The 57,671-nt window shown below is 40.1% G+C and carries 45 protein-coding genes and 1 other RNA gene (1 of these 46 running past the window's edge); 16 read left to right on the top strand and 30 right to left on the bottom strand.

Translation table 11 applies throughout. The features are described 5' to 3' along the window. The 20 genes from Q0K96_RS03260 to Q0K96_RS03355 all read right to left on the bottom strand — a co-directional run. The coding region (locus tag Q0K96_RS03260; protein ID WP_297332578.1) for a hypothetical protein at window positions 1–550 on the bottom strand (550 nt) is incomplete at its 3' end. Between the two features lie 183 nt (window positions 551–733). Then, entirely contained in the window at window positions 734–1,474 is a 741-nt protein-coding gene (locus Q0K96_RS03265; protein ID WP_297332579.1) for a hypothetical protein, read from the bottom strand. Between the two features lie 6 nt (window positions 1,475–1,480). Then, a complete protein-coding gene (locus Q0K96_RS03270; RefSeq protein WP_297332580.1) occupies window positions 1,481–5,269 on the bottom strand; it encodes a hypothetical protein in 3,789 nt (1,262 codons plus the stop codon). 262 nt (window positions 5,270–5,531) lie between these two features. After that, a complete protein-coding gene (locus Q0K96_RS03275) occupies window positions 5,532–5,810 on the bottom strand; it encodes a DUF3630 family protein (protein WP_297332581.1) in 279 nt (92 codons plus the stop codon). Window positions 5,811–5,854: 44 nt separating this feature from the next. Then, entirely contained in the window at window positions 5,855–6,388 is a 534-nt protein-coding gene (locus tag Q0K96_RS03280; protein ID WP_297332582.1) for a hypothetical protein, read from the bottom strand. A gap of 3 nt (window positions 6,389–6,391) precedes the next feature. Then, window positions 6,392–8,749: a polymorphic toxin type 28 domain-containing protein gene (locus Q0K96_RS03285; RefSeq protein ID WP_297332583.1), complete on the bottom strand. Its 2,358-nt coding sequence runs from the start codon at window positions 8,747–8,749 to the stop codon at window positions 6,392–6,394. Next, complete coding sequence (locus Q0K96_RS03290; RefSeq protein ID WP_297332584.1) at window positions 8,749–10,581, bottom strand: contractile injection system tape measure protein; 1,833 nt, start codon at window positions 10,579–10,581, stop codon at window positions 8,749–8,751. The genes Q0K96_RS03285 and Q0K96_RS03290 overlap by 1 nt, the downstream gene beginning before the upstream one ends. A gap of 10 nt (window positions 10,582–10,591) precedes the next feature. Then, the gene (locus Q0K96_RS03295) at window positions 10,592–11,338 is read right to left on the bottom strand and encodes a hypothetical protein (protein WP_297332585.1); all 747 of its coding nucleotides are present in this window, start codon (window positions 11,336–11,338) and stop codon (window positions 10,592–10,594) included. 12 nt (window positions 11,339–11,350) lie between these two features. Beyond that, a complete protein-coding gene (locus tag Q0K96_RS03300; protein WP_297332586.1) occupies window positions 11,351–13,918 on the bottom strand; it encodes a hypothetical protein in 2,568 nt (855 codons plus the stop codon). A gap of 10 nt (window positions 13,919–13,928) precedes the next feature. Next, window positions 13,929–16,955 carry a hypothetical protein gene (locus tag Q0K96_RS03305; RefSeq protein ID WP_297332587.1) on the bottom strand — a complete coding sequence of 1,009 codons (3,027 nt, stop codon included), beginning with the start codon at window positions 16,953–16,955 and terminating at the stop codon, window positions 13,929–13,931. Next, window positions 16,945–20,214, bottom strand: a complete 3,270-nt coding sequence (locus tag Q0K96_RS03310) for a hypothetical protein (protein WP_297332588.1) — start codon at window positions 20,212–20,214, stop codon at window positions 16,945–16,947. The genes Q0K96_RS03305 and Q0K96_RS03310 overlap by 11 nt, the downstream gene beginning before the upstream one ends. A 3-nt stretch (window positions 20,215–20,217) precedes the next feature. Beyond that, window positions 20,218–20,628: a GPW/gp25 family protein gene (locus tag Q0K96_RS03315; protein ID WP_297332589.1), complete on the bottom strand. Its 411-nt coding sequence runs from the start codon at window positions 20,626–20,628 to the stop codon at window positions 20,218–20,220. Between the two features lie 4 nt (window positions 20,629–20,632). Then, window positions 20,633–20,923: a PAAR domain-containing protein gene (locus Q0K96_RS03320; RefSeq protein WP_223052429.1), complete on the bottom strand. Its 291-nt coding sequence runs from the start codon at window positions 20,921–20,923 to the stop codon at window positions 20,633–20,635. Next, entirely contained in the window at window positions 20,924–22,585 is a 1,662-nt protein-coding gene (locus Q0K96_RS03325) for a phage baseplate assembly protein V (RefSeq protein WP_297332590.1), read from the bottom strand. 5 nt (window positions 22,586–22,590) lie between these two features. Continuing rightward, window positions 22,591–23,331 (bottom strand): hypothetical protein, encoded by a 741-nt coding sequence (locus Q0K96_RS03330; protein ID WP_297332591.1) that lies wholly within the window; start codon window positions 23,329–23,331, stop codon window positions 22,591–22,593. Then, the gene (locus Q0K96_RS03335) at window positions 23,328–23,501 is read right to left on the bottom strand and encodes a DUF5908 family protein (protein ID WP_297332592.1); all 174 of its coding nucleotides are present in this window, start codon (window positions 23,499–23,501) and stop codon (window positions 23,328–23,330) included. The genes Q0K96_RS03330 and Q0K96_RS03335 overlap by 4 nt, the downstream gene beginning before the upstream one ends. 4 nt (window positions 23,502–23,505) lie before the next feature. Further along, on the bottom strand, window positions 23,506–23,964 hold the full coding sequence (locus Q0K96_RS03340; RefSeq protein ID WP_223052433.1) for a phage tail protein: 459 nt from the start codon (window positions 23,962–23,964) through the stop codon (window positions 23,506–23,508). Between the two features lie 6 nt (window positions 23,965–23,970). After that, window positions 23,971–24,411, bottom strand: a complete 441-nt coding sequence (locus tag Q0K96_RS03345) for a phage tail protein (RefSeq protein WP_297332593.1) — start codon at window positions 24,409–24,411, stop codon at window positions 23,971–23,973. A 14-nt stretch (window positions 24,412–24,425) separates the two neighbouring features. Continuing rightward, window positions 24,426–26,345, bottom strand: a complete 1,920-nt coding sequence (locus Q0K96_RS03350; protein WP_297332594.1) for a phage tail sheath C-terminal domain-containing protein — start codon at window positions 26,343–26,345, stop codon at window positions 24,426–24,428. A 31-nt stretch (window positions 26,346–26,376) separates the two neighbouring features. Then, a complete protein-coding gene (locus Q0K96_RS03355; RefSeq protein WP_297332595.1) occupies window positions 26,377–27,030 on the bottom strand; it encodes a DUF4255 domain-containing protein in 654 nt (217 codons plus the stop codon). 289 nt (window positions 27,031–27,319) lie between these two features. On the opposite strand from Q0K96_RS03355, the gene Q0K96_RS03360 reads away from it, so the two are divergent. Further along, on the top strand, window positions 27,320–28,219 hold the full coding sequence (locus tag Q0K96_RS03360) for a hypothetical protein (RefSeq protein ID WP_297332596.1): 900 nt from the start codon (window positions 27,320–27,322) through the stop codon (window positions 28,217–28,219). Window positions 28,220–28,221: 2 nt separating this feature from the next. Next, window positions 28,222–28,839 carry a hypothetical protein gene (locus Q0K96_RS03365; protein WP_297332597.1) on the top strand — a complete coding sequence of 206 codons (618 nt, stop codon included), beginning with the start codon at window positions 28,222–28,224 and terminating at the stop codon, window positions 28,837–28,839. A gap of 58 nt (window positions 28,840–28,897) precedes the next feature. On the opposite strand, the gene Q0K96_RS03370 is transcribed toward Q0K96_RS03365, so the two are convergent. The 4 genes from Q0K96_RS03370 to ssrA all read right to left on the bottom strand — a co-directional run bounded on the left by Q0K96_RS03370 (window position 28,898) and on the right by ssrA (window position 31,426). After that, a complete protein-coding gene (locus tag Q0K96_RS03370) occupies window positions 28,898–29,050 on the bottom strand; it encodes a hypothetical protein (RefSeq protein ID WP_297332598.1) in 153 nt (50 codons plus the stop codon). A 2-nt stretch (window positions 29,051–29,052) separates the two neighbouring features. Then, window positions 29,053–30,342: a hypothetical protein gene (locus Q0K96_RS03375; protein ID WP_297332599.1), complete on the bottom strand. Its 1,290-nt coding sequence runs from the start codon at window positions 30,340–30,342 to the stop codon at window positions 29,053–29,055. Beyond that, window positions 30,342–30,839: a hypothetical protein gene (locus tag Q0K96_RS03380; RefSeq protein ID WP_297332600.1), complete on the bottom strand. Its 498-nt coding sequence runs from the start codon at window positions 30,837–30,839 to the stop codon at window positions 30,342–30,344. Before Q0K96_RS03380 ends, Q0K96_RS03375 begins: the two co-directional genes overlap by 1 nt. 188 nt (window positions 30,840–31,027) lie before the next feature. Then, window positions 31,028–31,426: a transfer-messenger RNA gene (gene ssrA, locus Q0K96_RS03385) on the bottom strand. A 195-nt stretch (window positions 31,427–31,621) separates the two neighbouring features. Between ssrA and Q0K96_RS03390 the strand changes: the two genes are divergently transcribed. The 12 genes from Q0K96_RS03390 to Q0K96_RS03445 all read left to right on the top strand — a co-directional run bounded on the left by Q0K96_RS03390 (window position 31,622) and on the right by Q0K96_RS03445 (window position 51,942). Beyond that, a complete protein-coding gene (locus Q0K96_RS03390; protein ID WP_297332601.1) occupies window positions 31,622–32,836 on the top strand; it encodes an NAD(P)-dependent oxidoreductase in 1,215 nt (404 codons plus the stop codon). A 71-nt stretch (window positions 32,837–32,907) separates the two neighbouring features. Beyond that, the gene (locus Q0K96_RS03395) at window positions 32,908–35,646 is read left to right on the top strand and encodes a histidine kinase (RefSeq protein ID WP_297332602.1); all 2,739 of its coding nucleotides are present in this window, start codon (window positions 32,908–32,910) and stop codon (window positions 35,644–35,646) included. Window positions 35,647–35,890: 244 nt separating this feature from the next. Next, window positions 35,891–38,701, top strand: coding sequence for a SusC/RagA family TonB-linked outer membrane protein (locus Q0K96_RS03400; protein ID WP_297332603.1), 2,811 nt, complete (start codon window positions 35,891–35,893; stop codon window positions 38,699–38,701). A 28-nt stretch (window positions 38,702–38,729) separates the two neighbouring features. Next, the gene (locus Q0K96_RS03405; protein ID WP_297332604.1) at window positions 38,730–40,190 is read left to right on the top strand and encodes a RagB/SusD family nutrient uptake outer membrane protein; all 1,461 of its coding nucleotides are present in this window, start codon (window positions 38,730–38,732) and stop codon (window positions 40,188–40,190) included. 27 nt (window positions 40,191–40,217) lie between these two features. Beyond that, window positions 40,218–41,153, top strand: coding sequence for a LamG-like jellyroll fold domain-containing protein (locus Q0K96_RS03410; RefSeq protein WP_297332605.1), 936 nt, complete (start codon window positions 40,218–40,220; stop codon window positions 41,151–41,153). A 142-nt stretch (window positions 41,154–41,295) separates the two neighbouring features. Further along, entirely contained in the window at window positions 41,296–42,678 is a 1,383-nt protein-coding gene (locus Q0K96_RS03415; RefSeq protein ID WP_297332606.1) for a glucoamylase family protein, read from the top strand. A 29-nt stretch (window positions 42,679–42,707) separates the two neighbouring features. Then, window positions 42,708–43,388: a dienelactone hydrolase family protein gene (locus tag Q0K96_RS03420; protein ID WP_297332607.1), complete on the top strand. Its 681-nt coding sequence runs from the start codon at window positions 42,708–42,710 to the stop codon at window positions 43,386–43,388. A 6-nt stretch (window positions 43,389–43,394) separates the two neighbouring features. Continuing rightward, a complete protein-coding gene (gene bglX / locus Q0K96_RS03425; RefSeq protein WP_297332608.1) occupies window positions 43,395–45,635 on the top strand; it encodes a beta-glucosidase BglX in 2,241 nt (746 codons plus the stop codon). A 230-nt stretch (window positions 45,636–45,865) separates the two neighbouring features. After that, window positions 45,866–47,956 carry a glycoside hydrolase family 97 protein gene (locus Q0K96_RS03430; protein ID WP_297332609.1) on the top strand — a complete coding sequence of 697 codons (2,091 nt, stop codon included), beginning with the start codon at window positions 45,866–45,868 and terminating at the stop codon, window positions 47,954–47,956. A 9-nt stretch (window positions 47,957–47,965) separates the two neighbouring features. Next, a complete protein-coding gene (locus Q0K96_RS03435) occupies window positions 47,966–49,726 on the top strand; it encodes a family 43 glycosylhydrolase (RefSeq protein WP_297332610.1) in 1,761 nt (586 codons plus the stop codon). A 52-nt stretch (window positions 49,727–49,778) separates the two neighbouring features. Continuing rightward, window positions 49,779–51,440 carry an MFS transporter gene (locus tag Q0K96_RS03440; RefSeq protein WP_297332611.1) on the top strand — a complete coding sequence of 554 codons (1,662 nt, stop codon included), beginning with the start codon at window positions 49,779–49,781 and terminating at the stop codon, window positions 51,438–51,440. 94 nt (window positions 51,441–51,534) lie between these two features. Beyond that, the gene (locus tag Q0K96_RS03445; RefSeq protein WP_297332612.1) at window positions 51,535–51,942 is read left to right on the top strand and encodes a hypothetical protein; all 408 of its coding nucleotides are present in this window, start codon (window positions 51,535–51,537) and stop codon (window positions 51,940–51,942) included. Between the two features lie 35 nt (window positions 51,943–51,977). Here the strand turns inward: Q0K96_RS03445 and creD are convergent, their stop codons facing one another. The 5 genes from creD to Q0K96_RS03470 all read right to left on the bottom strand — a co-directional run bounded on the left by creD (window position 51,978) and on the right by Q0K96_RS03470 (window position 56,049). After that, on the bottom strand, window positions 51,978–53,351 hold the full coding sequence (gene creD, locus Q0K96_RS03450; protein ID WP_297332613.1) for a cell envelope integrity protein CreD: 1,374 nt from the start codon (window positions 53,349–53,351) through the stop codon (window positions 51,978–51,980). Between the two features lie 105 nt (window positions 53,352–53,456). Next, window positions 53,457–53,858: a hypothetical protein gene (locus tag Q0K96_RS03455; RefSeq protein ID WP_297332614.1), complete on the bottom strand. Its 402-nt coding sequence runs from the start codon at window positions 53,856–53,858 to the stop codon at window positions 53,457–53,459. 26 nt (window positions 53,859–53,884) lie between these two features. Next, complete coding sequence (locus Q0K96_RS03460; RefSeq protein WP_297332615.1) at window positions 53,885–54,532, bottom strand: DUF1361 domain-containing protein; 648 nt, start codon at window positions 54,530–54,532, stop codon at window positions 53,885–53,887. Between the two features lie 204 nt (window positions 54,533–54,736). Beyond that, window positions 54,737–55,555 carry a 3-deoxy-8-phosphooctulonate synthase gene (gene kdsA / locus Q0K96_RS03465; RefSeq protein WP_297332616.1) on the bottom strand — a complete coding sequence of 273 codons (819 nt, stop codon included), beginning with the start codon at window positions 55,553–55,555 and terminating at the stop codon, window positions 54,737–54,739. A gap of 35 nt (window positions 55,556–55,590) precedes the next feature. Next, window positions 55,591–56,049 carry a 2-dehydro-3-deoxyphosphooctonate aldolase gene (locus Q0K96_RS03470; protein WP_297332617.1) on the bottom strand — a complete coding sequence of 153 codons (459 nt, stop codon included), beginning with the start codon at window positions 56,047–56,049 and terminating at the stop codon, window positions 55,591–55,593. Window positions 56,050–56,168: 119 nt separating this feature from the next. Here Q0K96_RS03470 and Q0K96_RS03475 point away from each other — a divergent pair, with 119 nt between their 5' ends. Both Q0K96_RS03475 and Q0K96_RS03480 read left to right on the top strand, forming a co-directional pair. Continuing rightward, complete coding sequence (locus tag Q0K96_RS03475; protein ID WP_297332618.1) at window positions 56,169–56,726, top strand: YeeE/YedE thiosulfate transporter family protein; 558 nt, start codon at window positions 56,169–56,171, stop codon at window positions 56,724–56,726. A gap of 12 nt (window positions 56,727–56,738) precedes the next feature. Further along, window positions 56,739–57,152 carry a DUF6691 family protein gene (locus tag Q0K96_RS03480; RefSeq protein ID WP_297332619.1) on the top strand — a complete coding sequence of 138 codons (414 nt, stop codon included), beginning with the start codon at window positions 56,739–56,741 and terminating at the stop codon, window positions 57,150–57,152. Between the two features lie 69 nt (window positions 57,153–57,221). On the opposite strand, the gene Q0K96_RS03485 is transcribed toward Q0K96_RS03480, so the two are convergent. Further along, on the bottom strand, window positions 57,222–57,671 hold the 3' portion of the coding sequence (locus Q0K96_RS03485) for a glycoside hydrolase family 16 protein (RefSeq protein ID WP_297332620.1). 318 nt of this gene lie beyond the right edge of the window; 450 of the gene's 768 nt are visible here — the last part of the coding sequence; its start codon lies off the right edge, out of view; it ends in the stop codon at window positions 57,222–57,224.

Below are 57,671 nucleotides of genomic sequence, written 5' to 3' on the forward strand. Positions count from 1 at the left end.
ACTTTACATCATAAGATAATATTCCTTTTCTCGATTCTGTTGTTTCATTTTTCGCATATCTTTCTGGACCTCTTTCCATTTCACCATTCGTTTTTTCTGTAATAATAGAGAGGTTGCTAATGTCGCCGCGGCCACCTAACAGCATACTAATCATGTGACCTTTTCTCCAAACATTAAATTTTGTATTTAATAGTTGTGCATGCTTCCAACCAGGAATATCTTTTGCAGAAGTTCCGTTACTTCTTTTACTTGTTAATGGATCAGCCACATTATGATACGGAGAGTAAGTTATTTTTGTTTCTGGTACATCTGCCTCGTCCAACTCAACTTCAAAACCTTTGCCTTCTTTCACAGGATTTACCTCACCGTGAACATGGACTAAATCTTTGCCATTTTCATTATTTTTATCTAGTACAAGTTTAAGTTCTTTTAGCGAATATTTCGATTTAATAGTGCCTAAATGTTTATCAGCATCTTTCTTATTTATATTCTGTTTGGCTTTTAGGTAATTGGTTCCTTCTTCAACACCTTTATACAAATCTTTCTGCATTGCAGCAGTGGTACTAGTCTCTTTTGCTTCTTTTTGAGGTTGTTCAGATGCTTTTGGCTCTTTCTCATGCTTACCACCCTTAACATCTTCAACAACTTCTCCATCAGCTTGCTAATCCACGCCACAAACCTATTAATAATTTTATGAGGGTATAAATAAAAAAATCAGCTAAAAAGCTGATTTTTAATCTAATTCTCCAATACCCTCTTCACGTAGTATTTTTATTGCCTCCAACTCTTTTTCGAAATCTTTCTTATTTCTTACAGAAGCCACAATGACCCTATCTTTTTTTGCTTTCAACACAATTTGACAAAAAAACTCTGTAAAGGAATTTTGTATATTAGGAATATTTTTCCACTTACTATTAACTACTTTATCATATTTCAGTAATAGCTGAGTTTCTGGATTTCTCTTTATGAGGTTTGCCGGAATACTAGCATGAACGTCACACTCCTTAAATTCAGCTTCACTTATATCAAGAGCCCATTCAATATTTTTATACTCATTTTCAGTATATTGATTTAGAATTAATACTTCATTTTCATTCACATCAACTATCTGATCATCTTCATCTACATATACCATCCCATCATAATTACTGCTTAATGAGATGCGATCAAATTTTCCTTTTAGTTTAACCTTATTGAAAATAGTACTAGTAATTCTTAAAAGGTCATTAGGAGATTTAATGTTTTCGAGATGGATATTTTTTAAATATATTTTGCTTTGCGAACAACCACGAGCATTAAAAGTACAGTTGGTAAAAATTAAATTTTCTAATAATGTTCTTTCTTCTGGTGCAGAGTTTCTTCTAAAAGATAATCTACAATCGTAAAATGTACATTTATTAAAAGAAAGATTTTGAATTATCGCTTCACTACCAAATTCTAAATATTCGAATATTTCATTTTTGTATTCATTCATAAATTTTTAATCTTTAATATTTTTGTCGATTTCAGTTATAAGAATGGCATTATTTACCTTCCTAGTATATATTGTGATTATAACGTCTTTGTAATTATCACTTTTTTTCTTATCTCTAGTTCTTCCCACATGTGCATCAATGGTATTTTGATTACTTGTTGTAATGTCAAATACTAGACCCTCATATTTGCTTCCCTTTTTTCCTGCAAAATCTGGATTATTGGTATTTTGCCTTATCGTACTAAAATCTTGAGATTGTGAAACTAAAAAGTCTGCCCGCCTTTCTACAGCTTTTCCATAATTAGCAAAATACATCCAGATTCCTTCATTTGAAACTCTTTTATCTTTAGCAGCCTTAATTTCTCTATCTGTTAAGTATCTTTCATTAAATAAATTTGTTAAATTATTCCCTACATAATTATTTGCATTGTTTGTAATCTTTTGGAATTTACCATGCGCTTCGGCTATAGTTGCTGCGTCAAATATTTTCTCATCTTCAAAAATAACAAACAATTGTGCCATTACCTTTGAAAGTTTTTCTTCTTCACTTTCAACTTTATTATCGGCTTGTTCAGCTTGTTTTATACTATTCTCATCATTTTTAATTTTGGCTTCATCTATTTTTTTCTTTGTTATTAATGAATTATTAATAATACTTTTATATATATTTTCAGCTAAATTAATATTATTTTGATTTTTACCTTCTTTATCCCTCAAATCTATTTTTCGCCATTCAGCAAGCCTTCTAATAACAGGACTAGGGTCATGGCTTGCTACCATTAAATCAAAGTTATTTCCATTTTGATGAATCCACAATTTATGGTCTTCAGATCCAGCTTTAAAGTGCACTAATTTTCCAACTTCAGTATCATCAAGTTTTTCTTTTGTTGCATTTTTACGATCGCCTTCCTGATTTTCCTTTTGCGTGGTTTTCTCCTGCTTACCGCCCTTAAACCTCTTCAACACCTTCTCCATCAGCTTGCTAATCCATGCCACAAACTTATCGATAGCCTTATGGATAGGTGCTGTTACCTTTGCAATGATATCCTGCACCGCATTTACAATACCGCTGATGTTAAGGAGCTTGGCAAAAAAATCAAGGATAACAGGGATGATGGTTTTCATGGCATCCACAATAAAAGTAATGGCGCTTGGTATTGCCCCCGCTGCAATGCTGCCTAAAGAATCCAGTACTGCGCCAACCCACCTGATAATACGCTGGATATTGTCCACAAAGAACATGACGAGCTTATAAATACCCTGTATCAGTTTTACAATCGCACCACCTGGAATCAATAACCCGGCAATCCATTCTGCAAAACCGATAACCATACGCGTAAGCAGCCAGTCTTTTATACCATCTACAACCGTGGTCATAAGCATCTCTGCCTGGTCTTTAATCCAGTCCCAAAGCCCGGCTACGCCTTCAGTCATAAATTTCTGAACCACCTCCTTAACTTCTTTCAGGTTTGCTTCGGCATATGCCACTTTCTCCTCGCCAAACACTTTTACCAACTGCTTGCGGATAAACTGCCAGCTGATACCGGCAAGCTGTAACACTACAGAAATTATACCTTTCAGGTCCCATTTCTGTGGCAGGGTTACTACCGCGCCCAATGCACCCGTAAGCCAGTCGAACAGACTGCCCGTAAGATATTCCTTAAAGTTAGCTTTAAAATCATCAATACTGCCTTTTACTGCTGCTACAAGATTACTGAAGAACTTACCCGGGTCTTTAAAAATCAGCCCGATTGCTTCTCCAGCTTTTTGAAGCGTAGCCATAAAGCCTTCGGCATCAATACCCAAAAGGCTGAGTGCCCATTTGAAGAACTTGCGTGCGGCATCGGCAATAAGATCGCCAAAAGTAGCCAGCGCACCCTGCATTTTCTTTTTCATGGCTGCTATCTTCTTGTCGATAGCCTGCATCGCAGCCTTACGTTTTTCCAGCAGTTGCTGTTGCAGTTTTTCTTTGCGCTCCTCAACCTCTTTGCCCAGTTCCTTTAGTTTGGCAGCCACCTCATTCTGGGCTTTCTTGCCAATACTTTGCAGGGCAGGAGAGAGGCCTTTTACATAATCGTCAATCTCTTTTTGCGTAGTGGCAATCTCTGCTTTACAGCCTTCTATAACCTCATTATTTTTTTTGGTAATGCTATCAATAAGGTTGTCAATTTTATTTACATAAACCTCCCTTGCATTTTTAAAGGCATTTTTAACTTCAGGAAAATCATCAATCCCGAAGAAATAGTCTTTTACCCACTTCAGGTCACCAAGTTTACCACTATAACGCCTTTGCTTAAATGCTTTAATATCACGGTCAACCTGTTCTTCAAATTCTGCTGTAGCCCTTTTTTGTCCGGCGTCAAAGTCACGTAACGAATTTTGCTCAAGGTTATCCAGTTTTCTGGTTACGCTTTGCTGGCAGGCTGTGTAACGGTCATTAATATTTTTAGCAACCTCCTCGCGCTTCTTCTCTAAATCAGATTTAGCTTTTGTTTGTTGCGTACCGGTCTGTTTTAGCTGCTGAGACCTTTTTGTGTTCATCTCAGTACGCGTTGCAGTTTCGGCTTCATTTAGTGAAGAACTAAGCGCCGTCTGCTCTGTAGTTACAGCCTCGTTTACTGCTGCGGGCTGTGCTGCAGCTTCCGTAGCCATTTCACCTTTAAGAGCAGCTGCTTCAGCAAGTTCTCCCGAATCAACCATTGCCAGTTGCTCCTGTGTAATCCCTTCCTTAATTATATCTGAATCGGCCTGTTGCAGGTATTCCTGGGTTTGCAGTTTTTCTTGTTGTATTGCAGGCAATATGCCTCCTGACAAGTTTATTTTAGACACACTTTTTGCAGGCTCTGCAGCCGGTATAGGGGTACCGGCTGGTGCTGGTGCTGGTTTAGGTTCGTTTTTAATACTGCCGAAACTTCCTTTTACGCTGCCAACATCGCCCTGCACCTGCTGTAATAATGACTTTGAGATTGTTGATGCCTGTTTATTTTGTTTAAACTTATCCAGGTCATCAAGGGTTTGCGGGGTAGCAGCCTTCAGTTTGGCATCAAAGGCTTTCTTGCCGGGTTCTTTACTTTTTGGTGCTACCGGTTTTTTAGCAAGTTGATTAACCTGTGCGGCACCCGATGTTGCCTTGGCTTCGGCAACGGGAGTATTTTGTGCCTTAATACTTTCATTTATTTTAGTGCCTGCAGACTTTGTAGTGGCACTTGCTTTTGCCAGTGTCCCGGTTTTTTCCAGTTTCTCCTGAACGGCCTGCTCTGTAGTAGCAGGATCCATAAACTGGAAAGCATTCGGGTCCTGCTCTTTATCTTCCTCAGCAGCTTCAGCATTTTCTACGTTACCTGATTCTGTATCCTGGTTAACAAGATTTGTTTCACCTGCCTGCTCAGGAACTATATTATCTTCAGCTTTTTCTACAGCTGCTTCCACAGGTAAACCGGCATCGGAATTACTTGTGGCAGCTACTGCTGCAGGTGCCGGAGAAGGTGAATTTACTACACTATCGCTTGTTGCCGGATTTTCTGTTTGTAAATCTTCTTTCTCATTACTTAAAGGTAGAATTTCAGGTTTAATGCCGGGTTCAGCCATTTCTGGTTCGGCTATTTTTGGTTCAGCTATTTCCGAGATAACAGCATCTTCAGTTGCCTGCTCAGACAAAACCGGGGCAGGAGTATTAAAACTATTTTTAGGTTTTACAGTTTCAGGAAAAAAAGACGACGTTTCCTCTACTTTTATTGGCTGGGCTTTAGCGGTAGTGGTAGCCTTTGGTTTTTCGCTTATAAGGGTAGTTTCCATATTGTGCTGTTTTCCAATGGTAAGTTTACTTAACTTACAACCGCTGAAATTAAACAACACCAACTAAATATACATTCAGTATAAATACTGATTTTATTAAAATGAAAGAGTGTTAATAAAGTGCTGATTTTATTTTTAGGACTTTTTGGTAATAACAATTAAAATCCTAAGTGCTACTTATCGAATATAATGACTATTATAACACTACAACATTTCCTCAAGATTTTAAAGTCACATAATTAATTTGTGTTAATAAACCTGATTATGCCAGTCTGTTCTTCAAATCAGAATATATCATATCCATAACAGGCTTACCATAAATTGCGGTAAACAGGATATTACCGTATGAATTATGTTGTAGTTTAAACTTTATGTTTTGTATTTCATATATCCAAACTCTTGCGTCAGGTCCATCTAATTTTTCAATCACTTTTGCATCAAAATACTTTTCTAGATATTTACCAATTGATTCTATATCTTCATAAGTATTTAGAGTGACTATATCTAAAGTTATTAATTTATTCTCTATTTTAAGAAACATAGTATTGCTATACTTTAAGGCAAGTATAGGATTATTGTTTACAGTCAATTATATTTAATCTTTGCCTTTTCCAATATTTCGTTCATAAGGGATAAATTTATTTTTTCTTCAATATCGTCCCAGTCAAAATTAGAATCAGGCCAATCTTTAGGTTCTAAGGGGGAGACATTAAAAAAGCCTGTATATGCAGTAACACGAATATATTCATCATTTTTTGTATCTGCTAAAATATTCTTTAATGTTACTAATATTTCATAGTTATTTGTATTTCTGTAGGTATTAGCCCAACTCATAAGCCCATGAGATCTTGTCTCCACATCTTCCTGTTCATTAGAAAAAATATTGAAAGCTGTTTCTCTGTATTCTGTCATACCCCAATAAAAACACAATACCCGTATTGCTGCTGATCTTACTGTTGAAGAGGAATGCGAGCACAATCTATATATGGTATCTTTTAGGTTTTCTTTATCAGCCTTTGTAAGTGTAAAATTCTTTCCGCAGTCTATCAAAATATCATGCAGAAAGTTTTCATCATTCTCATTTTCATTAATTTTCTGTTTTATAATTTCTGTGTTCATTATTTAACTTTTAATTATTTCAATCATCCTATCTTTTAAATTACTTAAATCACTAATCAGAGCTTGATACTTTCTATAATTAGGAATATCTGTATTTAAGCTTTTCTTTAGTTCTTTTATAGCGTTTTTTATACTATTTTGAGCATCTATATTTTCTTGTAAATGGTTATATGGGATGCCGTCAATACTGATTATTTTTTCACCACGAATCTCTTTAATTACGGCAGCAATATCATCTGGTGTTAAATTTTTTCTAATACTATTTATAACTTTTTTTATACGATTATGTAATTCGGGGGAGAAGTCTAAAAAATCTAATTCTCTCCAATCTTTTAAAAACTTATTCCTTACATTCTGCCACTCAAGTACCCTTGCCAGTTCTGCAGAGGTAAGCGGAGGTATATCCCTGCCTTTATAACTAAGCTGCTCTTCAGGGATACCTTGGGTTTTAAGCTTTTTATGGGTTATTTTTTCTTCAGGTATTACCCGATTTTCTGCGATAGGAATTTCAGTTGTGGCTGCCTTATTTTCTTCATCTAAAGCTTGTAAAACTTTTTTCTTTAAACTTTCATTTAACCCTGCTTCGGTTAATTCCTTTTCTACTTTTACAAAATTCTGCTCATTAGTAAATGAATTACCCGCCCTCACCAGATTATTTGAAATCTTTCCTATGGCAGCTAAATCAAGCGCTGTGCCTACTACAGATAATATTACCCATACTGCTTTCGGCTCATCTTTGCTTATGTTTACATTATAAGCCGCGAGTTGTTGCTGGTAAGCATCAATTTCTTCATAAGTCAGGTATGCTCCCAAAGCAAAATTACCCGCAGCAATTAAAAGGGCTATGGTACCTGTACCAAAAGTAAGCAATCCGAGTGCTACTGCCAAAACCCCTATAACAAGGCTTCTTACAAGGTGCTTTGCACTTTCTTTATTTTCTTTATCGGTAATGATAAGATCGAGTATATCGCCTTTCTGAATGCCCTGCTGCGCTTTAGAGTATTGCAATAAATCCTGATAGGCATATATGGCAAGTCCGTCATCTTCATTAAGGCTTTTTAGTGTTTCTGTAATATTTAGTTTTTGCCCGGCTATATATTCATTAAGGAAAGCAGAGAGCGCAGCTTTACTTTCAATTTTAGAGAATGCTTCTTTATCAAAGCCGTTATCTTTAATCAGCGGTAAAGCTCCTGAGAGAGCATTAATTGCTGCATTGCCCTTTTGAGTTTCGGAAGCCGACTTAGCCCGCATTTCCAACTTAAATGCTGTTTCAGTAGCTATGGGCTTTTCATCAGTAATTATATTAGAGGCACTTTTTGCCGCATCAGCATTTTTATATGCTTCTTTGGCTCCCGATTGTTTTATCTGCTGCAGTAATGAGCTGAGTATAGCATCATTATTTATTTTTTCTTGTTCTTTAAATAAAATGTGACTGTATTTTTGCAGCGCATCCTGTGCCAAATATAGCGTTTCGCGGCGGAAGGAAAGCTCATAATCATTTATCAGTTGCCGGAACGTTTCAACTGTATAGCCACTTTGTTTAAGGTTTTCAAGAAACTGATTGTTTTTTTCTTTCCTTTTCTGGTCCTGCCTATAGCTGGTTGTGCTTGCCGGTGCAAGGGTGGAGGGTGAAATACTGACAGGGGCAGCGGTATTATATTCCTTATATTGCTTGTATAGCGATAACATATCTGTGCCCTTTAACTCACCCGCAAGTAAGGATAGCAGTGATTGTTCTTGTAATCGTTCATTTTTTTGTTGAATATAAGCTCTTAAAGACGCCTCAATGGCCAGTGCATCTGTGCTTTCAGCATTAGTCTTACTTTTGTAATCTGCAATATCAGCTGCCGATAACTGGCTTAATAAATCAAGTATCCTTACTTTTTGCAAAGTGGTATTCATCCCGTCAAGGTTTGCAATAAAGCCTTTTTTCTCGGGCGGCAGTAGCTCCATACCCTTATTAACATCGTTAAGGTTAAAACGGTAGGCAATTATTTTACCAGTGCTAACTATGCCCTTAACCTCTTCATCTGAATATTTAGGATTCCAGTTTCGCGGAACTGTAATCCCCATTTGCTCCTCTGCAAAACGGTTAAGTTCATAATCGGTCTCAATAATTTTACCTTCAAACTGTTGCCCTTTTGCAATTGTAATGTACTGTACAGTATCGTCCTGCCCTCCGTCTTTTTTGGTGGTTAACAAGTGCCCTTTAACAGGAAGCGATTTGTTGGGTACACCCTTTTGTACTGCGGGCGCAGGAACGGCTTTGCCCTTATCGGCAGCCTTATTTACATTATCTATAAAAGGCTCCTTTGCAGCAACAGCGCTTACATTTTGCCGCTCTTTGTTTTGCTTATCCATCAGTACCAGTTACATTGAATCATTTTATCCATCCACACCGTTTTTACCATTGCTATACTCCACGGCAACCGTTGCAGTAGTATATCAAAAGCCTTATTTTCAACCCACATTTCTATCACTTCATTATGAAGATTTAGCTTGGCCTCCCGCTGTAAAAATGTTTCCTGCAATGCTTCGGGAGAACTGTTTTTAAGCGCTTCCCAGTAGTGTATAACCGATTGCAGCATTTCCCGGCATTGCTCTTTATCTGTGTCAGATAACTGTATAGTGGTATCTACAACGCTAAACAACGCATAGCCGCACAACAGTTTATTAAGCAACAAATCATTTTCCCTGAAATCTGTATTGCCTGTAACACAATATTGCGTAAGCAGCACTGCTTTTTGTTGATGAAGTACTGATTTCCATTTATTATCTATAGTAAGTCCCGTATTTTGGAACAGGTAGCTTAGAAAGGGGAAAAGCAAAATCAAACCACCATTATTAATATATACCGTATCAGGTAAGTAATTTTCTTTTAGCGTATTATCAAATGATGATTCAGGTTGCTTTATTTTGTTCGCAATAGTATCATCGGCAGCAATATCATAATGGTCACTATTTTGGTTATGGCTATTTTTTGAAGTACTTTCATTCTCAGTAAGTTCACCTTTTTTACCATCAGCAATATCAACATGTTTGTCTTTTGTTTGGAATAGCGTTGCTGATTTTGTAACAAAATCTTCAACATTATCGGAGATATTGACATTTATTTCTGGTCCAGATTGCTTATCACTTGTGTGAAGAACCGGATTTTCTGCATTACTATCCTCTTGTAAATTACTGTTGTTAGCATTATCAGTATAATCCTGTAGCGCAGCATCTGCTTCTTTGCTATTTATATTATCGATACTGATATCATATTCAGATGTTTCAGCTTTAGGTGAGACTTGAGTGCCGGAATTGCTTCGTTTTTTTTGAGAAAGTAGAGTCTGTAACTCCAAAAAAATTAGAAATTCTTTGCTATTCACTATCTGTTTTTCATTTTCAATCAACAGGGCTATAACTTCCGAAAATTTTGGGGCTATTTCATTAAAATAAGATTCCGTAATTTTCATCAGGCGCTTACTTTCTATACTTATTCCACTCCTGAAAAAATAGAATTCTAATAACAGTATCGCTATCCAACCGGACTGTCTTGTCGCAGAATTAAAAGATATACCTCCTGATTTTAAAACTGCTTCAATTGCTGGGTTGTATTTATAATCAGGTATTAGTTTAGTCAATACTACATTTTTAAAGTTTACAGGGCTGTTAAGCACGAGCCTTACAAATGCGTTGTTATCGCTTGCCAGCAGGTCTTTTAAAGCTTCTGCAACCTTTTCTGGAATCTCTTCCTTAAACAGATTGCTTTCCTGCATTATTTTAAGGACTTCTTTATTTTCAATAATACCTGTTTGCAGAAAATGAAGAATAGCTTTCCAGAAGTGATCATTAGGTGCAGCCGTATATTTTTCAGTCATACTCTGGCTATTAAAAACTGTAAGGCTTATTTCAGATGAAGCCGTATGTAATGCTTTACCAGTGTAATGTTTATCTAAAAAAGATTCAATTTGTTCAAGGCAGCCTGATACGAATTCTTTTTTCCAGTTTTTGATGGAAATAGGAGGTAGGCTGATACTGATGCTTTCAATAGCGGTAACAACAGTATCAGCCGAATATTTATCTAACAGCGTCGCAAGTTTCGGGGTTAGCTCATCAGTTATAAGTGTGTTGATTTCTTCGTTAAGCTGCCGCCCCGTTTTTTCGCAACTGCTTAGCGCGTCTATAGAAATTTTCCTGATGAAGTGCATTGATAATCATTTAATTAATCTTAAATGCAGGGCGGTGTATAATAATAGATGTTTCAATGGTATCTCCTTCCTCCAGTATTATTTCTTCCTGGCTTCCGTCCGGATCAATAATATTGTAGGGGAATATCCTGTGTGTAAAAAATGCTGACTCATCCTTACTCATATTTATAGTTGTCGTAGCCAGTTTACTGAACATCCTTCCTTCTGTATCTCTCAGGTTGTTTATGGCAACAACAAATGATAAATTAACCGTGTCGGTCATTATTTTCTTTAATATCGGCACTAATTCAGATTGCCTCAAATTAAACACAATATCAACAGGATTTACACCGCGTATTGCTTTTAGAGCCTTCATAACAAAAGTATAATTGGCATATTTATTTTCAACTCCCCTGAACGAGTACCATAAATCTACATTGCCCGACTGGTCTCTCAAAGGATCTGTTATAAAATAGCTGAATAATAAATTCTGCTCTTCGTTTTCAAGCGCAATTATACGCTCTTCATGGTTTTGAAGCGTAGCATTAATACCTTCAAATTGCCCGCCATAATTGTCAAGTACCTGCTGTTGCCCGTTTATCAGAGAGGACTGGTCTTCAATATCCCTTTCGAGCTCCTGAATAGTAGTGCTGTTTTGGGTTATTCCGTCATCAGAGTAGTCCAGTAAGGTGTTGAGTACCTCTCTTACCGTTTCGGCAGTAGTATATGACTGGTCTAATATCCTGTTTATCTCGTTAATAACATCTTGCTTTGTCATGATGGATTGCTGTTAAGATTCGTTAGAAGGATTTGTTTTAGCAAAAAAATCGGGCGATTTAAAATCAGGCTTGTCAAAATCGGCAGGCCCCGGTGGCTCAAAATCAGCCGGGTTTACAATAAAAGTGAGCGAGTCTCCGCCACCGCCACAGCACTGGTACGGCAGGAAAAAGTCGGCAATAACCACCTTATCAGGTATCGTTGAAGTGTCTTTAACCGAACCCAAATAAACAGATTTGTCAATGTAATCTGCAAGGCTCAGATAGTTGTTCCTGTCTAAAGATGCTTCGGCAAAAGCTTTCAGCTTATTGCTATAATCTTGTATTGTAGGGCTAAATATTACATTTTTGGTCGTTGCGCTACGTACAGGTAAATCTATAGGCTCTGCTCTTACAATCGGGTTAACCTGTGCCGATTTATCCTGATATACTAATAGTAATGTACCACCAGTGGTTACACCTCCTGCAGATTCTATACCCGGGTTCTTGTCAAGGAATGTTTTAAAAGTAATAGCCTGGCTTATCGATTTCCATTTCTGCTCTGCATTTTGATATACCGCCCTGAACTGGCCTTTGCTGCAAACCATTATAACCTCGTCAAGATGGTCTATAATTTCTTCTATACGGGTTATACGTGGCATATTATCAAACTCTTTAAAGCGGTCACTTAATACAAGTAACTCTTCAAAAAGTAAATCGCGGCATTCAATAGCTTTGGCCTCAATTTTCTCATAAAGGTCTATAAATTGCTGGTATAGCGGCAGGAATGATGAAAATTGTTTATACGTCATACTACGGGCGCGTTTCATGTTGTTAACCAGGTTGTCAAACCATTCATTGGTAATATAACCTCTTACCCACCAGTTGTTATACTCAAACCACTCTATGCATTTGCCAATAATATCCTCCCACCTGCGGCTCACAATTTCATAACTTAACTGTATTTCGCCCCAGTCGCCTTTATAATCGCTCATGCGCAATGACCCAGTATTTAAATCTACGGCATTAACAGCTATAATATTAAAGCCAAGCCTTTGGCTGTTTTTTATATTATTTAGCGTGGTTACCACCTGGTCATACGGCTTGCCTATATGGCCTTCCACCCTTAAAAAATTGTAAGGCTCAAAATTGTAAGGCAACGGATTGGTTATATGCTGCTGCGATGTATAAACACTTGCATTGTAGCTAAAAATGGATGTATTTAATCCTTCAATTGTTTTTTCAGGATTCCAGACTTTGTTAAGTGTTGCAAGCGTATTCCTGTTGTAGTAATACGGGATTGACTTTTCTGAAAGTGTATAAGTGCCATATTTAGAAGGTGTTACCTTAATCTCTAAATCAGCATAGTTAGCAGGTACTGTAAAGTTATTTATTAAAAGGATAAGCCTTTCCAGCAGTAGCCTCAGGCGGTTCTTTTCGCCAAGCTGTACTTCTTCGGCAACTTTAAGCCACGGGGTTATAAAGGCCTGGTTGGTATCTAATATGTTATATTCATTAGGAAAAAAGCGCCTTGAGATATCCGGCCTCGGTAATAACTGCCCCGGATACTGTATAGAAGACCTTTGCGTGATTACACGCCCTAATAACACGTGTAGCGGGAACATATTAACCACATTGTCAGAGCAGCAGTTTCTTAAAGAATGCTTTTCGTCTAGAAAATATATTTCGTTATAGGCATCTACAATATCATTAAGCCACCTGTATACATACTGCACAGCTAAAGAGGTGCGGTAGCTTTTTACTACCTCGTCTATTTTTGGCCTCGGGTTATCAAGGAAAATGAAATTACTGATACTATCGGCATACTCATCTTTAAAATTGCTATATAATGATTTTATGGCGAGCGTAATGCGGTCAACAAGAGCATTACCGGCCATTGAATAAAGCGCGTTAAGTATCTGCTGCCCCGTTACAAGGTTAGTTTGCGGTACATTAAACCTTTCTATATATAGCGGTGGCTGCAGGGTTCCTGTTATGTATTTGTTTATGAAAGACTCTTCTATATCTTTATAATCAACCAAAAGCGGCCTTACAGTAAAGTTGAGTGTTTTGCCTTTGTCATCACAATCTGTAGCCACACAGTTTTTGGCATCTGATAATGATACCTCCAGCAGCATCATGATAACTTTATCATTATAAAACTTAGCATTTGGTATTACCGCTACGCCGTCCGGCAGCGGCTTGCCTGAGTCTGAATCAGGAATATGTACAAGCTCACGGCAGTTTTTAAACGGGGTATATTTTGCAGCCTGGTCAAATACGGGCTTTAAAAAAGGTTCGGTAGTTATATTAGGATGTAAAAATGTTTCGGGCAACTCAACATCTTTATAAAAACTAAAATTCTTTTCTTCCCAGTTTATCTGGAAACCAATAGATGTTACCGCAGTACCGCAGCCTATGGTTACCGAGTTAAAATCGGGAAAAGTAACCTCCATACCGCAAATAGTGCCCACACCTATAACGCCCGTACGTGTAAGCCTGTCCTGTTCTTCAAGGTAGCTGACAATGGTATTAAGATGCTTTTGGGTTAAAACCTGGTCAGCCTCGAAAATGGGATATTTAGTGTTATTATATGCTTTCATAAAAATGTTTTTAAAGATTTCCAAGTACAGAATTTCCTAATATTATTGGTGATGATTTTTCGCTGCTGTGGCAGTCATACAAATGCCCCGGCGGGTAGGTGTTATTTAACTGACCCATAATTTTTATCAGTTCCCTGTGGTTTTTTAAATGCTTGGTTATTACAGGGTCGGTATAATCTTTTTTAGTTTCTGCTATCCTAAAGCCGTTATAGCTTTTACACCAGTCTATATAAGCTTTTTTAAAGACAGTCATATCTTCAGTACCTACCCAGCATATTTTAAGCAGTACATGTGCCGGTGCTTCCTGCCTGAATATCTTTTCGGCATATTTCCTGAAGCTGATGTTGGTAAACCTGCCCATCCAGCCCGGCAGTACTATAGATGCCTTAAAAGAGTAGGGGTCTGTACCCGATTCTCCCTGGCAGTCATCGCCAAGGCAAACCGGAAGCAGGTCTGACAGGTGGTTTGGGTTATCCGGCTCTTCTTCCTGTGTCATACTTGCAAAAGGCCTTAGCAGTATATGCTCGAGGCAGTAAAAATATTCGTAAGGCAGTGCTAAGGTTTCTATCAGCTTGTTTATAAAACCGGCAGCTTCATTACTATCCGAAAATTTTTTATCCAGCTTAAGTATATCATTACCGCTGTATTGCAGATACGCATATACTTCACCCGGATTTTCTTCTTTATAATCATAGTTGGCGGCATCTGCAATGTTGGTATTGGCCCAGCGCTTTTTTTGCGGAAGTTGCGTTTCAGGATTTACAAAATCAAAACGCACAGCTTCATTGCCTACATTAAGAATAAAATAGGTTTTTGGATTATCGTAATCGCTTGGCTGTAATGGCCAGGTGTTAATGCCCAAAAGCCTTGCAGCCCTCTCTGCATACCCGCCTATATTGAATGTATTCCAGTAATTGGAGTAGGCTACATATGTATTGGGAGGCCATTTTAACGTATAGTTTTTTGGAATGGCCCTGTTGCTGCTTATCTGCGGATAAGCTTCTAAAAAGTTTTGCTTGTCTTCTATCAGTTCTATGTTATCAATAAACATGCTGCCCAAACCAGTGTTTTCATGCTGCATCTGGTACATCATAAAAACATAGTCGTTAAAGCTCTCACCAAAACGGGCTATAAGATGATCTAAAGCCCTGTTGCGGCGGTTATAAAACTGCTCCTGAGTTTCATAAACAGCATTGCCGCTTACACCTGTTGCTTCAAAAGCCGCTTTAAGCTCGTCTGTAAGCACTTCTTCAGAATAAAAACCGTCTGTATTACCCAAATAGTTAGTAAAGTAACTGTCTTTAAGGGTAGTGGTGTTAAGCAGTTCTTTGGCATTATAAAGCTGGCTGAATAAATCAGCGAGTATCTGCTCGAAGAAATACAGGTATCCCTGCAATTGCTTTACCTGTGCTTTTCTTGATTGTGGCACACTTTCCGGCAACTTGTTTTTACCAAGCCCGTAGTTGGCTGGAAAATCATTCTGTATGCTGTAATAATTGCCTAACTGGTAGTAGGTGCCTTCAGGAACCGGCAGGTCTTTGGCAGGATTATATAGCTTTTGTGCCGTTTTAAAAGATTTATAGATGCTTATCTGCTGGTCTATGTTACGTTGTGCATCTTCCGACAATAAGAATGGTATTCCGTTTTGAAACAATTGCAGTTGCGACCTTTTACGGTTAAAAGTCGGCCTTACATCTCCGGGCAATGGCATGCACCACGATACGTTTGTTTTTCCTGCTATCGCGTTACCTGATGTATCATAGGCTGTCATTAACACATTGTTTACCGACTGAACACCATCAATTTTCATTATTGCAGCAATAATATCAGAAGAATGTATAGATGTGGGAAGCTGCGATTTGATAACCTCTTCGTCCTTTAAAAAGCCATGTTCCAGCCTTGGCCCTACAAAAATATCTTCGGTGGGGTAGCCCTGCTGTGCCAGTTGTAAAAGTGTATAAAATGACACCCCCGGATTAAGCACATCATAAATAGCCTTGTGTATGGCAACCATTACATCGGTAGGGTTGCTTTGGGGCTTTAATTCTATTTTGGCACATACGCTAACCATTACAGAGGGTACTATGTTAACCTCTATAAAATCTTCGGTAAGGTTACGGTTGCTTTGCAGTTTAATAAGTGTTCTGTCAAAAATCTCGTCAGCCTTTGCCTTCTTGTTTTCAAACAGCTCTAATATTGCTTTATAGTCGTTGCTGAGGTAACTTTCTATATCGGCTATTTCATTTTTATCATAAGCCTCTACCTTAAACAACAGGTTGTTACCGGTGGTATTATTAGTTATGTTTAGTGTAACGATATTACTGCCCGAAACATAAACCATAACATTCAGGTCAGCCACAGCTAAAAACTCTTTTACATACTGTGCCTGCTTATCAAGCCAGTCAGTAAAAGGAGGTATAATAGTTACCTGAACCCATTTTTCAGGATTTTCCACTAAAAATTCATATTCTGTTATTGTGGCATTTAAGTCGCCATAAACAGGATCTTCGTCAAGCTCTATAAATACTCGGTTTAGTCCCCTTATGTGCAGTTGGGCATTTTTCTCGCCTTTGCTGTTAGTGTCACTAAAGCTGAGTTTATCATCTTTTTTATCAATATAGATATTCTTTTCATTATCGTTCGGCTGATAATATCCCTGGCTGTTAAGAGTTCTTTTGGTTGCCAGCAGCCACCCGTTAGAAACGCCTTCAATATCAATAAGCAATTTACGATAGTCAGTCTCTGTGAGGGGTGCATTTACCATAATCTGGTCTGCCGGAAAAAAGCTGCCGTTTTGTATAGTGCCATTTTTTCCGGTAAGCAAATCGGCCACTGTAAAACCCGAACGGTACCCGAGCTCTGTTATAACATAGGCCAGTACTTCGAGTGTGGTAATACCCGGATCGTGGGCATTGTAATCTGTCCACAGCTTATTGCCAAGCTTCTCTATATACTTCATCCCTTCCTGCCTCAGGAACTCATAATCCTGAGCCTGTGGCAGTACTCTGTCTTTAGGTATTATATATTCAGGATTCATTAGTACATTCGGTTATCTTAATAATATTGTGCGCTTCGTTGGGGATAAACAAGGTATAATCGGTAGTAGGTGTTATAGACTTAACATCGCTCAGTTCGGTATACTTGTTATTTTTAGTAGGATCCGGCACAAGCTGGTCAACTTTAAATTTGGTAACAAAATCAACATATGGCAGGTCATCTACCAGTTGGATAAGTGATGATATTTCTATCTCCCCCGAAAAGTCTATAGCATCAGTATCATACGCCCAGGGGCTTAAAAAGCGGTTAATTGCTTCTACCAACTGACTCTCTAACACCCTTACATCGGTACCGGGCTCCTGGCGGTATTTAACGCTGAAGTTCAGCCTTATTTTTTCGAGCAGCGGTGGCTTAACCATTATACGTGCGTGCGGAGAGCCTAACCCGGCAACATATGCTTTTATGTTTTGCATGGTTTCAAGGCTTACAAGTGGCTTAAGGTATATTATGGTCGATTTGCTCCATCGTGCCAGTGGTATGATGCTTATATAACCGGCAGCTGTATTAGCCCCATGTTCTGCAACATAGTTGTAATGATTAAGGCATTTAACCCTTATTAGTTGCGGGAACTCCTGTAAAATAAGCCTTTCGTAGTCCCAAAGCGTTATTGCCCTGTTTTTGTGCCTTAGCCTTTCGCTGCTCCTTACATAAAACATATTGCTTTCCTCTTTCCTGCTACCGCCGAAAGAAGGGTAAGGCTGCGTTATTTTCTTTATGTAGTTTAACGGCTGGTATAGTTTTGTAACAGTATCTTTAGGGATGTTACTTAAAAATACACCGTCAGATTTATCAAAGGCAACCAGCTCTGCCTGTAATGCCTGCTCGTGAACACCTACAAAATCGCTAATGGCATCGGTAACATCCACATTAATTTTTATCCAGAACAGCCCGTCAGGCAATATGGTAATGCTGCTGTCTGTAAAATCTTCAGGTACGGTAAAAGTTACAAGGCCCGATTGCAGCAAACCATTTGTGGCATCTGCAAGCTCATAACTTTTAAAATCCTGCCAGCCATTGTTGTTCTTCAGGTATTTCCAGCTAATAGTGGCAGGGTTTCGCATAGGGTTTACCGTTCCTTCTGCCAGTTGAAAAAGTACACTGAAACTATTGCCTGCCTGTGCATTGGCGAAGCCAAGATAAATATCCCCTCCGCTCTCAGCTAACTGCTGTACCTGCTTAACTGCAGGCACCCTTATCTGCCTTACGCTTTCTAAAACAGGCTCAAATACCCTTAGCCGTTGTACTGATGCTAACGGAAAAGCTCTTACCGTATTAAGGGCGGTATCAAAACGCAGCATGGGCAGTTTTTTTTGCTGATAGCCGAAAGGCAGCAGCTCATAGGTTTCAATAGGATTTTTTGCTGATGCTGTAGAATCAGTTACATCATAATCTATAGTTACCGACTTTACAACAGGGCCCTGAGGGGTTTTTACTATAAGTTTACCATCCTGTATTGTAGTATCCAGTATAGTGTTATTGTTCTCGTAATCAGGGTCATTTAGCTCAACACGTATATAACCTGCAATGCTTTCGTTAACAGGCACGCTATTTTCCGGTTCATATTGCTGTAGCGGATAGTCATTTGTAATACCTGTAGAAAGCCCTTCAGGTGTAGGTACCCAGCCGCTGGCATTCATTTTAAAAATACTTGTACCTACAGAAATACCGGTATTTACTTTTATAGAAGCACCTTCTTTTACAAAAAACTCGTTGGCGCCAATTATAAACCCGTTACCATTTTTAGGGTATTCCCCAAAAGGATAAAAAGGTTTAGCTGTATCGGCGCTGCCGGTATCAGTTGCCAGCAGGTAATCTTTAAAGTTCCTTACTTTAATGGTTAATGAAACATACGATTCATCATTAAGGCGTATTGGAGCAACATTTTCTTTAGGTACTATTTTTAATACAGGATATTGTGTGTCCTTTACTTTTATACCTTTATGCAGTTCGGCGTCATAACCAACAATTTTATCTGTCGTCGGCGGCAGGTACAGGTAACGTCCGTTTTGGCCGGGTGTGAGTGACTCAAACGTTGTAACTTCTATAACGCCTTTTTCCCCTGTAAGGAAAAAACGGTAACCTGTGTCATCATATACAGTACCCGAAATATTTATCAGGATATAGCGGTCTCCACCACTTAAATAGAGCAGGGGAGAGGCTACCATTATACCGGTTTCAGATGCATAATCATAAGGCAGGTACGGTTCGTTCTGATTGGGGTTAGGGAATACGTTGAACGGTATATCCTTCTTGTTTATCTCTGTAAGATCTGCCTGCCTGCGGGCAGGCGTACTATTGATAAAAGCTGAAAATAAATGCTTTAAGGTAATTGTGTTTACATTATGATTGGCAGTTGAGGCATAATACCTGTTTTGCCCCAGCTCATTTTTACCCCCAAGAAAAATGGTGCCCTTTGGCAGCACATAGCTTTTGTTTATCTGCCCCGGCTGTGCCAAAAGATGCACTTTATCAGGCACGGCGGCCTTAGGCTGCATCCTGAGTATATCTTTATAATAAAAATCAAGATGGTGACCTGTAAATTTATTCAGGTCTTCGCGTGCAATCCCCAGTAATTTTAGAAAAGCAAGCAATAGCGTATAATGGGGCGTATGCCCGGCATAACTGTCAAGCTGTTGTTTTATGCTGTCACCACCGGTATTTTTCCAGTTTTGCAACAAGCCGAAAAGCTGCTGTACATTCTTTTCGAACCTGTACTCTTTAACCAGCTTTTGTATTTCTCCCTCAGCCCTGCTGTTAATATCTGCAATTATAACTTCATTAAGCAGATTGTTTATTTGCTGTATTGACTGAAGCAGTGCATCTTTTGCGGGTATGCTGCTGTCTATGCCCTTAACGCGGTTGTCATAAAGATTTAATTTATTATTTATACCATCAAAATACTGCTTAAGGATTTCTTTGTTATTACCTGCCTGTGTGTTGCGTATTCTGTTTGCTATTGTTTTATATTCTTCCTGTAGCTTTTGCATGTTCCAGGAAAAAATACTTATAAGTACAGAGGTAGACTCCAGCAGGAAAAAAGGCTCCCAACTGTTTGTGTTTATATCCTGGATATTAAAATACTTTACATAAGCCGAAAGCTTTTGTACTACTTCAATATAATCTGTTTCGGTTCTTTCGTCTATTAAAAAATAATCAGTTCTAAGGGCATCAAGAAACCTATCTGACTGGGTTGTGCCCATGCGCTGATGGATGGTGTTTTTTGTAGAACAGGTTTCCATAAATTATTTTATATAAGTTCCTTCGTTAAGATAAAAAGGAAAAACATGGTTTTGCCTTGAGTTGGTTTTCCTTATTACGTAGTCTATCAATATGTTAAGCAGGCCCTCTGTAGATTCATCAGATGTAAAAACAATGTCTGCGACATCTATCCGGGGTTCATACTTTAATATTGCCGTTTTTATGATATCCTTAATGCCGGTTAGCAGCGTTACGGTTATATTTTCAAACAGCAGGGGTGTAAGGTCGCAGCCATAATCTGGCCGCATTACCCTTTCATTTAGCTTTGTTGTTATCAGTATTTGCAGGCTTTGCACAATATCCATAGCATCGCTCACGGTTATCACAGTACCCGAATCGGCATTAAATGACGGCGGAAACGACCAGCCTGTACCTAAAAATGTTTCTTCTTTCATACGTTTAGCCTCCTATTATTACAGTTGCAAACCCGGCAACAATTTTACCACCATGAGCTGTAGAGTCGCCCATTCTTGCAGCCTGTTTACCGCCTATGAGCACTGTCCCTGATCCCTGCACTATAGAATCTGCAGGGCCGTTGCAGGTGCAGTTATCGCCAACAACTGCGGCAGGCTGTCCGCCAATAAGTACGGTAGTATTGCTTCCCGGCATAACCGGCCCGCCCACATGAGGTACGTTACCTGTTACCATTGGGCATACATGCATATCGTTTGCTCTTGCTGCGGCTCCCATTTAATTAAGTTTTATTGTGGCTCCTTTCACTTCAAAATTTCCTGAAGCTTTAAGCTGAAAGGCTGCCGCCTCTGCCTTAAAGTTGCCTTTGGCTTTTATTATTACATCTTTAGCACTTTCTATCGTTATTCCGTTGTCGTTCATGCTAATCTTGTTTTTGTTTTCATCTTCCAGCACAATACCCTTAAGCTCGTCTGATATGGTTAGCTTATTGCCCTGTGCAGTACTTAGTTCAATCGACTTTTTCTCATCGTCAAGAACAATTTTTGTCTGTTCTTTCGTTACAAAGCCTTTTATAAAATTATCGGCAGTTATGGGGTAGGGCGGGGTATGGGCACTACTGTATAAACTACCCAGTATTATTGGGTTATCGGGGTTATTGCCCAGGCAGCCCAGTATTACCTCGTCATCTACATTCGGTATAAAAAAGCTTCCCATTTCGGCTGCGCCATAAAGCGTTCCCAACCTTGCCCATACGCCCTCGCCATTTTCTGCAAGGGCAGGAATCCGTACTTTAATTCTGAATTCATTATCCGGGTCTTCTTCAAGTTGTACCACTGTGCCAATAAGAAGCCCTCCGGTAAGGTTGGCCTGGCCTATCTGTGCCTGTGGCTTTTGTGCCTGCTGGTCTGCCATATCGGCAAAGGCATTGCCTTTTTCAAGCCCAAAGGTGTACTCTGTTTTCCATGTACCGTTTTCAATAATATGCCGTTCTCCGGTTATCAGCAACACTTTGTTATCTATCTGGGCGTGCACCTTATTACAGATAATATAGTCTCCGGCTATAGCTTCTAAATTGCCGAACGTAAGTACCTTTCCATATATATGCAGCAGGTCACTTTTTTTAAGAGTGGCATTAGCCATAAGCGTTATAGTGCCCTGGCTGAACCTGTTTTCGTTTAGGCGTACTATTTTATTGTTTTCATAATCAGCTTCCTGCTCAGCTTCGGTTTTCTGTACGCTCTGGCTTGCAGGATCCCAGTAGTCTATAGAAACTTTTTTTATTTTTTTAGACAGGTCGGCCTTTCCTGAGAAAGCAAATATGTTAATGCCGGTTTCGGCGAAATATTTTTCAGATTGTGACTGGGTAATATCTATACCTTTAAGCTCGCTATTCCTTGCAGCCACCATGACTCCGACAGAGTCGAGGTAGGATAAGATAAAATCCCACGGGGTAACAGATGAGTTCATTGTTATTTTCTCCTGTCCCCATTCTTGTCCTGTCAGGCTGCTGTCTACTGTCAGGCTGCCTGCCGCTGCCTCAAGATGGTCATCAAAAGTCAGCTCGTTGGTTTCGGCTTCAGTGCCGGTAAAAGTCATTTTGTAACACTCGTCCTTACACTCTACCTTTATCAGGTTTTGGTTAGGCAGCGTTTTCTTTTCAATAGATTTTATAAAACCCTTAAACAGTGTTTTTTTTCCTTTATCGGTTGTAATATCAAATGTAAGTTCGCCATTTAATTCAAGTTCATCGCTTTCAAGCAGTTCTTTTCCGGCATTGTCAAGATTAGAAGCAAAAAAGACAAATTTTGCCGTTGGTATTTTATTCAGCTCAAAGTTAATTTCGGCATCAATTAATAGTGTGCCGAGGCCCTTAGCCTGGCCTGCAGTAATTTCATAGTTTAGTACTTTATAATCTGGTGTATATGGATTTACAGCCATTTTTATTATTTAATTGGTGGAAAAAGTAGCTTAGTGCCTGTGGGTATATCCCTAAAGGATAGTAAGCCGTTTGCTCTGGCAACATCAGTATAGTAATCGGGGCTTTCATATATTTTTTCTGCAATTACCGATAATCGGTCGCCCATTGTAAAAATTCGTTCATGGGTAAGGTCTGGAGAACTGGCCTTTTGTTGTTCCTGTAACAGCTTGATGGTTGTTGAGCCAGCAAAACTACAACGTGCTATTGCCCTTAACGGCTCTCCCTGCGAGTTGAACATGTAATACTGCACCTCCATACTGGTAAGCCTGCCTTTAAGGATAAATTCGCCCCAAGTAAGCTTTAAATAAGGTGGCTCGTGTGTATTTCCATTATATTCAGTCAGCAGGTCTTTAAATGTGCTAAGTTCTTTACTAATTGATTTTGCCTGCCCAAAATTAAAAGGTACAAAACTGCTTGCTATACTTGAAAGCGACATACCGCCACCGCCTGTTTTTGCAGGAGGCACCACACCCGTACTATCAAATAAAAATTCAAACGCGGCAGTTTCAGAATTACTGGACTGGTAGTTCAGTACATTTTGCGAACTTCCAACCGGTTGCTGCTCTGTATAAACAATAGTTTTAGTTGTACTGTACTTATCAGGATTAAGTTGTACGTATATAGTTTTTTTCGCGCTGCCGGAATCGGGTTTATCAAAGATTTCAATCTTCATTTTGTCTATTATACCCAGTGCTGCCTGTATCATCTTTCTTCCCTTTCTTTAAGTTTTTCCATAATAGTTGCAGTACATTCTTCCACAATTTGCTTTTTTAGCGCCATAATGTCTGCTTTGCGCTCCTGTGGCTTTTGGTTCTCAACCCTCGGGGCTTCGCCAATGGTCATTTTTATATGCAGCTCTTTTATCTCTATTGGCATCGGCTTAAATATTTGAGGCTGATATTTCTTTAAAAAAGTTGTATTTAAGGGTAATAGTTTCTATTACCAGTTTGCTTTCTTCGGCATTAAAATCGCTGTATTCAATAGAAAGGGGTATAGCATGTGCCACATACCAGCTTCTTAAAGGCACACCCTTATCATTAAGCAATAGTATGGTAAGGTTTGCCGGAGAGAAATTAAAATTCTCTATGTTGCTTTTGCACCAGGTGTTTAGTGCAGAAGTTTCGGCGGTAAGGCACCTTTTTAAAACCAGGTCGCTATACTGTATGCCTTTAGGCAAATTGTGCGTAAACCTGTTTTGCCCCCCCTCCTTATAGGTTTCCATTTCAACGGTGGCCTTAAGCCCTGTTACACTCTGAAACTTAGTATCTACACTAAGTATAGGCAGAAGCTCAAAATGCACCGTGAAATAGAAACCTGTTATAGGGGTAGATTGAAACATACGTTTTTATGAAAGATATTCAACTTCAAATCCCTGGTTGGCTATCTCAACCGTTTCTATTGCTACTTCGTTAGCATCCGATTTTAAATCGGTGCTCTTTAAAGAAACAATAAAACAGTCTCTCACTTTCCAAACCACAACCGGGTTATGGTTTTCGTCCAGTAACGATATGGTAATGCTGCGCCTTTCTACAAGGTTCATGGCAACAGTGTTATACCATGTTATAAAATCGCTCTGGTTAACAAAAACACCTCTTTTAAGGGTTATGTTGCCGTTTTTCTGAAGGCCGGGCATTTTCATTTTGGAGAACTGAGGGCTGTTGCCCATACGATATTCTATAACATCTAAGGCCTGCTCCATTCCTGAAACCTCTGTAAAAGACATTGTTGTTCCACCCCAGTTCACGCTAAAGTGAAATTTAGGTAGTGGATAATTCGAATTTGCCATAATAAATTACTGTATTAAGATTGTTGAAGCATTTGTTTGAACTCTACAATGATAAATTCTGCCGGCCTGGTAGGAGCATAACCTACTTTTACAATCATACGGCCTTCATTGATATCCTGCGGAGTCATGGTTTGGTTTAAGCCGATTGATACAAAAAATGCATCGCTTGGCTTGGCGCCTGCAAGGCCGCCATCATTCCATACATTGGTAAGGTAGTTCTCTATCATACCTTTAACATTAATCCATGTTTGCGATGTGTTAGGCTCAAACACATAATGCTGGCATGCGTTTTTGATAGATTCTTCTATCGTGTTGGCAAGGCGCCTTACGTTTACATACCTCCAGTCGTTACTGTTACCGTCAAGCGTGCGTGCACCCCAAACAAGGAACCCCATGCCTGTAAATTTCCTGATTGCGTTTACAGATTTACCTGTGTCGCTAACATTCATAGGGCCCTGCTCCCTGTCGTTAATATCATCTGTAAGGCCTATTATACCGTTAATGCTAACATTTGCAGGGGCTTTCCATACACCTCTTGTAGCATCGGTTTGTGCATATATACCTGCAATGGCACCGCTTGGCGGTACTGTATTAAGGCTTTGGTCAAGGTAAGATGTAATTACATTATACATTGGTATTTGTGATACCAGTTGCCCTTGCTGGTAAGAAAGGTACCTGTCAAAAGAACTGAATGCAGAGGCCATTGCTGCAAGTACATCATTGTTAAGCCTTGTAAGCTGTGCCGTGATTTTTGCATAATCAACCTGTTTAAAGGTATCCGGCCCAACGGTAGTTTCTGTACTTAACTTATCAAGGTAGGAGTTAGGTGTGTTTCCTGTTGTAATAACGTTTGCACCCCAGGCTGCATCAAAGCCACCTGTTATTACAGTACCATAATTACCAACAGGAGTCACTGTTGTAGTTGCATCAGTTTTTAGTGTGGCATATTCCGCTTTAAAATCGGCTAACCTGCGGGCATACTGAAGCAGGCTTGTACTTATTACCTGATTAGCCTGTGTTTTTAATCCTGCATCTGATATAGCCGTGTCAGGTTTTCCAAGCTTTGTTAACTGCCCCCATACTTTTTCAAGATTGGCTTTCAACTCATTGGTTGTTGCTATAGAATCAATTTGCTTATCTGCAGCAGGAATAGATTCCCAGGAATCTTTTAAGGCTTCTGCCGAACCCGCAGCACTTATATAATTATCTATAGCTGTATTTAGTTCAGTATCTGAAGGAGAAAACCTTTTAAAGCCACCCGGTATTGCCGCATTTAGTATTGAAAAGTTATACTGGCTGGCAAAGCTGGTATACAGGTGCGGGTAGTAAGCAGCGCCATATTTAAGGCTTTGTATGCCCACATTATCACGGAAGCTTGTTAGCGCATCATCAAGATTGTCATCCTGCTTAACGTCCATAATAACAAAACGGTCCATTAATTCCTGGCACTGTAAAAGTGCAGTTTTTTGAAGGTTACCCAATACATCAGCATCCAGGCTCACTGCGTCAGGAAATAATAAAAGTGTAGGCTCATCATAACTTTCAAGAGCATCTAAACCGGCAGTTATGTCTGTCTCGTCAATATCATCTTCATAAGAACCAACAGAAACTATATAACATTCTCCGCCGCCATTTGCAAAAAATAACTGAAGGCTGTTGTAAAGCTTATACTGGCTTTCTGTAACTGTAGTGCCCGTAGTTGGCATGTTATTAGCATCTAATACTACAGTAATGTCTTCCGGCTGTGGTGCACCGCCAAAATACTGGTTATACTCCAGCAGCGATACAATTTTTAAAGGCTTTAAAGCTTCCGGTGCCGTTTCTGTATATCCTACAAAAGCAGGAATGGCTGTTGCTACCTGTGCAACTGATTGGGGAAAAGCATCAATTTCGTTGATGTAAACCCCCGGGGTTTTGATTGAACTAATATTCATAATTAAAGTTTGTTAAAAAATCTTTTTTTGTTTACTTGATTACTTCCTTTGTTTCCAGTTCTCCCGAAGGGTCATCTTTATTATCTCTCCATAGTTCCAGTTCTACTTCTTTTACAATTGGTTGATTTATTATGTCTTCTTTTTGGATTCGGATCATCCTCATGCTGTATACCACAGAAGGCATATAGCGGCTGCCGAGGTATGACCACAACTGGTTAACCTGATCTGTTTTAAGGCTCACCATATCCAGTATTATTTTTGTAGATTCTTCTTTTTCCTCTTCGGTAGCAGGCGGCGCTATATTTAGCTGCCCGTTGTAGTAGTAAAACACATTTTCGTTCTGGAAGTAGCGTATAACTTCTTCAAGCCTTTTGAGACCGTCTTCATATTTTGTATTTTCTTTATCATAAGAAGAAAACAATAAAGAGATGATAAGGTTTTGTGCAGGCTTGTGAAATCTTTTTACCGTGTTAGACCCAGGCTGGTACTTTTGGTACAGGCTTTGGTTTTTAAGTGTTTTATCTTCCTCTATGTTAACAATAGAAAGTACAATTGCAGATGATGTTTCAACAGGTGTATCATGCTCCTTTAACGTAGCAATATTGTTAAGGTGCACTTTTACGTGCGTAGATGTATTGTCCTCTACCTTTAAAATAAGATCGGCAAGCACATCGGTTATCATCATAATTGCAGTAATTTTTTAGTTGTTTAGGATGTGTTAAAACTATCCTAATTACACAGATTGTGCAATGCGTATTTTTACTGAATTTTATATGCTTCTTGTAAGCATGACGAAAATTGACCCATAATTTGACTTATTTTGGAGCATATTTTTCATAGAATTAATTGACAGAATGAATTTTATATATATTTGCAGTGACTCCTTTGTTTTTGAAGAATCATCTATATGGCTCAGCATCCTGTTATGTTGCTCCCTTTCTTTCTGTACCCTTTATACATAACCTTCAAAAACCATGATAGAAAACAGAGATATACTTAAATCTTATTTTGAGCCGGGAGATAAGCCTTCGCACTCCCACTATGCTAATGTTATAGACAGCCTGATGCACAGGGAAGAAGATAAGGCCCCTGCTGTTAAGCCGGTTGATATTGAGAACGATACACAATTTGTGACACCTAAAGTGGCAGCACTTATTGTAGAATCTGTTGCTGTTAAAACTGTAAATGATATAACCCCCGACGAAAACGGTAATGTAACGGTTACAAACATTAGCGGAAGTGCTGCAACCATTACCGGTACTGTTGCGGTTAGCCAGGTTTCGGGGCTGCAACAGGATTTGGATGAGAAGGTTAGCAGTAACAACCTTAAAACAGTAAATGGTGAGCCGCTAACAGGATCAGGGAATATTACCATAGCAACCGGGCAAAAAAAGATAATTTCAGTTCCGGCCGCTCCTTATACCATTCCGGGTACTTCGCCTGCCGTTGCATTTCCTACAGGTTGCGACGTAATTCCGTTAGAAGGAAACAAAACCTATATATTTAAGGGGAAATATTATATAGCTAATGGTACTTCTCACACTATTTCTATTGGATGGTCAACTGACAGGCTTGGTATTACTTCTATGGAATATTACGCACGGTTATTTTCATCTAATTTAAATGCTTATGCTACAGCGCTTACCCAAACACAGGTAAGTGGTATTGGCATGAAGGTACTAAACAGCTCTACGGCTTCTCCAACTAGCTCTATCGAGTTTGAGGGGGTGATAAGATGTATCACAGGCGGAAACATCACACCTTTAATTGCTTTTTCTACGCCTGCATCTACCCCGCTTAGTACCATGAAAGTTGGCAGCTTTTTAGAATTTACCGAAATTGGAGATGATAGGGTAACCTTTATACAAACCTGAATATGAGCCTTAATATTAAAAAGCTGAACCGCTTTACAACACTGCCTTTTGTTATTGATATGCTGAGGCGCAAAAAGCTAACGCTGCTTAACCCCATGTCGTGGGAAGATTATAACGACAGGAAAACGCTTGAGGTATATAAATCAAAGTCCGGGTATGAGAGTGTATATGTATTGTGCCTTACACATGAGAATGAAACCATACACCACTGGAATTCTTATGCGTCGGGCACAGCAGGTTGTTGTGTAGAGTTTAGCCCATCAAAACTGTTTACTTCTTTTGAGCAGCATAAAGATATTATGCATGGCAGGATGGACTATATAAGCATTAGGGATTTGGGAGATTATCCTACAGAAAATATTCCTTTTTTAAAACGGCTTCCCTACAGGCCGGAGCGTGAATACAGGATTATTGCTTCCGGGCGCAATGCACAGGCAGCCAGTTTTGATATTGATATAGATTTAGGTTCTGTAAGGCGAATTACACTGAGCGGTAAACTGCCCACAACAACTTTTAACAGCATTAAAAGTATGCTTTATGGAATTAATCCTGATTTTAAAGGAAAAATTAGCCATTCAACATTATACCGTAATCCGCAGTGGATAAATCATTTTGAATAATATGACACTGCTCTAAAGTGCATTAACACGGTAGGGCAGAACCGATGATAAAAAATAATTACTTTTTATTAAGCATCTGTTCTGCCCTTTTAACCTGATGAGGCTGAAGTAAAAGTACATTGTTAGGGTCGCTCATAAAATCCCTTAACTCATCAATATTATTAAGTAAAACTTCAAATTCGGCATCATTAAGCCCTTCTATATTTTCCATAGTTATTCAAATTGTAGTATAAACCGGTCTCTGTACTCTATTTTAGCCTCTAATGCTACTGTATAAGGCCCTGACTTTAAATCATGTTTAACGCCTGTCTCCCTGTCAAGCAAAATAATACTTTGCTGCTTAAATAAACCTTCAAATTTACTCAGGCTGATAGAGTATTCAGTAGTAAATACTGCTATTACTAATAAGGGTATTTCTTTTTTGGTATGCCATTTGTCGTCTTGGCGTATATAGTATAACTTCTCATCATCAACAAGAGCGAATACCCTTGATTCGGTCTCCATATCAAGAAAATCATCAGGATATTGTTTTATAGTATAAGATATACTGGATACAGGTATATTTAAATCTCTTTGTAATAAGTCTATATAAAATTTATCAGGCTCAGTATAATCATGCTGTAGTACCTGCATATCAGGAGTAAAGATGATATCGGCTTCTCCTTCCTCAATTTTATTAATCATAAATGCCTGAAATGGCATCAGGTTTACATCCCACGTACTCCTATCGCTCGTTATTTTCGTTAAGACTACATAAGAAGGATTATCAGTATTATTTGTTTTGTGCCATATATGCACATAATCTCTTATCAAACCTTGATTAACAATTAAAAATTTAAGCATACTCAACTTTGACGGATATGGATTACCGATGATATAAAACCCTTTATCTTTTATAGTAAATGATTTAATACCAGTATTTATGATGCCTTGTGAGAAGTTATTGACGGATATTTGCCAGTCTGAAACTACTGAAGGGAAATTAGGGGGAGTCCTAATAAGAAATCCGTTTCCGGGTTCAATAATTGTCGCAGTAGGATCTATTGCAGAATATGCACTTGACAAAGTATTGTATTTATAAAACCTGTTAGTTAATGTTAATGGAGACAGATTAATAACCGGTATACCTGATATCGGAGATGAAAGTATCCAATAGTCAAGGCGTTTTAAGCCTGTCAGTAACCGGTTAAATGTAGCTTTTACAGTTGTTACATCTACATCTTTATTAAGCAATATAAGTTCACCATTATTTTCAACAGTAAAAACTGCTTTTGAGTCCTGCTCTACTGTCTCTCCTAAAACTTTTATAAAACAATTCCCTGTAATAATAAATTCAGTCGCGCCAATGTAAAGGTTATAACAGGTAAAGCTGCCATGCTCAAGCGTTGAGTATTTTTCATTTATTATAACATCACAATTTCCATTGGGCAGCCCATCGCTCCACCTGCCGCCGCTCCAGGTTGTTGTGCCTTTTGTACAGGTATCGTATAGCAGTGTATGCATTATGCCAGTTTTAGTTTACCATACAATAAAACTTCGGGTTTGTCTCCGGCTTGTGTAACCATTATTGCCGCTATTGCATGCTGGCCATATAACTGTGGCAGCATATCGTTTGTGTGGTTAAGTATAAAACCGTCTGTTGCAAAAGCAATATTGCCTGGTCCTGACTGTTGTATGATGAGTTGGAAGCCTTCTTTATACGTAATTAATGTGCTAAGTTTTATGGTGATATCTTCATTACCGGAATAGATAAGCGTTTTTCCAAGATCTTCAGACTGTATATCATATAACCTTTCTGAAACAGAATCATCAATATACTTAATATCAGCCTGCCTGCCTTCTTTAGTATCCAGCTCTTCCTTAAGCATTGCTATCCTGTCAAAAGGGATGGTTTCATCTTTATGCCAGTAGCTTTCCAGTATTGCCCAATACTCATCCTGAGTTGGTTTTTTTCCGGCGCTGAACCATTCTTTAAGAGTATTTATACTTGTAGCTGCCATAAAATGTGTTTTATGTAAAAATAATGTAAACATTAAAAAAGCTCATTACGTAAAAACACTTAACTTGTTTACCGGCAGGAATAGCGAGCAGATAACGAAAAATTAAAAGCCTGCAATTACCTATTGCAGGCTTTTAACATAACTTAGTTGTTTTACCACTGGATTTTTCTGTAATGCAGGAGCATTTAAAGTGGAGTCGCCGGGAATCGAACCCGGGTCCAAACAGGCAATTCAAGAGCTTTCTACACGCTTAGTTTCCGCTTGGGTTTTCGATGATGTGCAAGGCCGGAAACTGCCACACACCACTTAGCTCCTTAAGTCTCGGGACAGCCGCAGAGCAAAACTATCCCCAGGTTTATGTTTACGGTCCTTCTATTCGAAACGCCATAAACCAGGGCTTTTCAGAAGGATCCTGCCTCCCTGCCTTGCAGGGACGTGGCTATATTCTTACTATAAATTCAGAATTAAGCAGCAAGAGCGTAGTTATTTTCGCCGTTTAAAATTTTGAGACATTATTTACGGGATATGTCCCCGTTCCCGGCGTGCTTACCATTCAATTCGACCTGCTGTCAAAACCAGTCGACCCCCATTAGTAAGATGTATTATTTTTAGTCAAAAACAGCACCAAAAATAAAGGCACAAAGATACATTTTTAAATTTTATTACTCATTAAAATTCCTGTATATTTGAAGCAATTAAACAAACTGATTTTAAACTTTCTACAATATATTGGCTAATCTGTTGTAAAACAGGTAAAATAAACCATTTACTAAAGGCACGGCATGAAATTCGGAATTATAAAAGAACGTAAAAATCCACCCGACAGGCGCGTGGTATTTTCTCCTGAAAAACTTGCAGAACTTGTAAGAGAATATCCTGAAGCATCTGTAAGGGTAGAGCCTTCGGATATAAGGATTTTTTCTGATGATGAATACAGGGAGAGAGGTATTGAGGTGAATAATGCTATGGAGGAATGTGATGTGCTACTGGGTGTAAAAGAAGTACCTGTAGAGGCTTTAATTCCGGGAAAAAAATATTTCTTTTTTTCGCATACTATTAAAAAGCAGCCATATAACCAAAAGCTTTTGCAGGCCATACTGGATAAAGACATAACTTTATATGACCATGAAACCATTGTAGATGCTTCTAACAGGAGACTAATTGGTTTTGGCAGGTATGCAGGCATAGTGGGTGCTTATAATGCGTTCAGGGCACTTGGGTTAAAATATGAGTTGTTTAATTTGCCTAAGGCCGAAACACTCTCAGATAAAGAAGCACTTATTGCCAGATTAAGAAAGGCAATTATACCGCCAATTAAAATAGTACTTACAGGTAAAGGTAAAGTAGGCATGGGCGCTAAAGAAATTTTAGATGCCATGAAAATTAAGGAAGTGTCTGTTGCAGATTACCTTACCAAATCATATACCCATCCGGTTTACTGCCATATTGATGTTTTGGATTATAACCGCAGGAAAGATGGTTCGGTAAAAGATAACCAGGATTTTTATGCCAACCCTTCGGAGTATGAATCAGATTTTGAAAAATTTACAAGAGTATCAGATATGTTTATTGCAGGACATTTTTATGGCAATGGTGCGCCTGCTATATTAACCCGTGAAATGCTGAAATCTAAAGATAATAAGGTAAAAATTGTAGCTGATATTTCATGCGATGTTGGCGGCCCTGTGGCATGCACACTCAGAGCCAGCACCATTGCAGATCCTTTGTATGGGTATCACCCTTCTGATGATAAGGAAGTAGATTACCGCCATCCTGCTGCAGTTGTGGTAATGGCAGTAGATAACCTGCCCTGCGAGCTGCCTAAAGATGCCAGCATTGGATTTGGTGATATGTTTATTAATAATGTTATACCTGCCTTTTTTAATGGCGATAAAGACGGCATACTGAAACGTGCCATGATAACACAAAACGGAAAGCTTGCCCCGCGTTTTAAATATCTTGAAGGATATGTAGAAGAACGGGTAAAAGAAGTATAACAAAACACCCTGCCGCCGGCAGGGTGTCTTGTTATAATAGTTTGAGTAAATTTGTGAATTAAACTTTACAGATGTCACTTAAAAATACAGTTACTTTTTTTTGCATGTTGCTGGCGCTAAATTTAAACGCCCAGCAAATCCTGCCGTTTGTAGAGAACTTTACTAAATCTGAATATTCGGGTGATAACCAGGTATGGAATATTACCCAGGCTGAAGATAATACTCTTTATTTTGCAAACAATCATTATTTTTTACGGTACAATGGAGTTAAATGGGAGCGTTACTCACTGCCCAATAAAACAATTATACGCTCTGTATTTGCAGATGGCAGCCGCATTTACTGTGGCTCTTACAGGGAGTTTGGTTATTGGGAACGTATAAAAGGTCTTATGCAATATACATCGCTCACTGCGGGCAATAATTATTTTTCTGATAGTGATAATGAAGAAGTTTGGAAAATATTTAAGCATGCAGATAAAATTTATTTCCAGACTTTTCACCGCATGTATGCTTATGACGGAAAAACGATAGCTACGTACAGGTTTCCTTCGCAAATTTCTTACTGTTATGTTATAGATAATACCATTTATGCAGCAAGTACCCGAAACGGAATGTACGCATTTAAAAACAGTAAGTTTGAGCAGATAGGGGCATGGCCCAAACTTAATGATAACATTATACACGGCATGGAGAAAAACGGCCGTGACATCTACATCTTTACAAAGAATAATGGCGTTTTTAAGGGTGATATCAAGGGAATAAAGCCTTGGGGCAGCAATATAAACACATTGCTTAAAAATGATGTTATACTCTCAGCAGCATTTATAAACACCAACATGCTTGCCATTGGTACAGCATTAAAAGGTATTTATATCATTAACCTTACCGATAACAGTTTTACGGTTATCAACAGGAATAATGCCCTTAAAAACAATGCGGTACTTTCTGTAGCACTGGACACTGAAAAAGACCTTTGGCTGGGACTGGACAATGGTATATCACATATAGAGGTAAATTCGCCTGTATCATTATTTACAGATAATTCAGGCCTTTTGGGTTCGGTATATAGTATTGCGCCAACAGTAAACGGTTACCTTTTTGCTTCAAACCATGGCGTTTTCAGCTATGGGCAACAGGGCTTAAATACAATACCCAATTCGCAGGGGCAGGCGTGGGATGTATTTAAATCAGGTAACAACTACATAATAGGGCATAATGACGGTACATATATCTATAACGGACAGCTAAAAAAAGCCAATCCGGTTAATGGAGGATGGAAGTTCCTGAAAAGCAAATTTGACAAGGCTTATTTTCAGGCTAATTATTCAGGTATAGCGGTTTATACCAATACCGACAATCTCGGGGTTTATAAAACCCTTGACAGTATAGTAAAACCAATTCGTAATATTGCCCAGACAAGGCCGGGCGAACTATGGGCTGCTGACAGCTACAGGAGTCTCTACAGGGTATTATATGATGATGATTTTAATGTTAAACGGGTAGAAAATGTTTCCCAAAAAAACAACATAAAGAGCGATTATGGTGTAAAGCTGTTCCCGTTTAGGGGAGAGGTACTTTTTTATATCAACAACAAATGGTACACATACAACAGTATTAAAGATAAGCTTGAAGAAAATAAAGCGTTTACGGAAAAATTTTCCGGAATCTCAGATATAGTGCCTGTAGACGATGATAACTTTATAATTATAAGGAGTGGTTTGCTGTATCTTATTACACGAAAAGGGGATATATTCACAGAAAAACTGCTTAATGAAAAGTATTATCAGGGCAGGCTTATTATGGAGAATACTCAGGTGTATAAAAATGGGAGCAGCCTGCTTATAAATCTTGATGATGGCTTTATGTCTTATAACATAGCCGGTAGCAGTAAAAAAGAAGCTCCAGTTACTATAGAAGCTTTTTATATGGGCAGGCTTATAGATGAGGATACTCACATAAAATATAACCAGTCTGTAGAGCTTAATATCCTGACAGGATATTATGGCTATAACCGCCCGGATTTGTTTTACAGGCTAAACGCAGAGCCACTGCAGCCGGTTTTAAAAGGCAATATTATACTCAATAACCTTAGCAGCGGCAACCAGTCAGTAGATATCTACCGTAATAATAACGGCACTTATCAGCAAGTTGCTGCATACAGCTTTAATGTATCAAAGCCGTGGTATTTTTCTACGCTAATGGTTTTGGCTTACATAGCGGTTATCTCTGGGATATTCTTCTTGTATTACCGATGGAACAAAGTACGCTACCTGCAAAAAATCAGGCTTAATGAAGAAGAGCTTAAGCACAGGCGAGAGATAATGGAGCTTGAACTTGAAGCAGAGAATAAACTGCGCCAGCAGGAATATGAAAAACATATGCTTGAGGTAGAAGTTCAGGCTAAAGCATCTGAAGTTGCCGGTAAGTCGCTTTCTATTGCCAAGCATAGCGAAATGATAGAGAGCATACAGGAAGCACTTAAAAGCGTTACAGGTTCTGATGAGTTGAAATCACGCATAAGCAAGATTATAAAAACAAACTCAATCAGCAAGAACGAATGGCAGAGTTTTGAGAAGAACCTTGTAAAAAGCCATGAAGATTTTGTAAACCGCCTTACGGATAAATTTCCTGCACTTACTCCTAAAGATATCAAGTTGTGCATCTATTTAAAGATGAATCTGTCATCTAAGGAAATTGCCCCACTGATGAATATATCCTATCGTGGGGTAGAACTACATCGTTACAGGCTTCGAAAAAAACTGGATATTACTACCGAAGAGAACCTTTCTCATTTTATGATTACTATTTAATTTCCTGTTAAATATTATCAAAACATTATCTTTTTCACGTATTTGTTATGGATGTTTAGTACATCATTACTACATCATTTTACTAAAATTTGATGTATACATTACCGTATTAATTTATTTATAATCAATCAATTATATTTAAATAATACATTTTTGATGTAGTATAGGGTAGTTCGTTTAGGTGTCACTATAACGATATAGTTTTTATTTTTGAGTAATGTTAATTTTAATACAATAAAATCCCATGAGGAAAACATTACTTAATATTAGTTTCTGCTTTGTTGGTGCTGCAGCATTTGCACAGGTACCTCCAACACCGTTAGATTCTATTATTCCTAATGATTCTATCTTTTTTGACAATCAGATGGAAGAAGTTGTACTTATAGGTTACGGATCTAAAAAAGCGGGAGCTATTACGGGCTCTGTTGCACAGGTAAAAGCAGCAGATATAGTACGGACACCGGCGCAGTCTCCCATACAGGCCATACAGGGCAGGGCAGCGGGTGTAAATATTGTTACTAATGATGAACCCGGTGCACTACCTACAATCCGTATAAGGGGGCTTGGTACAATTACCGCAGGCCGCGACCCGCTATATGTAGTAGACGGTGTGGAAACTACAAACATTAGCGGACTTAACCCCAACGACATTGCTACAATAGATATACTGAAAGATGCTTCTTCTCTTGCCATCTATGGGCAAAAAGGAGCCAATGGTGTGGTACTAATTACTACAAAACGTGGTAAAAGGGGAGACATTAAAGTTACTTATGATGGTTACTATGGGCAAAAATTTATTCAGCGAGATGTAGATATGGCAGATTCTTACAGGTATGCCTATTATAACAATACAGCTTTAGGTTCTTCATCCTATTTTAACCTCGATTCTCAGCCTTATAATACCAACTGGCTCGATGCCATTACCCGTACAGGTGAGATGATGAATAACACCATCTCTATTTCCGGGGCAAGCGATAACGCAAATTATTATTTGAGTGCTTCAAATTACAAGGAAAGGGGTATTTTGAACGGTACTGCATTTGAAAGGACAAGTGTTGTTATGAAAAATGAGTTCAGGATGCTGGAAGACAAGCTGAAGGTAACCCCTTTCATTAACTTGTCCAGTTCTAATACCACACCTAAACCACTTAGCGCATTTACCAATGCTTACAGGCAGGCGCCTATTATGCCTGTTAGGTATCCTAACGGCAGGTGGGGAGCACCTTTGGTTAACGAAGCAGGCTTTAACGATTTAACGGGGCAACGTTACAACAACGTGGCCAACCCGGTAGCACAGTTATACTATTATAATGAGGAGCGCAAGAATGTTTTACTTACGGGCTCGATTAAAGCTGAACTTGAAATACTGGATTACCTGACATTTACTTCAAATTTTGGTGCTACTGCAGAGTGGGTAAGGGGCTATACTTTCACCCCAACGCGCGAGCTCTGGCTTGCTGCCAACCCTACAGGTACTATAGACGAGTATATTGCACAGAACGCGCAAAACCCAATAATAAACAGGTTAGACCAGCGCAGGAGCTCTAACTACAGGTGGAACTGGGACAACTTTGTAACCTTCAGCAAGTATTTTGATGCACACAAAGTGGTAGCTGTTGCCGGTTATTCCCGAAGTTCATTTGGAATGTGGGAATATCTTAATGCCACACGTTTTGATGTGCCTGAGCAGTCTAACTACTGGAGTCTTAACCTATCCTCTAATAATGAAGAGGTTGCGCCGGGTTCTGTAGTACAAAATGAAACAGGAACGCCAATAGTAAACCTTGCATACTTTGGCAGGTTAGAGTATGAGTATAGGGATAAATACCTGTTTACGGCATCTGTAAGGAGAGAAAGCATCAGTATATTTCAGGGAGACAAAAAAAATGCTGTATTCCCTGCTGTATCAGCCGGATGGGTTATATCAAGCGAAGATTTTATGGGTGATGTAAACTTCTTGAACCACCTTAAAATAAGGGGGGGCTACGGAGAAGTTGGTAACGCTAACTCAATTGCACTTAACGCAGTACAGTTCAATAACGGTAATTATGCATTTGGCCCTGACCAGTCAATTAACCCGGGCCTTTTCAACCCCGGACAAATTGATCGTAACCTTACATGGGAAACCATGAAAGAGTATGACCTGGGTATCGATTTTGCAATGTTAACCAACAGGTTATCGGGTACAATAGATGTATATGACCGTAAAAATGAAAACCTTATCTTACCTATAGATGTTCCTGAAGTACTTTCCCCAGATCCGGTTTTTCTTAACAGCGGAGTAGTATCTAACAAAGGTGTAGAGGTTACCCTTAAATGGCAGGACAGAATAGGTGAAGACATTAACTACTGGATAGGAGGTAACATGTCTTATAACAAAAACGAGCTTGAAGAAATATACAATGAACAGCTTTTTGGAGACTACATAGGCGGTGGACTTGGCAACGGCCAATACACAAAACAGGTATTGTTAGGCCAGCCGCTGGGCAGTTTCTATGTATATAAAACTACAGGCTTTAACTCTGATGGTGGCTTTACCTACAGCGACCAAAGGGTAGTGGCAGGTACTTATATACCAACTACAACCTATGGCATAAACCTGGGGCTTACCTACAAAGGCATAGATTTTTCTGTAGATGCTTATGGTGTTGCGGGTAACAAACTCTACAATGGTAAAAAAGCACAGCGCTTTGGCGGCGAAAACATAGAGTCGGCATTGTTAGACAGTTTCTGGACGCCATCTACGCCAAACGCAGCCAACCCTAAGCCTAATAATGATGTGCCGCGCGCCTCTACCTACTACATTGAAAATGGCGACTACCTGCGCATCAACAACATAACGTTAGGCTATACATTACCGGAAATGATTAAAGGTGTAGATAAGGTACGTATTTATGCTACTGCTGTTAACCCGTTCCTGTTTACCGATTTCAGTGGCTTCTCGCCGGAAATTAGCGGTAATGACAATGGTAACCCGCTTGGCAATGCAGGTATAGAGCTTGACGCTTACCCTACAAACAAATCGTTCCTTTTCGGACTTAACGTAGCATTTTAATAAAATCTGATAAAGAAAAATAATGGTTATGAAATATAGATTTAAATATGGTTCTGTTGCTGCTGTTTTTGCACTCATGGCAATATTTGCGTCGTGTGATGATGAACTGGATGTAGACCCAAGGCAAAACATCAGCGAAGAAGACCTGCTTAAAAACCCTGATAATGCTGTAAAAATGGTAAACGGGGTATATAACAAGCTATTAAGCTATAATATGTACTCGTTTCCGTGGATAGGCATTACAAGTATAACATCAGACGATGCTGATAAAGGCTCTACCCCGAGCGACACCGGTACCGATAAGCATAAACTTGATAACTTAACTTTTGATGCTTCGGATATATCGTTTAATGAAGTTTGGGAAGGACGTTATGATGGTATTTACAGGACAAACAATGCGCTGTTTTACCTGGAACAGTTCCAGATAGATGAGTCGCTTAAAAGCAGGCTTATAGGCGAAGTAAAGTTCCTGCGTGCCTTTTGGTATTTCGATTTGGTAAGATGTTTTGGCGGCGTTCCGCTGGTAGTTGGTAATATAGACCTTAATGATGGCGACGCCATAAACAATCAGGTATTTACAAAAGCGACCAAAGAAGCCGTTTATGCACAGATTGAAGCCGACCTTGAGGATGCTATTAACAGGCTACCACTAAAATCAGATTACCCGCTTGATGATTTGGGCCGTGCCACCAAAGGTGCAGCACAGGCGTTAAAAGCAAAGGTGCACCTGTACCAGCAGGAGTGGGATCAGGCGTATGCCCTTGCAGGAGATGTTATCATGTCGGGTCAGTATGACCTCATGGACGACTATGCAAGCGTTTGGCGTGAAGTAGGCGAAAATCAGGAAGAATCAATTTTCGAGGTGCAGGCCACACTAACACAAGGGCTTATACAATATACAGATGTGCAGGGCCCGCGCGGTACGCCCGATTTAGGATGGGGCTTTAACACGCCGTCACTTGGATTATCCAATTCTTATGAGGATGGCGATGTACGGAGGGAAGCTACAATTTTATATGTGCCATCAGTACTTTGGGATGGATTTATAGCCCCCACAACATGGAACAATCCACGCTATAACTATAAAGCCTATCACAGCAGTATTGCCGAATCGTGGAATGGTAACAAGGCAGAAACTGCAAAGAACCTGAGACTGCTAAAATTTAGCGATGTAATGCTGATAAGGGCAGAGGCCGGTTTTCATCTGGGCATGAACGATGAGGTTGAGAACATGATAAACCCGCTAAGGCTAAGGGCAGGGCTAACAGAGCTTTCGGGCATTACACTACAGCAGATTTATAACGAAAGAAGATGGGAAATGGCTATGGAGCACGAAAGATGGTTTGACATTGTGCGCACAGGCCAGGCACAGGCTGCAATGGCTGCAAACGGTAAAACGTTTGTGCCGGGCAAGCATGAGGTGTTCCCGATACCGGATCCCCAAATTGCCGTGAGTGGCGGAAGACTAATTCAGAATAACGGATACTAATTCTAACTTAATTTAAATTTTTTTACTATGAAAACAATTAAATTTTTTGCTTATTCCCTTATGATTACATCGGGAATTGTATTAACCTCTTGCGGAAGCGATGATGACGGCGGAAGTGAGCCACTTCCACCGATAGGCGGCTACAACAGCGCTGATGAAATAGGCGCTGCAGATCTTCTTGCTTATTTCCCGCTTAACGCAGACGGTAAAGAATCAATTTCAGGTACTATGCCAAGCAGCTCTGTAGGTGCTACTTATGCCGCAGGTGCAAAAGGTAACGGCCTTATGCTTACTAACGGTTATGTAGATTATCCTGCTATACCGGCTATACAGCCCACTACAGGAAACTTTACGGTTAGCTGCTGGGCTAAAATATCTAACACAAAAACTGCCCCTGATGCAGAAAGCTGGATTTCTCCGCTAATCTCTTTCTCAGGTGCCGAAAGTGTAGTGGGTAACCTTGCCGTTTTTGGTAATACCCACGGTTTAACTTCAAGCGACTCTATCCAGATGAAAGCGCAGTACTTCTTTAAAAACCCTGAAGGAACAGGTTTTGGAGGAGATGCTGTTAACATGACTAAAATGGAGCAGTGGATGATTGATGACAATGCTAACGGCGCCCAGCCGCAGCACGCTGCTTTTGCCAACAAAATTGGTGGCCAGTGGGCTCATGTAGTTTTCACTTGGGAAGGTGCTACAGGTACTGCAAGGCTTTATGTAAACGGTACTAAAATATCTAACCCTGCGTGGGAAGTAAGATTCCAGGGCAACGCTATGCCAATGGCTTTCTTTACACCATCTCGTGTAACACTTGGCGCTCTTGCTTCATTTGTTGATGGTACTAACAGCGACGCCTGGAACAAACCGCTTACAGGTGGCCTTGACGAAGTTCGTGTTTGGAAAAAAATGCTTTCTTCTGCAGATATAAACTCTCTTTACGAGCTTGAAAAAGCAGGAAGGTAATTTATAAACCTCATTTCAATAATCCCGGCGCAAGCCGCCGGGATTATTTCTTAAAATGCCTTTTTTGGCAATTGCAGTTACCCCCAAACTTACTGCATATATAATACATACAATTACGCATCAATCTAAAAGAACATTTACAGTGAAAATTTTACAATTAATCATTATCCTTACTTTTTGCATATCATGTTCATCATGCGATACAAGAAATGATGATAATGACACAACTACCGACGATACTCCGCCGGTAACCGAAACCTTTACCGATGAAGAACTCCTTGATATGGTCCAGAAAGACGCCATAAAATATTTTTGGGATTATGCTGAGGTAAACTCTAAACTGGCACGCGAAAGGTATCACACAGATGACCCTTCTAACGATGCCAATATAGTAACAACAGGAGGCTCGGGTTTTGGTATAATGACAATTATAGCAGGTATAGACAGGGGGTTTATACCAAGGGGAGAAGCAGTGGCAAGGCTTCAGACCAATCTTGATTTTCTTGAAACCGCCGACCGCTTTCACGGTGCATGGCCGCACTGGATGAATGGTACTAATGGCGATGTTATACCTTTTGGTACAAAAGATAACGGCGGCGACCTTGTAGAAACTTCTTTTTTGTGCCAGGCACTTATATGCCTGCGCGAATATTTTAAAGAAGGAAATGAGGAGGAGCAAGCGCTTGCACAGCAGGCAGATGAACTTTGGAAAGGTGTAGAGTGGGACTGGTACACCAAAGGAGGCGAAAATGCCCTGTACTGGCACTGGTCACCTGAATATGAATGGGAAATGAACTTTAAGCTGGAAGGCTATAACGAATGCCTTATCACTTATGTTATGGCGGCAGCATCGCCTACCCACCCTGTAAGTGCAGAGGCTTACCATCAGGGCTGGGCAAGAAACGGTGGTATTGTTAATGGTGGGCAGCGTTATAACATTCCGGTAATATTTGATTATAACGGGGCAAGTGGCAATGTAGGACCAATGTTTTGGGCACATTACTCGTATCTTGGCTTAGACCCCCGCGGGCTTACAGACCAGTATGCCAACTATTGGGACCTTGTGCACAACCATACTGCAATTATGTATCAGTACTGTGTTACAAACCCCCGCCAGTGGGAAGGATATGGAGATGATTGCTGGGGGCTTACCGCAAGTTACAGCCGCAATGCTAATGGCAGTGTGGGCTACTCTGCACACCAGCCAAACAATGACAGGGGTGTTATAACGCCTACTGCTGCATTGTCTTCATTCCCGTATATGCCGGAAGAGTGCATGAGCTTTTTACGATACCTGTATGAAAAGAACAGGCAAAAGCTTGTTGGCGTAGCAGGGCCTTATGATGCTTTTGCACCGCATTATGACTGGGTAACGCGTAGGTATCTTGCAATAGACCAAGGTACTATTGTGCCGATGATAGAGAACCACAGGAGCAAGCTGCTCTGGAATTTGTTTATGCAGGCGCCCGAAGTAAGGCAGGGGCTTGTTGACCTTGGCTTTAGCTCATCTACACACGGAATTTAATGTTAAGGGTTATTTTCATAGCAATTTTTTTGTTTTCATTACCGTCTTTCGCTCAAAAGGCGGAAGGCGGTTCTTTTTCTACCGAAGTAACGGTTAAAAAGCAACTTAATTATCTGTTGCATAAACCTGATAATACGCGCCAGCCCAAGCCGCTTATTATCTTTTTGCACGGTTCGGGCGAAAAAGGCAATGATCTCGAAAAAGTTAAGGTACACGGCCCATTTAAATATTTAAAAGACCATAAGCTTGATGCTTATGTACTGGCACCACAGTGTCCGGAAAACGAATACTGGGATGAAGAAGTGCTTTACAGGCTTATACAAAAGATAATCAAAGAAAATAAAGTAGATATTAACAGGATATACTTAACCGGGTTAAGCATGGGCGCATGGGGCGCATGGAACCTTGCATTTGCTCACCCCGATATGTTTGCTGCCCTTGTGCCCATAGCTGGGTTTGTAGACAGGGTACCCATGATAGAGAATTGCAAGATACAGCATATACCTACGCGCATATTTCATGGGCTTATGGATGATGTAGTAGATGTAAGTTATTCTGTAAACATCTATAAAAAGCTGAAAACCTGTAGTACTGATATAGAACTTACCATTTTTGATGATGCCAACCACGACAGCTGGACAAGGGTATATGATGACCCAGCCATATATGAATGGATGATGCAGCAGAGAAAAAATAATAACCAAGAATAAAACCTGATGAAACACAATACGGCACTGCTTTTACTATTAGCCTGCTCTTTTAGCCTGTATGCGCAAAAAAGCAGCGATAAAAAAATTAAGCCACTCAATGAGTTCATACCCGAGCTTATGGCGAAAATGACAATTGATGAAAAAATAAGCCAGTTGGTACAGTACACTGCCGATGGTACAGTTACAGGCCCAAAAACAGGCATAAATTATATAGAAGAAATAAAGAAAGGAAATGTAGGCTCTATACTAAACGCCACATCAGTAAAATATACCCGTGAGCTTCAGGAGTTAAACCTTAAGAATTCAAGGCTTAAAATTCCGTTGCTGTTTGGTTATGATGTAATACACGGGTATAAAACTATTTTCCCTATAACGCTTGGCGAAGCTGCAAGCTGGGACCTGAAAGCCGTAGAGCTTTCTGCGCGTGTGGCTGCCGAAGAGGCAGCCGCAGCAGGCGTGCACTGGACGTTTGCCCCAATGGTAGATATTAGCCGCGACCCACGCTGGGGCCGCGTTTCTGAAGGTTCGGGCGAAGATACCTATTTAGGTTCTAAAATGGCAGTGGCAAGGGTAAGGGGCTTTCAGGGCAACGACCTTATGGCTGCCAATACCGTACTTGCGTGTACCAAACACTTTGCTGCGTATGGCGCTGCCGAAGCAGGCCGCGACTACAACACAGTTGATATGAGCGAAAGGGTATTAAGGGAAACCTACCTGCCCCCGTTTAAAGCTACTGTAGATGCCGGTGTGGGCACATTCATGACATCGTTTAACGAAATATCTGGAGTGCCGGCTACAGGCAGTAAATTCCTGCTTCGTGATATGCTGAAAGGGGAGTGGGGCTTTGATGGCTTTGTAGTAACCGATTATACCGCTATTAATGAGCTTATACCACACGGTTTTGCCAAAGACTCTGCCCATGCAGGAGAATTGGCACTGCGTGCCGGTGTAGATATGGACATGGTAGGCGGTATTTTTATGAAAAACCTTAAAAGGCTATTGCAGGAAGGCAAAGTAACCGAGGCTCAGATTAACGATGCCTGCCGCAGGGTACTGGAGGCAAAGTATGACCTTGGGCTGTTTCATGACCCATACCGCTACAATAACGAAAAACGTGAAAAAGAGATAATCAATAAAAAAGAACACCTTGAAGCTGCACTGGATGTGGCGAAAAAATCGATGGTGCTTTTAAAGAATGATAACAGTATACTGCCATTACGCAAAGAGCAAAAAGTAGCATTTGTGGGTCCGCTTGTTAATGACGAGTGGAACATTATAGGCTCATGGGCTGCTTCGGGTGACAGGTATGGTTATGCTGTTAGCGTTCAGGAAGGTGTAAACAAAATTGTAACCAATAAAGGTAGAGTAACTTTTGATAAAGGTGTTGAGATTGTAGATGCCCGCAGGGACATGATGCAGGCTGCACTTGATAATGCCCGTAAAGCCGATGTTATAGTGGCGGTAATGGGTGAGTTCGAAAACATGAGCGGCGAAGCGGCATCACGCACAAGCCTTGACCTGCCGGGCATACAAAAAGAATTTCTGGCAGAGCTTAAAAAATTAAACAAGCCAATCGTACTTGTATTGATGAACGGAAGGCCGCTTACCCTTAACTGGGAGAACGAAAACATGGATGCCATACTTGAGGCTTGGTTTCCCGGCACTATGGGTGGCGATGCCATTGCGCAAACGCTTTATGGCATGAACGTGCCAAGTGGTAAGCTGCCAATGACCTTCCCGAGAAATGTGGGGCAGGTGCCAATTTACTATAACCATAAAAATACAGGCAGGCCTTACCTGGGCCCAACTGACCCTGAGCAGAAATATAAATCACGCTACATAGATGTAGATAACAGCCCGTTATTCCCATTTGGCTATGGCTTAAGCTATACTACATTCAGCTACTCTAACCTAAAGCTGTCTTCTAAAACTATGAGTATGAACGGCAGTATAAAAGTTAGCGTTGATGTTGCCAACACAGGTAATTATGACGCTGCCGAAGTAGTACAGCTTTACATTCAGGATAAGGTAGGAAGCGTTACAAGGCCGGTTAAAGAACTGAAAGGCTTTGAAAAGATAATGCTTAAAAAAGGTGAAAAGAAAACAATTGAATTTTCGATAACCCCCGAAGACTTAAAATTTTATAATATAGACATGCAATTTACTGCAGAGCCCGGCGACTTTGAAGTTACTGTTGGCGGCAACTCTGCAAGTGGCTTACAAGACAAGTTTGTGTTAGTTAAGTGAGTTTTCATTTTTTTGTGATCTTCGATGGAAAGCCCCTGCTATGGCGGGGGTTTTTTATTAGCAGAGTTTGTAATGAGGCAGGTTTTGCTTTGTAATTGTTATATTATTAATATAAGCTGCCAATGATTGTAGTTTCTTGAGCAGTTGTGGATTTTCACATACTTTTTTTGTCATTTTTATATATACCTCTCAAAACAGATATATGTATATTTATGAAATTTTAAAATCACATGAATAAACTATTTGTTACACTTATGCTGTTATGCCTGGGTACCGCATCTGCCCAGTCTGTACAGTCGCCTTCAGGCGAAATCGTGGCCGAATTTAAACTTGACAATACCGGCCGGCCTTTTTATACCGTTACTTATAAAAACCAGCCTGTGGTTACCAAAAGCTATATGGGCTTTAGCCTGAAAGACATTGGGCAATTTGATAGTGGCTTTACCATTACAGGCACAAAATCGGCAGTGGTAAACGATAGCTGGAAACCTGTTTTAGGTGAGGTTGCCGTTATACAGAACAAGTATAATGAGCTTTCAGTGTCACTGCGTCAGCAAGAGTCAGGGAGGCTGCTAAACATAATCTTCAGGGCATTTGATGAAGGTATTGCCTTTCGCTACGAGTTCCCCAAGCAAGATAACCTAAACTATTTTGTTATTGCTTCAGAAAACACAGAGTTTAGCCTGACGGACGACCATAAAACATTCTGGATACCGGGCGATTATGATAGCCAGGAATATGTTTATAACGAAACAGTGCTTTCTCAGGTTGATAATGACAAACTGAATCTTAACAATGGTATTGCAGTAAAATCTATAGGAGGCAGGTATATTGTGCAGTCGCCTTTGATGATGAAATCTAAATCAGGCCTGTACATTAACATATTTGAGGCTGCCGTGGTAAACTACCCGGTTATGCATTTAAACCTGAACCCGGAAACCTTTAAACTTACATCCCAGCTTGTGCCCAATGCTGTGGGCGATATGGCTTATTTACAGGCTCCTGCCGCTACGCCGTGGCGTACCGTTATGGTTAGCGATGATGCCCGCGATATTGTAGCGCAAAAGATGATACTTAACCTTAACGAGCCTTCTAAAATAGAAGATACATCGTGGATTAAGCCTATGAAATATGTGGGTATATGGTGGGAAATGCACGTGGGTGTATCTACATGGGATTATAGTGGCACGCAGGATGCCAGCCAAAAAAAGCCGACTGCCCGCAAGCCACACGGCGCTACAACCGAGAACACCAAACGTTATATCGATTTTGCCAAGAAACATGGCTTTGACGGTGTTTTGGTAGAAGGCTGGAATACAGGATGGGAAGACTGGTTTGGCAACTGGAAAGAAGAAGTATTTGATTTTACCACACCATACCCGGATTTTGATATTAAAGAAGTTACCGAATATGCCAAAAAGCAGGGTGTTAAAATGATAATGCACCATGAAACTTCAGGCTCTGTTTCCAATTACGAACGCAGGCTCGACAGGGCGTATAAGTTTATGAGAGATTATGGTTATGGCGCAGTAAAGACTGGATATGTAGGCCGTATCATTCCACGTGGTGAGTTTCACGACGGTCAGGCAATGGTAAACCATTTTAATTATGTGCCAAGGCGCGCTGCCGAATATAAAGTAATGGTAAACAGCCACGAATCATCGCGCCCTACAGGCGTTCACAGAACGTGGCCTAACTACATAGCTGCCGAGGCTGCGCGCGGTAATGAGTTTAATGGCTGGAGCGACGGTAACCCGCCAATGCACGAAACCATACTGCCGTTCACAAGGCTTTTAGGCGGCCCGATGGATTACACACCGGGAATATTTGAGATAAAGATGAAAGTGTACGACCCATCAAAAACAGAGCAGGTGCACACAACCCTTGCCAAACAGCTTGCACTTTATGTTACTATGTACAGCCCGCTGCAAATGGCTGCCGACCTGCCGGAAAATTATGAGAAATATCCGGATGCATTCCAGTTTATTAAAGATGTAGCTGCCGACTGGCAGGACACCAAAGTGCTTGAAGCCGAGCCGGGAGATTATCTTACCATTGCCCGTAAAGCAAAAGGCAGCGAGAAATGGTTTTTAGGCGCCATTACAGATGAAAATGCAAGGAACACAACCATTACATTAAATTTCCTTACACCGGGTAAAAAATATAAAGCAGTTATTTACCAAGATGGTAAAAATGCACACTGGAAGAATGACCCAATTAACTATGAGGTTAAAACGGTAGAGGTAACATCTAAAACCAAGCTGAATCTTAAGCTGGCAGCAGGCGGTGGTACAGCCATAAGCTTTGTGCCTGTTAACTAATTGTTTATTATGAACAAACTACTTTTATTACTTGCAGCAACTTTGTTTTTTACATGGGCAGATGCCCAGCAAAAAACATACTGCAACCCAATAAATGTTGATTACGGCTATTGCCCCATACCTAATTTTGTAACTAAGGGTAAGCACAGGGCAACAGCCGACCCGGTTATTACTTATTTTAAAGATAAGTATTACCTGTTTTCTACTAACCAGTGGGGTTACTGGCACAGCAGCGATATGGCAGACTGGACTTTTGTGCCCCGCAAATTTTTAAGGCCGGAGCACAAAGTATATGACGAGCTTTGTGCCCCGTCTTTATCCTATGTAAACGATACCCTTTTGGTAGTTGGCTCTACGCATGGTAAAGATTTCCCGATATGGATGAGCACTAACCCGCAGGTTGATGACTGGAAAGAACTGGTACATAAGTTTGAGGCCGGTGCATGGGATCCGCAAATTTTCTGGGATAAAGATACTGATGAGGTATATCTGTATTATGGCTCAAGTAATATGTATCCGCTGTATGGCGTAAAGCTGAACCGCAAAACATTTCAGCCGGAAGGCGAGCCTGTTCCTGTTGTTACACTAAATGACGACGAACACGGCTGGGAGCGCTTTGGGGAGTATAACGACAATACTTTTTTACAGCCGTTTACAGAGGGCGCTTTTATGACTAAATACAATGGCAAATATTATTTGCAGTATGGCGCACCCGGTACTGAGTTCAGTGTTTATGCCGATGGTGTTTATGTTAGCGATAAGCCACTTGGCCCTTTCACCTATCAGGATTTTAACCCGTTCAGCTACAAGCCGGGCGGTTTTGCAAGGGGAGCGGGGCATGGCGCTACCTATCAGGATGCCAAAGGCAGTTACTGGCATGTTTCCACTTCGGTAATATCCGTTAAAAATAACTTTGAGCGCCGAATAGGTATATGGCCTGCCGGGTTTGATAAGGATGACGTTATGTACTCTAATACTGCCTATGGCGATTATCCCACTTACCTGCCATCAGAAGGAAAGGCGCATACAGGCTTATCATCTTTTACAGGCTGGATGCTGCTTAACTACAATAAGCCTGTACAGGTCTCTTCTACGTTAGGCGGATTTCAGCCCAACTTTGCAGTAGATGAGGATATTAAAACCTACTGGTCTGCTAAAACAGCCAATAAAGGTGAATATCTTATTACCGATTTAGGAGAAATAAGCACTATAAATGCCATTCAGATAAATTATGCTGATCAGGATGTCACCTTTATGGGCAAGCCTGAAACCACTACAGGGCATAAGTATATAATCTATACTTCAGACGACGGCAAAAAGTGGAAGATACTCATTGATAAAAGTAAGAATACCAAAGATGTACCGCATGATTATATTGAGCTTAAAACATCTGTAAAGGCACGTTATATAAAACTTGAAAATATACAAATGCCGACGGGTAAATTCGCGATAAGCGGATTGCGTATTTTTGGTAAAGGCAACGGAGAGAAACCGGGTGCGGTACAGGATTTTGTCCCGCTTCGTGTAGAGTCTAAAAAGAAGGGCGAGCGCAGGAATGTATGGTTTAAATGGCAGCAGGAACCCAATGCAGATGGTTATGTTATCTATTTTGGCAAGTCGCCGGATAAATTATATGGTTCTATTATGGTATATGGCAAAAATGAATACTATTTTAGCGGACTGGACAGGAGCGATGCTTATTACTTTCGAATTGAAGCATTCAATAACAACGGTATAGGCCCGCTTTCAGAAACTAAAGAATCAAAGTAACGCATCATTCTATTTTTTATAATCACATTATTCACATTAACCTTTAACAAACATGAGTTCAGAACAGACAAAAACCAATTATCCTGCTCTGTATACCCTGATTACAGTTTTCTTTTTCTGGGGGTTTATCGGGGCATCAAACGGTGTTTTTATCCCTTTCTGCAAGGCTAAGTTCGGGCTGGACCAGTTCCAGAGCCAGCTTATAGATTTTGCATTTTATGGCGCTTACTACATGGGGGCGCTGTTATTATTTGTTTTTAGTACGCTTATCAGGAAAGACATCCTTAACTCCTGGGGCTTTAAAAAGGGTATTATTAACGGGTTGCTTATCAGTACCGTTGGTGCAGTTACAATGATATTTGCCGTACAGTCGGGCGACTATTACCTTATTTTAGGGGCTTTATTTATTGTGGCACTTGGCTTTTCGCTACAGCAGACTGCTGCCCAGCCGTTTGCCACATCATTAGGTGAGCCGCATACTGCCAGTAACAGGCTAAACCTTGCCGGTGGTATAAACTCTTTGGGTACTACTATAGGGCCTATTGTAGTTTCATTTGCACTTTTTGGTGTAGCAGCAGGTATAGACATAGAAAAGTTTGCCCAAAGGCCCGAATCGCTTGATATGATGGAGATACTCTACATTTTTGTAGGCGGTTTATTCCTTATCGCAGCGGGATTATTCTTCTTTTCAAAAAAATTACCTTCCGGTAAGATTGAATCGGTTTTTGAGCCTGCCAAAAAAGCGCTTGGTACACTTTTAACCATCACGCTGATACTGATATGTATCTTTGCTTACATTTTTTCACGTTATGAAGACCCTGAGTTTATAGAGCGTTTTATTACCAATAAAGGTAAAGACTATCTTGGCCTGGGGCTTACTGTCTGTACGCTCCTGGTAATTGTTTTCGGGTTGCTTTACGCAAACGTTGCAGCCCAGAAAAAACCCGAAGGCTGGGGCGCTATGCGCTACCCGCAATTGGTATTGGGTATGTTGGGTATTTTTACTTATGTTGGGGTAGAAGTAACTATACAGAGTAACCTTGGGGAGCTTTTAGGTACCCCTGAATTTGGCTCGCTTGAAGGCTCGGCTATTGCGCCTTATATTTCTATGTACTGGGGTTCGCTTATGATTGGGCGATGGGCAGGTGCAATATCGGTATTTAACCCTTCTAACACTATGAGGAAGGTGCTGCTTATTATTGTTCCTTATATTGCCTATGGCGTTGTTTTGGCGGCTAATGCCATTTCAGGACAGGATATAACACCATTGTATGCTTATGCAGGTATTGTAGCCATACAGATAGCAGGCTTCTTTATGGGGCAGGATCACCCTGCAAAAACACTCATGATATTTGGTATTATGGGTATGATTGCTATGCTTATAGGGCTTTCTACAGAGGGTATAACCGCAATATATGCTTTTATGAGTGGTGGTTTATTCTGTAGTATTATGTGGCCATCTATATTTTCACTTGGTATTGCAGGTATTGGTAAATATACTTCTCAGGGTTCAGCATTTTTAGTAATGATGATTCTGGGTGGTGGTATTATCCCGCCGCTACAGGGTAAGATTGCCGATATTGTAGGCATACATGAGTCTTATTTTATACCTGTTATTTGCTTTGCATATATAGCCTTCTACGGTTGGTATGTGGTTAAGATACTTAAAAAGCAGGGTATTGCAGGAGAAGTAGAAATGGGAGGAGCACATTAATAAAACTCTTTATAAAACTAAAACCCGCTATGCATTATGCATAGTGGGTTTTTTATTAATTGTAAAGCGCGTATCTTTGAAAGAAACACACATCATGAAAAAAGTACTTATAACGATTTCAGTAGTTTCAGCTTTGGCAGTAACAGCCTGCAAAGGCAAGAAAGGCGATTTTACCGAAGAGCCCGCGGTAGTGGAGTATGTTGATACCACGGCTACAGATAATACTGAAGTTGCCGTGCCTGAACCTGCTGTAACTACTCCGGCTGATGGCAACGTTATAACCGTATACGGCAAGGTAACCAAAATCATTATGGGTAAAGACGGCTATACTGCAAGACTTTATTTACCGACAGGCGAACAATATTCGGCTACTATAAGTATTCCTAATTTAAATGACCCTAAAGATTACCGTAAGGTTAAAGAGGGTGATGATATTACTGTTACAGGCGAGGTTACACACATAGAAAATGATGTGCTTATAAAAGTAACTTCACTAAAATAGTAATACCCGGAAACGTTAGTTCCGGGTATTCATCATTAACCTAAACGCGACTGGTTCCAGTCAATCTTGCGGGACACGAACATCACTGCGCCCAGTATCAGGAACAGGCCAATACTTCCTGCAAGCAGTGCATAACTTTCAAGTTGTATTATAATGTAAATAAAGCTGTAAAGTGCCGTTAAGGAGGCCCCTATAAATAATGGGAACTTTATATTACGGAGGATAGAAACAGAATAAAGCGTTATCATTGCCACAACAGATGCGCCTGCAATAATATAAGCCAGAGCAAAAGAACTATGCTCTGTAATAGAGATAAGCAATGTGTAGAACATTATGAGAGCCAGCCCTATCATGGTGTACTGAAAGATATGGATGTTTATTTTACTTATTACCTGTATCAGGAAAAATATTAGAAAAGTAAGCCCTATAACAAGAAAACCATATTTTGCAGCCCTTTCGTTTTGCTGGTATTGGTCTACAGGTATCAGGAAATTTACTCCAAATGCATAGCTGTCTATATCGGGCAGCCTGCCAAAGTGTTGCTGTGCAAACGGCCTGTTAAGGTGAGAAACACTCCATGAGGCATTAAAGCCATTATCGGTAATTGTTTTGCTGTTCGGGATAAAATTTCCGGTAAAGCTTGGCGTGTGCCAGTTCGATTGCATTTCGGCAACAGTCAGTTTGCCAATAGGGGCTATTTTAAGCTGCTTGCTGCCCTTGTAACTAATACTGATGCTGAACGGCATTTCTCCGGTTTTAAGCGGCGACAGGTCGATTGCATTCGTTTCCAGCTCCGAAAGTGAATCGTTTTCATTACCTGCAACAGGCTCAAGAGAATACTCCTTTCCGTTAAAAGTTATACTGGCTGCCCCATCTATATTCTTCAGGTCGTTACATTTAAGCACTAAAGAGGCTTTATCCCATTCTATAGCCTCAGGATTAATTTTCCGGCTGCTGAAATCAGGTGCAATATATTTACCATTTGCAGCAACTTTTGCATTAAAAACCGTAGCCTCATAGTTGTTTCGATGTAGCGGCTGGGTGTCTATATTACTACTAACCTTTAACTGCTCCGGATAAAAATAGGCATAATAGGTACTGGCTGTTCTTGTGGTGGTTACCCGTTTTGTTTTTTCGTCAGTTACCTCTGTAATTTCATAATCAGTATAAGGTACTTTAAGGATTGGGCCGTATAAATATACGCTGCCGCCCCACTGGTCGCTTATTTCGGTTACAACATCTTCCTGCCGTTCTGCCCGTTCCCAAATAAGGCTCTTTACATACTGCAATGGTATCAGCAGTACAAGTGTAAGCACCCCCACCATAATAATTTTTGCTGTTGCAGAGTGTAAAAAGCCCTGCTTGTGTTCCGGTTGCGGGTTGTTGTACCCGGGTTGATTGGTTTCCATAGGTTTACATTTTAAAGGTTTGTATTGATGCCAGCAGCTAAAGGACTTTATAGTGAAGTTGGATGGTATAAATAAACGCTGCTGTAATTTTTAAAAGATTGTTTATTACGGTATCATGAAGGCATCTTTTATGCGCGTAACCGGTAATGGCAGGAAGCCAAAATGATTGAGGTCATAAAAGCGCAATGCATTTTTGCCATCGCGGTAGCGCTTATAGAAATACTTTACTGAAAGCGGGCACAATACCAGTCCCGATACCATTATAAAGAGCATCCGTATGCTTAAGCCGCCATTCCCAAAAAGATAGTAATGCATGCCAATTTCTTCGGTTATACTGTCATTTTTGGTTAAAAGCACCCTTAGTATATCGTCACTGTCGGGCACCGGGTCGGGTTCTATGCTGTTGCTGTGCAGGTATTGCCCCAGGTTAAAGCCCAGGCTGCCTTCGGGGTAGCGTATAAGGTCGTCCATACTTAGTTTTTGTCTTTTCGCTGATAATGTGTTCATGATATGATTTTTATTGTTGAGTTTTTTTATTTTTCTGCTGAATAGAACATATTGAATAACAGGAATAAAAAGCAGCCAAACCCAAGGGTGATACCCAAAGGTGTGCTTTGCGTAAAGGAAGAAAGCATATCAGCCGTAAGTGACAGCGGCCTTTTTAGCACATCCCAACTGTTATAGCGCAAGAAGCGGCCAACATATATGCCAAACCCGCACAGCAGGCAGATAACCCCGATACTAACCCACGCCAACAGTGGGTTAAGCTTTATGCTCAACATATTGAACATGTGTTTCATAGAAGTAAGTCCCGATAGTATTCCTGCAATGGTGAAAGAGATCAGCAGCAGCACATCGAACCAAACGGGTACTGAGCTGTCTTTTTTGAGATGTATAAAATCAGTAATAATATAGGGTGCATTGGGCAGGAATAAAAGCCACATGATCATCATCGGGTAAAAGTAGTGCCTGCGTTCTATTACAACCGGATTATTAATCATTACCGATGATATAAGCAATGGTATATAGGCCAGAAATAAATTCCACATCAAAAAGAGGTAGAATACCGAATGTGTAATTTTTACCCTTACCAGCAAAGTGAATACACAGAATAAGGCAAGGTAAAGCAAAGCGTAGTGCTGCCTGAAAGTTGAGGTAATAGTGTTCCTGATTGTGTTCATAGTTTTATTTAAAGTTCTTTGAATTTCAAAGTTAAGAATCATTTAAAAAGAGCTGTCGTGTTTTATAAAGCTCTTTGAATTGCAAAGTAAAATAATGTTTTTTAATCTTGCAAGGCTAAATCTATTTTTATGGAAAATTTTGTATTGGGAAGTATTTTAGGTATAAAAACTAAAAAAGGATAGCATTTGCTATCCTTTTACTATTTAAAATTCATTTATCGTTTTTCTAATTGCCACCAGCTTTTTCATTAGCCCTTCAAAATAATCAAGGTGAAGCATATTAGCGCCATCACTTTTAGCATTTGCAGGGTCAAAGTGTGTTTCAATAAAAATACCGTCAACACCCACTGCAATTCCGGCCTTGGCAACGGTTTCAATCATGTCGGGCCTGCCGCCTGTAACGCCTGTTGTCTGGTTAGGTTGCTGTAAAGAGTGGGTAACATCAAGTACGGTTGTGGCAAACTGCTTCATGGTAGGTATTCCCCTGTAATCAACAATCATATCCTGGTAGCCAAACATAGTACCCCTGTCGGTAACCATAACGTTTTGGTTGTTGCAGTCCAGTACTTTCTGTACGGCATGTTTCATGCTTTCAGGGCTCATAAACTGGCCTTTTTTAAGGTTTACAGTTTTACCGGTTTCGGCTGCGGCAACCACAAGGTCGGTCTGCCTTACTAAAAAGGCAGGTATCTGTAATATATCTACATATTGCGCTGCCATTGCAGCATCTTCATTTGTATGTATGTCTGTTATGGTAGGCACACCAAAAGTTTGTGATACCTTTTGCAGTATTTTAAGCGCTTTTTCATCACCTATTCCCGTAAAGCTGTCAATACGCGAACGGTTTGCTTTTTTAAAAGAACCCTTAAAAACATAAGGTATCTGTAAAGCATCAGTAATGCTTACTATTTTATCGGCTATGCGCAGCGCCATGTCCTCACCTTCTATGGCACATGGCCCTGCCAGCAGGAAAAAATTGCCGCTCTCGGTATGTTTTATCTGTGGTATGTTGTTAATCTCCATTTTATGCTGTTTAGCTGCAAAGATACAATAAACTTTTACTTAATTTCTTTAATGCCAAATCCTGCCGGAGCCATTATTTTGCCTCGCTCATACAGGTTAATATGTATGCGTTTCGGCTCTTTAAGCCCCTGCCATGTCACTTCATATATATCAAGCAGGCCTGCACCCATATTATTTTTTCCGGAAGGGAAGGGGCAGCAGCTATCTACCAGCCTGTACGACACTTCCTGACCTTCAGGGCCTGTTAATGCCCCAAAATAGCGCTTAACATTTATTTCGGCACTTTGCACCGGCATAAAACCAAGGTTCACAGGATAATCAGGGTCATAGCCATACTTTGTATCGGTTGCCGTTTCGGTAAGTATAAAGTTTCTGTCTGCCGATAAGGCAGGCATAGGTGCCTTATCATCTATATTTTTAATGGTATTGCGGGTGCTGATGCATGATGTGGCTGTTGCAATAAGCAACCCGAATAGTAGTATCTTTTTTCTCATAATGCGGGTTAATAATAACTCAAAAGTAGTAAAATTTAATAAGCTGCATGGGGTGTTTATTTACTGCATTTGGCAAGGTTGCAATCTATAATTGCTATTTTTGCACAAATTAGTTCAATATGTATAGCTTTTACGGTACCTGGCCCTGGTATGTGTCAGGTTTTATTATAGGCGCAGTAATGCTGATGCTCATTTATTTCGGAAAAACATTCGGAATGTCGTCTAACCTGCGTACACTTTGTTCTGCTGTTGGGGCAGGTAAGAACTGCGATTTTTTCCGTTTCGACTGGAAAAGCCAGCGATGGAACCTTGTTGTAGTATTAGGAGCCATCATAGGAGGCTTTATAGCTACCCACTATATGAGCGACGGAAGCGGCGTAAATCTTAATCCGGACACGGTTACAGAACTCACAGCAATGGGCATAGATGCGCCCGAAGGGAAATTACTACCCGATGCTATTGTGGGTTATGACGCGCTAAAGTCGCCTAAAACAATTACGATATTATTATTAGGAGGGCTGCTTGTAGGCTTTGGTACACGCTACGGCGGGGGGTGCACATCTGGGCATGCCATAACCGGGCTTAGCAACCTGCAATTGCCTTCGCTTATTGCGGTTATAGGATTTTTTATTGGTGGGCTTATCATGTCGTGGCTGTTATTGCCGCTTATTTTTTAAGAAAGAGAAGCTATGAAGTTTATAAAATTTTTACTGGTAGGGATAATTTTCGGAATTGTACTTACAAAATCTGAAGCTGTATCATGGTACCGCATTTATGAGATGTTCCATTTCCAGTCGTTTCATATGTACGGCATTATAATGACAGCGGTTATAGTAGGGGTAATTGGCGTACAGTTAATAAAGCGTACAGGAACAAAAGATATAACAGGGCAGCCAATAAACATTCCTGATAAAGACAAAGGCTGGAAAAATTATATCATCGGGGGTACCATATTTGGTTTGGGCTGGGGGCTTGTTGGTACCTGCCCTGGACCGATTTTTATATTAATAGGAGCAGGTTTTATAGGCATTGGTATAGTATTTATCGGGGCATTGCTGGGAACCTATCTGTATGGTATTTTAAAAGATAAACTGCCGCATTGATTAAAAATAAAAGGATGCCCTCCCCGGCATCCTTTCAAGTAAACTAACTTAAACAATAAAAAGCAAAACTTAGTTCGAGTAAACCCGAACATAATCTATAACAAATTCCTGCGGAAATATTTTATCATCAACTTCAGGGCCGCCAAAATTACCGCCAACAGCCACATTTAATATAAAGTAGAAAGGTTGGTTATATGGCCATACATCCACACTTTTATCTTTTGGCGCAAATGTGTAAACCGACTCCCCGTCAACAAAAAACTCAATTTTGTCTTTTGTCCAGTCAATAGCGTATGTATGGAAACCTTCCTCAATATCTTCAAAGCGGGTTTTTTTGGTGTTAATGGTATTACCGTGGCTTGCCTGGGTGTGTAACGAAGTAAACACCATATCAGGCTCTTTACCTACATACTCCAGTATATCTATTTCACCGGCTTTTGGCCAGCCCACCTGCTTAATATTTGAACCCAGCATCCAGAAGGCAGGCCAGATACCATACCCGGTAGGTATTTTCGCACG

The sequence above is a fragment of the Flavobacterium sp. genome, assembly GCF_024305175.1.
Lineage (GTDB): Bacteria > Bacteroidota > Bacteroidia > Flavobacteriales > Flavobacteriaceae > Flavobacterium.

Excerpts from the sequence above, each read along its gene's own strand:
- Q0K96_RS03395 (WP_297332602.1), top strand. The coding sequence starts at position 32,908 with ATGTCACTTAAAAATACAGTTACTTTTTTTTGCATGTTGCTGGCGCTA.
- Q0K96_RS03305 (WP_297332587.1), bottom strand. The coding sequence starts at position 16,955 with ATGAATCCTGAATATATAATACCTAAAGACAGAGTACTGCCACAGGCT.
- Q0K96_RS03330 (WP_297332591.1), bottom strand. The coding sequence starts at position 23,331 with ATGATACAGGCAGCACTGGGTATAATAGACAAAATGAAGATTGAAATC.
- Q0K96_RS03315 (WP_297332589.1), bottom strand. The coding sequence starts at position 20,628 with ATGAAAGAAGAAACATTTTTAGGTACAGGCTGGTCGTTTCCGCCGTCA.
- Q0K96_RS03430 (WP_297332609.1), top strand. The coding sequence starts at position 45,866 with ATGAATAAACTATTTGTTACACTTATGCTGTTATGCCTGGGTACCGCA.
- Q0K96_RS03290 (WP_297332584.1), bottom strand. The coding sequence starts at position 10,581 with ATGCACTTCATCAGGAAAATTTCTATAGACGCGCTAAGCAGTTGCGAA.
- Q0K96_RS03435 (WP_297332610.1), top strand. The coding sequence starts at position 47,966 with ATGAACAAACTACTTTTATTACTTGCAGCAACTTTGTTTTTTACATGG.
- Q0K96_RS03370 (WP_297332598.1), bottom strand. The coding sequence starts at position 29,050 with ATGGAAAATATAGAAGGGCTTAATGATGCCGAATTTGAAGTTTTACTT.
- Q0K96_RS03475 (WP_297332618.1), top strand. The coding sequence starts at position 56,169 with ATGTATAGCTTTTACGGTACCTGGCCCTGGTATGTGTCAGGTTTTATT.
- Q0K96_RS03480 (WP_297332619.1), top strand. The coding sequence starts at position 56,739 with ATGAAGTTTATAAAATTTTTACTGGTAGGGATAATTTTCGGAATTGTA.
- Q0K96_RS03360 (WP_297332596.1), top strand. The coding sequence starts at position 27,320 with ATGATAGAAAACAGAGATATACTTAAATCTTATTTTGAGCCGGGAGAT.
- Q0K96_RS03405 (WP_297332604.1), top strand. The coding sequence starts at position 38,730 with ATGAAATATAGATTTAAATATGGTTCTGTTGCTGCTGTTTTTGCACTC.
- Q0K96_RS03400 (WP_297332603.1), top strand. The coding sequence starts at position 35,891 with ATGAGGAAAACATTACTTAATATTAGTTTCTGCTTTGTTGGTGCTGCA.
- Q0K96_RS03380 (WP_297332600.1), bottom strand. The coding sequence starts at position 30,839 with ATGGCAGCTACAAGTATAAATACTCTTAAAGAATGGTTCAGCGCCGGA.
- Q0K96_RS03345 (WP_297332593.1), bottom strand. The coding sequence starts at position 24,411 with ATGGCAAATTCGAATTATCCACTACCTAAATTTCACTTTAGCGTGAAC.
- Q0K96_RS03355 (WP_297332595.1), bottom strand. The coding sequence starts at position 27,030 with ATGATGATAACCGATGTGCTTGCCGATCTTATTTTAAAGGTAGAGGAC.
- Q0K96_RS03390 (WP_297332601.1), top strand. The coding sequence starts at position 31,622 with ATGAAATTCGGAATTATAAAAGAACGTAAAAATCCACCCGACAGGCGC.
- creD (WP_297332613.1), bottom strand. The coding sequence starts at position 53,351 with ATGGAAACCAATCAACCCGGGTACAACAACCCGCAACCGGAACACAAG.
- Q0K96_RS03445 (WP_297332612.1), top strand. The coding sequence starts at position 51,535 with ATGAAAAAAGTACTTATAACGATTTCAGTAGTTTCAGCTTTGGCAGTA.
- Q0K96_RS03325 (WP_297332590.1), bottom strand. The coding sequence starts at position 22,585 with ATGGCTGTAAATCCATATACACCAGATTATAAAGTACTAAACTATGAA.
- Q0K96_RS03350 (WP_297332594.1), bottom strand. The coding sequence starts at position 26,345 with ATGAATATTAGTTCAATCAAAACCCCGGGGGTTTACATCAACGAAATT.
- Q0K96_RS03440 (WP_297332611.1), top strand. The coding sequence starts at position 49,779 with ATGAGTTCAGAACAGACAAAAACCAATTATCCTGCTCTGTATACCCTG.
- kdsA (WP_297332616.1), bottom strand. The coding sequence starts at position 55,555 with ATGGAGATTAACAACATACCACAGATAAAACATACCGAGAGCGGCAAT.
- Q0K96_RS03310 (WP_297332588.1), bottom strand. The coding sequence starts at position 20,214 with ATGGAAACCTGTTCTACAAAAAACACCATCCATCAGCGCATGGGCACA.
- Q0K96_RS03300 (WP_297332586.1), bottom strand. The coding sequence starts at position 13,918 with ATGAAAGCATATAATAACACTAAATATCCCATTTTCGAGGCTGACCAG.
- Q0K96_RS03295 (WP_297332585.1), bottom strand. The coding sequence starts at position 11,338 with ATGACAAAGCAAGATGTTATTAACGAGATAAACAGGATATTAGACCAG.
- Q0K96_RS03280 (WP_297332582.1), bottom strand. The coding sequence starts at position 6,388 with ATGAACACAGAAATTATAAAACAGAAAATTAATGAAAATGAGAATGAT.
- Q0K96_RS03265 (WP_297332579.1), bottom strand. The coding sequence starts at position 1,474 with ATGAATGAATACAAAAATGAAATATTCGAATATTTAGAATTTGGTAGT.
- Q0K96_RS03365 (WP_297332597.1), top strand. The coding sequence starts at position 28,222 with ATGAGCCTTAATATTAAAAAGCTGAACCGCTTTACAACACTGCCTTTT.
- Q0K96_RS03410 (WP_297332605.1), top strand. The coding sequence starts at position 40,218 with ATGAAAACAATTAAATTTTTTGCTTATTCCCTTATGATTACATCGGGA.
- Q0K96_RS03335 (WP_297332592.1), bottom strand. The coding sequence starts at position 23,501 with ATGCCAATAGAGATAAAAGAGCTGCATATAAAAATGACCATTGGCGAA.
- Q0K96_RS03460 (WP_297332615.1), bottom strand. The coding sequence starts at position 54,532 with ATGAACACAATCAGGAACACTATTACCTCAACTTTCAGGCAGCACTAC.
- Q0K96_RS03320 (WP_223052429.1), bottom strand. The coding sequence starts at position 20,923 with ATGGGAGCCGCAGCAAGAGCAAACGATATGCATGTATGCCCAATGGTA.
- Q0K96_RS03375 (WP_297332599.1), bottom strand. The coding sequence starts at position 30,342 with ATGCATACACTGCTATACGATACCTGTACAAAAGGCACAACAACCTGG.
- Q0K96_RS03455 (WP_297332614.1), bottom strand. The coding sequence starts at position 53,858 with ATGAACACATTATCAGCGAAAAGACAAAAACTAAGTATGGACGACCTT.
- Q0K96_RS03340 (WP_223052433.1), bottom strand. The coding sequence starts at position 23,964 with ATGTTTCAATCTACCCCTATAACAGGTTTCTATTTCACGGTGCATTTT.
- Q0K96_RS03285 (WP_297332583.1), bottom strand. The coding sequence starts at position 8,749 with ATGGATAAGCAAAACAAAGAGCGGCAAAATGTAAGCGCTGTTGCTGCA.
- bglX (WP_297332608.1), top strand. The coding sequence starts at position 43,395 with ATGAAACACAATACGGCACTGCTTTTACTATTAGCCTGCTCTTTTAGC.
- Q0K96_RS03470 (WP_297332617.1), bottom strand. The coding sequence starts at position 56,049 with ATGAGAAAAAAGATACTACTATTCGGGTTGCTTATTGCAACAGCCACA.
- Q0K96_RS03270 (WP_297332580.1), bottom strand. The coding sequence starts at position 5,269 with ATGGAAACTACCCTTATAAGCGAAAAACCAAAGGCTACCACTACCGCT.
- Q0K96_RS03275 (WP_297332581.1), bottom strand. The coding sequence starts at position 5,810 with ATGTTTCTTAAAATAGAGAATAAATTAATAACTTTAGATATAGTCACT.